Source organism: Mesorhizobium sp. M1273 (genome assembly GCF_040318195.1).
In the GTDB taxonomy this organism is placed as follows: Bacteria; Pseudomonadota; Alphaproteobacteria; order Rhizobiales; family Rhizobiaceae; genus Mesorhizobium.
Window position 1 is genome coordinate 1 of sequence record NZ_JAMYLV010000012.1, and the last position, 56235, is coordinate 56235.

General features: G+C 62.6%; 54 protein-coding genes and 1 other RNA gene (1 of these 55 only partly in view). 39 read left to right on the plus strand and 16 right to left on the minus strand.

The genetic code is table 11. From position 1 onward, the window contains the following. Positions 1-416: 416 nt before the first annotated feature. The 4 genes from NKH30_RS14825 to NKH30_RS14840 all read left to right on the plus strand — a co-directional run bounded on the left by NKH30_RS14825 (position 417) and on the right by NKH30_RS14840 (position 4031). On the plus strand, positions 417-1295 hold the full coding sequence (locus NKH30_RS14825) for an ABC transporter permease (protein WP_352919603.1): 879 nt from the start codon (positions 417-419) through the stop codon (positions 1293-1295). Next, positions 1292-2428 (plus strand): ABC transporter permease, encoded by a 1137-nt coding sequence (locus NKH30_RS14830; protein WP_352501093.1) that lies wholly within the window; start codon positions 1292-1294, stop codon positions 2426-2428. Before NKH30_RS14825 ends, NKH30_RS14830 begins: the two co-directional genes overlap by 4 nt. Positions 2429-2468: 40 nt before the next feature. Next, positions 2469-3440 carry an ABC transporter substrate-binding protein gene (locus NKH30_RS14835; protein ID WP_352471510.1) on the plus strand — a complete coding sequence of 324 codons (972 nt, stop codon included), beginning with the start codon at positions 2469-2471 and terminating at the stop codon, positions 3438-3440. 147 nt (positions 3441-3587) lie between these two features. Then, a complete protein-coding gene (locus tag NKH30_RS14840) occupies positions 3588-4031 on the plus strand; it encodes a CHRD domain-containing protein (RefSeq protein ID WP_352995966.1) in 444 nt (147 codons plus the stop codon). A gap of 40 nt (positions 4032-4071) precedes the next feature. Here the strand turns inward: NKH30_RS14840 and NKH30_RS14845 are convergent, their stop codons facing one another. The 3 genes from NKH30_RS14845 to NKH30_RS14855 form a co-directional block, all read right to left on the minus strand. Next, on the minus strand, positions 4072-5721 hold the full coding sequence (locus tag NKH30_RS14845) for a thiamine pyrophosphate-binding protein (protein WP_352995968.1): 1650 nt from the start codon (positions 5719-5721) through the stop codon (positions 4072-4074). Then, positions 5718-6893, minus strand: a complete 1176-nt coding sequence (locus tag NKH30_RS14850; RefSeq protein ID WP_352471514.1) for a CaiB/BaiF CoA transferase family protein — start codon at positions 6891-6893, stop codon at positions 5718-5720. The genes NKH30_RS14845 and NKH30_RS14850 overlap by 4 nt, the downstream gene beginning before the upstream one ends. 78 nt (positions 6894-6971) lie before the next feature. Further along, positions 6972-7907, minus strand: coding sequence for an alpha/beta fold hydrolase (locus tag NKH30_RS14855; RefSeq protein ID WP_352501088.1), 936 nt, complete (start codon positions 7905-7907; stop codon positions 6972-6974). Between the two features lie 265 nt (positions 7908-8172). On the opposite strand from NKH30_RS14855, the gene NKH30_RS14860 reads away from it, so the two are divergent. The 4 genes from NKH30_RS14860 to NKH30_RS14875 all read left to right on the plus strand — a co-directional run bounded on the left by NKH30_RS14860 (position 8173) and on the right by NKH30_RS14875 (position 11226). After that, entirely contained in the window at positions 8173-8958 is a 786-nt protein-coding gene (locus tag NKH30_RS14860; protein WP_352995970.1) for an alpha/beta fold hydrolase, read from the plus strand. Further along, entirely contained in the window at positions 8955-9404 is a 450-nt protein-coding gene (locus tag NKH30_RS14865) for a MarR family winged helix-turn-helix transcriptional regulator (RefSeq protein ID WP_352681842.1), read from the plus strand. The genes NKH30_RS14860 and NKH30_RS14865 overlap by 4 nt, the downstream gene beginning before the upstream one ends. 120 nt (positions 9405-9524) lie before the next feature. Continuing rightward, positions 9525-10538 (plus strand): ribonuclease T2 family protein, encoded by a 1014-nt coding sequence (locus NKH30_RS14870; RefSeq protein WP_352995972.1) that lies wholly within the window; start codon positions 9525-9527, stop codon positions 10536-10538. A 73-nt stretch (positions 10539-10611) separates the two neighbouring features. Continuing rightward, positions 10612-11226, plus strand: coding sequence for a hypothetical protein (locus NKH30_RS14875; protein WP_352820350.1), 615 nt, complete (start codon positions 10612-10614; stop codon positions 11224-11226). A 27-nt stretch (positions 11227-11253) separates the two neighbouring features. Here NKH30_RS14875 and NKH30_RS14880 read toward each other — a convergent pair whose 3' ends face one another. Beyond that, positions 11254-12549 carry a GGDEF domain-containing protein gene (locus tag NKH30_RS14880; RefSeq protein ID WP_352747548.1) on the minus strand — a complete coding sequence of 432 codons (1296 nt, stop codon included), beginning with the start codon at positions 12547-12549 and terminating at the stop codon, positions 11254-11256. A gap of 345 nt (positions 12550-12894) precedes the next feature. Here NKH30_RS14880 and ettA point away from each other — a divergent pair, with 345 nt between their 5' ends. The 6 genes from ettA (at position 12895) to NKH30_RS14910 (ending at position 17577) form a co-directional block, all read left to right on the plus strand. Further along, on the plus strand, positions 12895-14544 hold the full coding sequence (gene ettA / locus NKH30_RS14885) for an energy-dependent translational throttle protein EttA (protein ID WP_352995974.1): 1650 nt from the start codon (positions 12895-12897) through the stop codon (positions 14542-14544). Positions 14545-14602: 58 nt separating this feature from the next. Further along, positions 14603-14836 carry a type II toxin-antitoxin system RelB family antitoxin gene (relB, locus tag NKH30_RS14890; protein WP_352471524.1) on the plus strand — a complete coding sequence of 78 codons (234 nt, stop codon included), beginning with the start codon at positions 14603-14605 and terminating at the stop codon, positions 14834-14836. 2 nt (positions 14837-14838) lie between these two features. Next, positions 14839-15102, plus strand: coding sequence for a type II toxin-antitoxin system RelE family toxin (locus NKH30_RS14895; RefSeq protein ID WP_352471644.1), 264 nt, complete (start codon positions 14839-14841; stop codon positions 15100-15102). Next, positions 15099-15890 (plus strand): trans-aconitate 2-methyltransferase, encoded by a 792-nt coding sequence (gene tam, locus NKH30_RS14900; protein ID WP_352978118.1) that lies wholly within the window; start codon positions 15099-15101, stop codon positions 15888-15890. Before NKH30_RS14895 ends, tam begins: the two co-directional genes overlap by 4 nt. A 108-nt stretch (positions 15891-15998) precedes the next feature. Then, positions 15999-16334 (plus strand): hypothetical protein, encoded by a 336-nt coding sequence (locus NKH30_RS14905; RefSeq protein ID WP_352995976.1) that lies wholly within the window; start codon positions 15999-16001, stop codon positions 16332-16334. Positions 16335-16455: 121 nt separating this feature from the next. Next, the gene (locus NKH30_RS14910) at positions 16456-17577 is read left to right on the plus strand and encodes a beta-ketoacyl-ACP synthase III (protein ID WP_352995978.1); all 1122 of its coding nucleotides are present in this window, start codon (positions 16456-16458) and stop codon (positions 17575-17577) included. Between the two features lie 83 nt (positions 17578-17660). On the opposite strand, the gene NKH30_RS14915 is transcribed toward NKH30_RS14910, so the two are convergent. Continuing rightward, positions 17661-18227: a methyltransferase family protein gene (locus tag NKH30_RS14915; protein ID WP_352995980.1), complete on the minus strand. Its 567-nt coding sequence runs from the start codon at positions 18225-18227 to the stop codon at positions 17661-17663. A gap of 207 nt (positions 18228-18434) precedes the next feature. On the opposite strand from NKH30_RS14915, the gene NKH30_RS14920 reads away from it, so the two are divergent. After that, entirely contained in the window at positions 18435-19052 is a 618-nt protein-coding gene (locus NKH30_RS14920) for an MOSC domain-containing protein (protein ID WP_352995982.1), read from the plus strand. A 461-nt stretch (positions 19053-19513) separates the two neighbouring features. On the opposite strand, the gene NKH30_RS14925 is transcribed toward NKH30_RS14920, so the two are convergent. Further along, positions 19514-19825, minus strand: coding sequence for a DUF2293 domain-containing protein (locus tag NKH30_RS14925; protein WP_352995984.1), 312 nt, complete (start codon positions 19823-19825; stop codon positions 19514-19516). Continuing rightward, positions 19825-20343 carry a tRNA (N6-threonylcarbamoyladenosine(37)-N6)-methyltransferase TrmO gene (gene tsaA / locus NKH30_RS14930; RefSeq protein ID WP_352995986.1) on the minus strand — a complete coding sequence of 173 codons (519 nt, stop codon included), beginning with the start codon at positions 20341-20343 and terminating at the stop codon, positions 19825-19827. Before tsaA ends, NKH30_RS14925 begins: the two co-directional genes overlap by 1 nt. A 142-nt stretch (positions 20344-20485) precedes the next feature. On the opposite strand from tsaA, the gene NKH30_RS14935 reads away from it, so the two are divergent. The 4 genes from NKH30_RS14935 (at position 20486) to NKH30_RS14950 (ending at position 24149) form a co-directional block, all read left to right on the plus strand. Beyond that, entirely contained in the window at positions 20486-21508 is a 1023-nt protein-coding gene (locus NKH30_RS14935) for an ArsR/SmtB family transcription factor (protein WP_352995988.1), read from the plus strand. Then, a complete protein-coding gene (metF, locus tag NKH30_RS14940; protein WP_023676795.1) occupies positions 21508-22425 on the plus strand; it encodes a methylenetetrahydrofolate reductase [NAD(P)H] in 918 nt (305 codons plus the stop codon). The genes NKH30_RS14935 and metF overlap by 1 nt, the downstream gene beginning before the upstream one ends. A 596-nt stretch (positions 22426-23021) precedes the next feature. Next, positions 23022-23459 (plus strand): antitoxin Xre/MbcA/ParS toxin-binding domain-containing protein, encoded by a 438-nt coding sequence (locus NKH30_RS14945; protein ID WP_352501077.1) that lies wholly within the window; start codon positions 23022-23024, stop codon positions 23457-23459. 84 nt (positions 23460-23543) lie between these two features. Continuing rightward, positions 23544-24149 carry an RES family NAD+ phosphorylase gene (locus NKH30_RS14950; protein WP_352995990.1) on the plus strand — a complete coding sequence of 202 codons (606 nt, stop codon included), beginning with the start codon at positions 23544-23546 and terminating at the stop codon, positions 24147-24149. A gap of 111 nt (positions 24150-24260) precedes the next feature. On the opposite strand, the gene NKH30_RS14955 is transcribed toward NKH30_RS14950, so the two are convergent. Next, positions 24261-25178 (minus strand): DMT family transporter, encoded by a 918-nt coding sequence (locus NKH30_RS14955; RefSeq protein WP_352995992.1) that lies wholly within the window; start codon positions 25176-25178, stop codon positions 24261-24263. A 227-nt stretch (positions 25179-25405) separates the two neighbouring features. Between NKH30_RS14955 and NKH30_RS14960 the strand changes: the two genes are divergently transcribed. Then, positions 25406-26626 carry an alanine racemase gene (locus tag NKH30_RS14960; protein ID WP_352539504.1) on the plus strand — a complete coding sequence of 407 codons (1221 nt, stop codon included), beginning with the start codon at positions 25406-25408 and terminating at the stop codon, positions 26624-26626. 142 nt (positions 26627-26768) lie between these two features. On the opposite strand, the gene NKH30_RS14965 is transcribed toward NKH30_RS14960, so the two are convergent. After that, complete coding sequence (locus NKH30_RS14965) at positions 26769-27941, minus strand: lytic murein transglycosylase (RefSeq protein WP_352501074.1); 1173 nt, start codon at positions 27939-27941, stop codon at positions 26769-26771. An 80-nt stretch (positions 27942-28021) separates the two neighbouring features. After that, positions 28022-28819, minus strand: a complete 798-nt coding sequence (locus NKH30_RS14970) for a glycoside hydrolase family 25 protein (RefSeq protein ID WP_502893719.1) — start codon at positions 28817-28819, stop codon at positions 28022-28024. A 405-nt stretch (positions 28820-29224) separates the two neighbouring features. Between NKH30_RS14970 and NKH30_RS14975 the strand changes: the two genes are divergently transcribed. Continuing rightward, on the plus strand, positions 29225-30604 hold the full coding sequence (locus NKH30_RS14975) for a serine hydrolase domain-containing protein (RefSeq protein ID WP_352820361.1): 1380 nt from the start codon (positions 29225-29227) through the stop codon (positions 30602-30604). A 24-nt stretch (positions 30605-30628) separates the two neighbouring features. Here the strand turns inward: NKH30_RS14975 and NKH30_RS14980 are convergent, their stop codons facing one another. The 5 genes from NKH30_RS14980 to NKH30_RS15000 all read right to left on the minus strand — a co-directional run bounded on the left by NKH30_RS14980 (position 30629) and on the right by NKH30_RS15000 (position 38189). After that, positions 30629-30937: a HigA family addiction module antitoxin gene (locus NKH30_RS14980; RefSeq protein ID WP_352820363.1), complete on the minus strand. Its 309-nt coding sequence runs from the start codon at positions 30935-30937 to the stop codon at positions 30629-30631. A 12-nt stretch (positions 30938-30949) separates the two neighbouring features. Next, positions 30950-31246, minus strand: a complete 297-nt coding sequence (locus NKH30_RS14985) for a type II toxin-antitoxin system RelE/ParE family toxin (RefSeq protein ID WP_352995995.1) — start codon at positions 31244-31246, stop codon at positions 30950-30952. Between the two features lie 135 nt (positions 31247-31381). Next, the gene (locus NKH30_RS14990; RefSeq protein ID WP_352995997.1) at positions 31382-32047 is read right to left on the minus strand and encodes a class I SAM-dependent methyltransferase; all 666 of its coding nucleotides are present in this window, start codon (positions 32045-32047) and stop codon (positions 31382-31384) included. Further along, positions 32047-33291: a BtaA family protein gene (locus NKH30_RS14995; protein WP_352995999.1), complete on the minus strand. Its 1245-nt coding sequence runs from the start codon at positions 33289-33291 to the stop codon at positions 32047-32049. The genes NKH30_RS14990 and NKH30_RS14995 overlap by 1 nt, the downstream gene beginning before the upstream one ends. A gap of 998 nt (positions 33292-34289) precedes the next feature. Then, positions 34290-38189 (minus strand): hydantoinase B/oxoprolinase family protein, encoded by a 3900-nt coding sequence (locus NKH30_RS15000; RefSeq protein WP_352996001.1) that lies wholly within the window; start codon positions 38187-38189, stop codon positions 34290-34292. A 182-nt stretch (positions 38190-38371) separates the two neighbouring features. Here NKH30_RS15000 and NKH30_RS15005 point away from each other — a divergent pair, with 182 nt between their 5' ends. The 7 genes from NKH30_RS15005 to NKH30_RS15035 all read left to right on the plus strand — a co-directional run bounded on the left by NKH30_RS15005 (position 38372) and on the right by NKH30_RS15035 (position 42380). Next, positions 38372-38578 (plus strand): hypothetical protein, encoded by a 207-nt coding sequence (locus NKH30_RS15005; protein WP_023676780.1) that lies wholly within the window; start codon positions 38372-38374, stop codon positions 38576-38578. 197 nt (positions 38579-38775) lie between these two features. After that, a complete protein-coding gene (locus tag NKH30_RS15010) occupies positions 38776-39495 on the plus strand; it encodes a TerB family tellurite resistance protein (RefSeq protein WP_352471547.1) in 720 nt (239 codons plus the stop codon). Next, positions 39492-40259, plus strand: coding sequence for an N-acetylmuramoyl-L-alanine amidase (locus tag NKH30_RS15015; protein WP_352996003.1), 768 nt, complete (start codon positions 39492-39494; stop codon positions 40257-40259). Before NKH30_RS15010 ends, NKH30_RS15015 begins: the two co-directional genes overlap by 4 nt. A 185-nt stretch (positions 40260-40444) precedes the next feature. Beyond that, positions 40445-41194, plus strand: a complete 750-nt coding sequence (locus NKH30_RS15020) for a lytic transglycosylase domain-containing protein (protein WP_352471549.1) — start codon at positions 40445-40447, stop codon at positions 41192-41194. Between the two features lie 59 nt (positions 41195-41253). Then, positions 41254-41652, plus strand: an RNA gene (rnpB, locus tag NKH30_RS15025) — RNase P RNA component class A. A gap of 153 nt (positions 41653-41805) precedes the next feature. After that, positions 41806-42090: a type II toxin-antitoxin system ParD family antitoxin gene (locus NKH30_RS15030; protein ID WP_352501068.1), complete on the plus strand. Its 285-nt coding sequence runs from the start codon at positions 41806-41808 to the stop codon at positions 42088-42090. Then, positions 42087-42380: a type II toxin-antitoxin system RelE/ParE family toxin gene (locus NKH30_RS15035; protein ID WP_352501067.1), complete on the plus strand. Its 294-nt coding sequence runs from the start codon at positions 42087-42089 to the stop codon at positions 42378-42380. The genes NKH30_RS15030 and NKH30_RS15035 overlap by 4 nt, the downstream gene beginning before the upstream one ends. Positions 42381-42388: 8 nt before the next feature. Here NKH30_RS15035 and NKH30_RS15040 read toward each other — a convergent pair whose 3' ends face one another. Beyond that, complete coding sequence (locus NKH30_RS15040) at positions 42389-43504, minus strand: cystathionine gamma-lyase (protein ID WP_352501066.1); 1116 nt, start codon at positions 43502-43504, stop codon at positions 42389-42391. A gap of 405 nt (positions 43505-43909) precedes the next feature. Between NKH30_RS15040 and mraZ the strand changes: the two genes are divergently transcribed. The 11 genes in view from mraZ to murC are tightly spaced (at most 54 nt apart) and all read left to right on the plus strand, a layout consistent with a single transcriptional unit that may run on beyond the window. Continuing rightward, positions 43910-44368, plus strand: a complete 459-nt coding sequence (gene mraZ, locus NKH30_RS15045; protein WP_254818997.1) for a division/cell wall cluster transcriptional repressor MraZ — start codon at positions 43910-43912, stop codon at positions 44366-44368. Then, positions 44365-45396, plus strand: a complete 1032-nt coding sequence (gene rsmH / locus NKH30_RS15050) for a 16S rRNA (cytosine(1402)-N(4))-methyltransferase RsmH (RefSeq protein ID WP_352539515.1) — start codon at positions 44365-44367, stop codon at positions 45394-45396. Before mraZ ends, rsmH begins: the two co-directional genes overlap by 4 nt. A 4-nt stretch (positions 45397-45400) precedes the next feature. Continuing rightward, entirely contained in the window at positions 45401-45778 is a 378-nt protein-coding gene (ftsL, locus tag NKH30_RS15055) for a cell division protein FtsL (RefSeq protein ID WP_352996005.1), read from the plus strand. Positions 45779-45792: 14 nt separating this feature from the next. Beyond that, a complete protein-coding gene (locus NKH30_RS15060) occupies positions 45793-47520 on the plus strand; it encodes a peptidoglycan D,D-transpeptidase FtsI family protein (protein WP_352471555.1) in 1728 nt (575 codons plus the stop codon). Between the two features lie 54 nt (positions 47521-47574). Further along, positions 47575-49029, plus strand: a complete 1455-nt coding sequence (locus NKH30_RS15065; protein ID WP_352996007.1) for a UDP-N-acetylmuramoyl-L-alanyl-D-glutamate--2,6-diaminopimelate ligase — start codon at positions 47575-47577, stop codon at positions 49027-49029. After that, a complete protein-coding gene (locus tag NKH30_RS15070; RefSeq protein ID WP_352471557.1) occupies positions 49026-50459 on the plus strand; it encodes a UDP-N-acetylmuramoylalanyl-D-glutamyl-2,6-diaminopimelate--D-alanyl-D-alanine ligase in 1434 nt (477 codons plus the stop codon). The genes NKH30_RS15065 and NKH30_RS15070 overlap by 4 nt, the downstream gene beginning before the upstream one ends. Before the next feature lie 24 nt (positions 50460-50483). Then, a complete protein-coding gene (gene mraY, locus NKH30_RS15075) occupies positions 50484-51566 on the plus strand; it encodes a phospho-N-acetylmuramoyl-pentapeptide-transferase (RefSeq protein WP_023676767.1) in 1083 nt (360 codons plus the stop codon). An 8-nt stretch (positions 51567-51574) separates the two neighbouring features. After that, a complete protein-coding gene (murD, locus tag NKH30_RS15080) occupies positions 51575-52975 on the plus strand; it encodes a UDP-N-acetylmuramoyl-L-alanine--D-glutamate ligase (protein ID WP_352471558.1) in 1401 nt (466 codons plus the stop codon). Then, complete coding sequence (ftsW, locus tag NKH30_RS15085; RefSeq protein WP_352996009.1) at positions 52975-54126, plus strand: putative lipid II flippase FtsW; 1152 nt, start codon at positions 52975-52977, stop codon at positions 54124-54126. Before murD ends, ftsW begins: the two co-directional genes overlap by 1 nt. 1 nt (position 54127) lies before the next feature. Beyond that, positions 54128-55255: an undecaprenyldiphospho-muramoylpentapeptide beta-N-acetylglucosaminyltransferase gene (murG, locus tag NKH30_RS15090; protein ID WP_023676764.1), complete on the plus strand. Its 1128-nt coding sequence runs from the start codon at positions 54128-54130 to the stop codon at positions 55253-55255. After that, positions 55252-56235: the 5' portion of a UDP-N-acetylmuramate--L-alanine ligase gene (gene murC, locus NKH30_RS15095; protein WP_352769040.1), read on the plus strand. It continues 423 nt past the right edge of the window; 984 of the gene's 1407 nt are visible here — the first part of the coding sequence; its start codon is at positions 55252-55254; the stop codon falls past the right edge of the window. The genes murG and murC overlap by 4 nt, the downstream gene beginning before the upstream one ends.

The window sequence follows — 56235 nt, forward strand, 5'->3', positions numbered from 1 at the left end:
ATACGGATAAGGTGTTCCACGGACGGCTCCCTTGTTTGAGATCTCAACGAACTCATTCTGGCACATCCGATGCCGTCGGGCGCCGTCCACCCCATCATGCCGTGATGTCGGGCGAAACGCGCAAGCGGTCGAGAATAAGCGTTACGCAGAGCGGTGCGGAGGGAGCCATTTTCAGCACCGTTGCGGAGCGGGGAGATAATGGCATGGATCCTAGGGTCTGCGCCGCGTCGCTTCGCTCCTTGCTTCGCCCTAGGATGACGAAAGCGTGGTGGGGCGCTCCCGATACGCACGCCGCTTCGCGGCGGTTCCGCCCTAGGATGACAAAAGCGCGGTCACCCTCACCCGGCCTCCGCTTCGCTCCAGTCACCCTCTCCCCGTTGGGGAGAGGAGGGCGCTTACCCGGCGAGGCCTGCTAGATGGACTCGTTTCGCGACAAGATCGTTCCGGTGACCTCGATCCTCCTGGGCGTTGTCGTCGTCTGGTACGTCATGGCCGTCATCCTCAACACGCCGTTCCAGCGCGATCTCGACCGCCGCGCCAATCAGACGCCGGGTATTGTGGAATTCATCGGCAAGACGCTGGTACAGCCGAAGCCGACGCTGCCGGCGCCGCATCAGGTGGCGGTGAATTTTTTCGAAAACACCTTTCTGCGCAGCATCACCTCGAACCGCAGCCTTGTCTACAATGCCTGGGTGACGCTGTCGTCGACGCTGCTCGGCTTTGCTTTCGGCACGGCGCTCGGAATCGTCATCGCCGTCGGCATCGTGCATGTGGCGACGCTCGACCGCAGTCTGATGCCGTGGATCATCGCCTCGCAGACCATTCCGATCCTGGCGGTGGCGCCGATGATCATCGTCGTGCTGGCGGCGATCGGCATCACCGGGCTTATCCCGAAGGCGCTGATCTCGACCTATCTGTCGTTCTTTCCGGTGGCGGTCGGCATGGTGAAGGGACTGCGCTCGCCCGAGCTTACCCATCTCGACCTGATGCACACCTATAATGCCAGTGCCTCGCAGACCTTCTGGAAATTGCGTGTGCCGGCTTCGGTGCCGTTCCTGTTCACCTCGATGAAGGTGGCGGTGGCCGCCAGCCTGGTCGGCGCCATCGTCGGCGAGTTGCCGACCGGCGCCGTCGCCGGCATCGGCGCCAAATTGCTCGCCGGCGCCTACTACAGCCAGACCATCGACATCTGGTCGGCTCTGGTTGCCGGGTCGGTGGTCGCGGCGTTGCTGGTGATGGTCGTCGGCATCGCCGGGCGCCTTGTCGACCGCGCCATGGGCGGGAGGCCGGCATGAGCTCCATCCTGAGCCTTTCCTCAATCACGCCTCGATCCTGGCAGGGGTACGCCGCGCTTGTCCTGCTTGCCGGCGCGCTGCTTCTTTGGCCGCTCGTCAGTGCTACGCCCGGTTACGGCATGGCGACTGCGGTTTTGATTTTCATTTTGCTGCTCGTGGCAATCGAGGCCGACAACTTTCCACCGATGATCGGGGTGGTGTTGCTGTTCCTTGGCGCGCATGGCGCAGCGTGGATGCTGCTCGCCGGCATAACCGGCAATGAGGGCAGCGCTCGCGCATCCTTCTATCTGCTGCTCGTCGCGGCGTGGTTTTTGGCCTGGCGCTGCGTAACGGTCTTGTCGTCGTTTCGCCCGACGTCGCGCTGGGCGTCAACCGCCCTGCGCCTGATCATTCCGGCCATCTTCGGCGCCTGGATCCTGATCATCTGGGAGGCGGTGACGCGTGGTGCCGGCATTCCCTTCATCCTGTTGCCGCCGCCAAGCGCCATCGGTGCACGCATCGTCGGCTCGCTGCCGGTGCTGGGGGCCGATGTCAGGCAGACCATCTTCAAGGCTGTTATCTTCGGCTATGTGGTGGGGAGCAGCGCCGGCTTCCTCGTTGCCATCGCCGCCGACCGCGTGCCGTTTCTGCGGCGCGGGCTTTTGCCGATCGGCAATATGGTGTCGGCGCTGCCGATCATCGGCGTCGCGCCGATCATGGTCATGTGGTTCGGCTTCGACTGGCAGTCGAAGGCAGCGGTGGTCATCATCATGACCTTCTTCCCGATGCTGGTGAACACCGTCGCCGGGCTTGCCGCCTCCGGCCATATGGAGCGCGACCTGATGCGCACCTATGCCTCGAGCTACTGGCAGACGCTGTTCAAGCTGCGGCTGCCGGCGGCGGCACCCTTCATCTTCAATGCGTTGAAGATCAATTCGACGCTGGCGCTGATCGGCGCCATCGTCGCCGAGTTCTTCGGCACGCCGGTGGTCGGCATGGGATTCCGCATTTCGACGGAAGTCGGGCGGATGAACATCGACATGGTGTGGGCGGAAATCGCAGTTGCAGCACTTGCGGGTTCGGTCTTTTATGGCGTGGTCGCTCTTTTCGAGAGAGCAGTCACGTTTTGGCATCCCTCTGTCCGTGGTGGATAGGGGCGGTGGGTTTAGGGCGCTAACTTCAGAGGGTAAAAACATGAAAAGACTTGTTGTTTCGATGCTGGCCGGCGCGATGTCGCTTGCCGCGTTCCAGGCGATGGCCGCGGACAAGGTGACGCTGCAGCTGAAATGGGTCACCCAGGCACAGTTCGCCGGCTATTATGTCGCCAAGGCCAAGGGCTTCTATGAAGCCGAGGGCCTCGACGTCGACATCAAGCCCGGCGGCCCGGACATTGCGCCCGAGCAGGTCATCGCCGGCGGCGGCGCCGACGTCATCGTCGACTGGATGGGCGGCGCGCTGGCTGCGCGCGAGAAGGGCGTGCCGCTGGTCAACATCGCCCAGCCGTTCAAGAAGGCCGGCATGGAGCTGGTCTGCCCGAAGGACGGTCCGGTCAAGACGGAAGCCGACTTCAAGGGCCACACGCTCGGCGTCTGGTTCTTCGGCAACGAGTATCCGTTCTATGCCTGGATGAACAAGCTTGGCCTCAAGACCGATGGCGGGCCGGACGGCGTCACCGTGCTCAAGCAGAGCTTTGACGTGCAGCCGCTGATCCAGAAGCAGGCGGATTGCATTTCGGTCATGACCTATAACGAGTACTGGCAGCTCATCGACGCCGGCTACAAGCCGGAAGAGCTGACCGTCTTCAACTATTCCGCCATGGGCAACGATCTGCTCGAAGACGGGCTCTATGCCCTGGAGGACAAGCTCAAGGATCCGGCCTTCGAGGACAAGATGGTGCGTTTCGTGCGCGCTTCGATGAAGGGTTGGAAATACGCCGTCGACCATTCCGACGAAGCGGCCGGCATCGTCATGGACAATGGCGGCCAGGACGAGAACCACCAGAAGCGCATGATGGGCGAAGTCGCCAAGCTGATCGACAATGCCGATGGCAAGCTCGATCCGGCGACCTACGAGCGCACCGCCAAGGCGCTGCTCGACCAGAAGATCATCAGCAAGGAGCCTACCGGCGCCTACACGACGGCGATCACCGACAAGGCCATCAAATAGGACTGTCAAACTGGCTTGTAGCGGAAAAGGGGCGGGCGACCGCCCCTTTTTAGTGGGAGGTAAAATAAACGTTACCGGCGGAAACATCCGCTCGCAAAATCGTTGTGCCGGTGCATCCGCCTCAAGGGTGTCACAACGGAGGTTTCCATGCGCATCCAGTCCTTCACGCCGATGCTTTCGGCGCTGGCCATTTCTGCAGCCATCTTCTCTGCTTCACCGGCCTTGGCCGAAACCATAAGGATGACGGCGGCGCTCGATGGTGCTCAGCAGAACCCGCCCGTCACCACGAAGGGCAAGGGCACCGCCACGCTCAGGTTCAACACCGCCACCAAGAAACTCAGCTGGACCGTGAGATATTCCGGCCTCAGCGGGCCGGCGAAGGCCGCACACATTCACGGCCCGGCGGCAAAGGGTCAAAACGCCGATCCGGTGGTGCCGTTCGAAGGCAAGCTGAAGAGCCCGATCAAGGGTTCGGCGACATTGACCGATGCCCAGGCCACCGATCTTGAGGCTGGCAAATATTACGTCAACATCCACACCGCGGCCCGCGCGGACGGCGAGATCCGCGGCCAGATCGAGAAGGCCAAATAGGCAGATCACGACGACAAAACAGGGCAATCATCCTGTTTTGTCAGGCCTTGTCGCGAATCTGGGTCATAGTGCGGGTCGGCGTGATGGCTTCAGGGTCGAGCCGGATCTCTACGATTGACGGCTTGCCGCTGGCCCGCGCTCGCTCGAAGGCCGCCGCGAAGTCGGCGGTCTTTTCCACCGTCTCGCCATGGCCGCCATAGGCACGGGCCAAAGCAGCAAAGTCGGGATTCTTCAAGTCCGTGGCGACGACACGGCCGGGATATTCGCGCTCCTGATGCATGCGGATGGTGCCGTAGATGCCATTGTTGACGACGATGACGATGATCGGCAGCCCGTATTGCACGGCGGTGGCGAATTCCTGGCCGTTCATCAGGAAACACCCGTCGCCGGCGAAAGCAATCACGTCGCGGTCGGGGAAAAGCTGCTTGGCGGCGACCGCCGCCGGCGTGCCGTAGCCCATCGAGCCGGATGTGGGTGCTGCCTGCGTGCCAAAACGCCGGAAGCGATGGTAACGATGCACCCAGGTGGCGTAGTTGCCGGCGCCGTTGGTGAGGATGGCGTCGTCCGGCAGCACCGTTTCGAGATAATTCATGATCGGCCCCATCTGGACGGCGCCGGGGCCGCTCTCCGGAGGCGTCGACCAGTCGAGATAGGCGGCGTGCAGCTTCGCTGCCTCAGCCGCCCACACCGGCGTTGCGGCCGGCTTGCGTCTGGCAAAGGCTTCGACGAAAGCGGCAGGCGAGGCATTGATCGCCAGCGCCGACCGGTAGACGCGGCCGAGTTCGCCGGCGTCGGCATGGATATGGACCAGCGTCTGGTCGGGGTAGGGACTCTTCAGCAGCGTGTAGTCGGATGACGGCATCTCGCCCATACGGCCGCCGATCAGCAGCACAAGGTCGGCCTGCTTGATGGCGGTTGCTACCTTGGGATTGATGCCGATGCCGACATCGCCGGCATAGTTCGGGTGGAGATGGTCGAACAGCATCTGGCGGCGGAAGGAGCAGCCGACCGGCAGCGACCAGGCTTCGGCTATCGTCCGCATCCGTGCAACGGCCTGCGCGTCCCAGCGCGTACCGCCGAGGACGACGAAGGGCCGCTTTGCCTTGTTGAGCAACACTTCCAGTGCGTCGAGCTCGACTTCGCTAGGCCGCGTCTCGACAGGGGTATAATGCCGGGCGTCCGGTGCCTCCGCGAGGCTGGTCAGCATGTCTTCGGGCAGCGAGATGACGACCGGGCCCGGGCGACCGGACGTCGCCACCGCAAAGGCGCGTGTGACGAATTCGGGTATGCGTGCGGCGTCGTCGATCTCGACCACCCATTTGGCGATATCGCCGAAGAACCTGACGTAGTCGATCTCCTGGAAGGCCTCGCGCGCCTTGGCGTGGCTGGCGACCTGGCCGATGAACAGGATGAGGGGGACCGAATCCTGCATCGCGATGTGGATGCCGGCCGAGGCATTGGTGGCGCCTGGGCCGCGGGTGACAAAGCAGATGCCGGGCCTGCCGGTCAGGCGGCCGTGGCAGTCGGCCATCATTGCGGCACCGCCCTCCTGGCGGCAGACGATTGTGCGGATCGGTGAATCATGCAGCGCGTCGAGCACCGCCAGATAGGATTCGCCGGGTACGCAATAGATACGGTCCGTTCCGTTGGCTTCGAGCGCATCGACGATGAGTTGTCCGCCGGTCTTCATTTTCCTGACCTCTCCAGTTCGGCAAGGATTTCTTCGGTGTGTTCGCCGAGACGCGGTGACGGACGTTCATAGACCAGCGGCGTGCCGGACATGACCATCGGCGCCCGCACCGAGGGCAAGAGATTGCCATGGCCGTCATCGAGGTCGAGCCGCATGCCGCGCGCGATGGTCTGCGGGTCGGCAAACATCTGGCCGATGTTGTTGATCGGGCTGGCCGGCACTCCGGCAGTCTCAAGTCTGGCCAGCAACGGGTCGCGATCGAAGGCTTTCAGCGCCTCGATCATATGCTCGCGCAGCTTTGCCCGGTTGGCGACGCGGGCGGGATTGGTGGCGAAGTCAGGGTTCGACGCCAGCTCATCGAGGCCGACGGCAGCGCAGAACTTTGCGAACTGGCCATCATTGCCGACCGCCAGGATGATGTGGCCATTTTTCACCGGCACCACTTCGTAGGGCGCGATGTTCATATGCGCATTGCCCATCTGCACCGGCGACTGTCCGGAGACGAGATAGTTGAGGTTCTGGTTGCCGAGCGTCGAGATCTGGGTGTCGTAGAGCGCCATGTCGATATGCTGGCCTTCGCCAGTCTTCTCGGCATGGCGAAGCGCCGCCTGGATGGCGATGACCGAATAAAGCCCGGTGAAAACATCCGAAATAGCGACGCCCGCCTTTTGCGGTTCGCGGCCGGCTTCGCCGGTGATCGACATCATGCCGGCCATGCCCTGGATGATGAAATCATAGCCGGCACGCGGCGCATACGGTCCCGACTGGCCAAAACCGGTGATCGAGCAATAGATCAGCCGCGGGTTGATTTTCCTCAGGCTGTCATAGTCGAGGCCGTATTTCTTCAGTCCGCCGACTTTGAAGTTTTCGATCAGCACATCCGATGTCGCGACCAGCCGGCGCACCGTCTCGGCACCCTCGGGCGTCGAGAAGTCGATGGCAATGGAGCGCTTGCCGCGGTTGCAGGAATGGTAATAAGCGGCCGAAAGGTTCTCGCCGTCATGGCCGATGACGAAGGGCGGTCCCCATTTGCGGGTGTCGTCGCCGCCGTCCGGGCTCTCGACCTTGATCACGTCGGCGCCGAGGTCGGCAAGCAGCTGTCCGGCCCATGGCCCGGCGAGGATGCGTGCGAGTTCGATGACGCGGATGCCTTTGAGCGGAGGCTCAGTCATGGATCACCGTGGTTGATCGAAAGCGCAGCCTCTATCAATCCCGCGCGCCGCTGTCACGGCCCTTGCAATGGGCCAGTATCACTGTGCCCTCAGCACGCGGTCGGCCCAGGCGGCAAAATCCTCCATGATGACGTCTCGGTTGATCTCGTTCAGGCTTTCGTGGCGGGTTTTGGCGTAAACCTTTGAAACGAGATTCGAAAAGCCCATCATGTGCATCCGGCCGGCAAGATGGCTGACCGCCTTGCCGCCGTCCGAGGCCGGATCTTGCTCGCCTCCGACCAGATTGACGAACAGGTCGCGCCGCACGCCGGAAAAATTGCGGTCGCTGCCGCAATGCAGCGTCATCATGACGATGTCCTGCCACATCGACACCGATGCGTCCCAGCCGCAAAGCGGGTCGGCGATGTATTTCTCGACTTCAGCGGCATCGCGCGACAGCCAGTCGAACGGCGTCCGGTGATTGGGCACCGCCTTGCCCCAGGCCCGGAACGTCAGCCGGGGCAGCAGGCGCGACGGCACGTCTGAGCCAAGCCGGAACTTTTCCCAACCAAGCATGGCCAGCGCGATTTGGCCGAGCAGTCCGGCCGAGAAATTGCCGTTCCAGATCGCGGCGGCATGGATGCGCGCCGAGTGGCGGAGGACAAAGTTCAGCGCGACCGACGCGCCCAAGGAGTGACCGAAGACGATGATCGGCAGACCCGGCTGTTCCCTGGCGATGAGATCATGGACGGCGGCGACATCGGCGATGACCTTGGCACCGCCATCCGCATCGGCGAACCTGCCAGGTGGCGCGTCGGGCGCCTTGGTGGCGCCATGGCCACGGTGGTCGTGCGCGTAGACCTGGTAGCCGCGCTCGCCAAGGAAATCGGCGAAACGGGCATAGCGCGCCGCGTGCTCGGCCAACCCGTGATTGACCTGGACAATGGCGCGCGGTTGGCCGATGGCGTGTTTCACATAAAGGTTGAGCTCGGCGCCGGTCGGCGATGCCAGCATCCTCTGCTTGTCAAATGGCATGTCTCGCTCCCGTCGGCGACTGTTGGGCGACGCAGCGATCGACGTCAAGGGACGCAGGGTACCCACTCGACGGCGTTGACAGCATGCTGTCAATGTGATTACATGACAGCATACTGTCAAATGGTCAGCGGCAGATTGGGGGTATGACTATGAAAACCACCGGGCCATTTCGCGGCATGCAATCTTGCTGGCGGGCTTCGCCTTCACGACGGCCACCCTGTTGTCAGGGATTGCTGCGTTCAGTCAGGAAACCAGGGAGATGACCATGATGACGTCCACTGTTCCAGGCCCGCAAGGCCAGCTTGCCACTTATAGGATCAACGCCGGCAATGGCCTGCCGATCATGTTCCTGCATGGGGATTGCAGCCGCGCTTCCCACTGGGACCGGGTGATGCAGCTCTCCGTCGAAGGCCGCGAGGCGGTAGCCTTCGATTTTCGCGGTCATGGTGCCTCCGCGCCGGCGCAGGACGGTGACTATGGTTATGACGGTCGTGCAATAGATGTCGGTGCCGTGGCCGACGCGTTTGGCATGAAGCGGTTTCTCATTGTCGCGCACAGCGGCGGCGGTGGCGTGGCGCTCGCTTATGCCGCCAGCCATGCCGACCGGGTCGCCGGTGTCTTGCTCGTCGACCCGGCGACCGATCCTCGTGCGCTGCCGCAGGCGATTCGTGACGGCTTTGTCCGCGATCTGGCCGGTCCGCAAGGCCGTGATGTCCTGAACGCCTATTACACGTCGATTGCCGGCCCTAACGCGGTTGTTCGCCAGCGTGTTCTGGCCGATGCGGCAGTGGTCGATCCGGCGGCGAGGGCAGGTGTCGGCAAGGCACTGGCCGAATGGAACCCGGAGCCGGCACTCGATGCGTATCGCGGGCCTATGTTCGTATTGGCTACCGAGGCCAGTGACACTCCAGCCGCGCTCTACCGGCTGCGCACGGACATTCCGCGCCAGATCGTGGCGGGCAGCGGCCATTGGGTGATGCTTGACAAGCCCGAGGTCGTAGCCGAAGCCGTTAATAATTTCGTCGCGACCATCGAGGCCGGCCAGAAATGACGACCAGGACCGAAGCGGCAAATGTGCTCACCGAACTGGTGCTTGCCGTGTTCAGGATGAACGGCAGTTTTCTGGATGCGGCCGACCGGCTGGCCGCTCCAACCGGGCTGACGGCAGCGCGCTGGCAGGTTTTGGGTGCAGTTTTGAAGGAGCCGAAATCTGTGGCCGACATCGCCCGCGACATGGGTCTCGCCCGTCAGAGTGTACAGCGGCTGGCCGACATACTGGCTGCGGAGGGGCTTGCCGCCTACGCCGACAACCCGGCGCATCGCCGCGCCAAGCTGTTGTCGATAACCGATGCCGGCCGGGCAGCGGTCAAGAATATCGGCACACGCCAGCATGTTTGGGCGAACCGCGTTTCGGAGGGTATGGACGCCGACGTGCTGAAAGCCTCGCTTGATCTGCTGCGCACCCTGACGGAACGGGTGGAGGCGGGCGGATCCTGATCGACCACGCGCGAGCCGTCTCAATGCGCTGGCGATTGTTTTTACGGCCGGCGAAAGAAATCGTAATTCTGACATGTCGCAAGTTTCTAGCTTGCGGCGTGAATCACGAGGAGTGCCGGAATGCGGATTTGGGCGATATGGGGGGCAGTGTTTGTTGCGTTTGCTGGCGCAAGCGCGGCGCGGGCCGATGTGAAGATGACCGGCTCTTTCGTCGCCGATGCCGCCTGTCCGGCAACGCAGGCGATCAAGAGCGGCAAGAATCCCGGCAATGTCTCGACCGCGGCTGGTCAGAATTATGATCTGCTGGCCGGCAACAAGGACGCGCCCACGCACTACCTCATTCGCGTGCCGGGCGCCGATCCGGAGCGCCGCTGGGTCAAGATCAGCTGCGGTCATGTTTCGGGCGGCAGCGCGTCGACGATGCCGGCTGCACCGGCGCCTGCCGAGCCGAACAAGCCATCGGCGTCCGGAAAGCCGGAATATGTCTTCGCGCTGAGCTGGCAGCCGGCTTTTTGTGAGACCAAATCCAGCAAGGCCGAATGCCGTGCGCAGACCGCCGCCGGTTTCGATGCGACCCACTTCACCTTGCATGGATTGTGGCCGCAGCCGAACGGAAATTTCTATTGCCAGGTCGCGGCAAGCGACAAGGCGAACGACGATCCGGCACACTGGCGGGATTTGCCGTCGGTCACCCTTGACCCGAAAACGCGAGCGGAACTCGACCAGGTGATGCCGGGCACCGCGTCCGCCCTCGAAAGGCATGAGTGGATCAAGCACGGCACCTGCTACGGCAAGAGCCAGCAGGAGTATTTCGCCGACGCCTTGAACCTGATGCGCGCGATGAATGCGTCGCCGGTGCGCGATCTCTTCATCAAGAACATCGGCAAGCAACTGACATCCGATCAGATCCGCAGCACCTTCGACAGTGCCTTCGGCAAAGGCGCGGGCGACCGGGTCCGCGTGTCCTGCGTGGTCGATCCTTCGAACGGCAGGCGGCTGATCGGCGAACTGACGCTCGGCCTGACCGGCCCGATCGCTTCGAACGCTTCGCTCGGTGCCCTGCTGCTTGCCTCGGCGCCGACAGCCAAGGCCGGCTGCCCGAAGGGCGCGGTCGATGCCGTCGGGTTCCAGTAAACAGGCCGTACGCAACTGTCGCTTTGCACCGGGGATGGTATGATCCCGGGGTTATCATTCGCAGGGGGTGGCGATGAGTGGTATGACGAGCGGCGCGCTGGCGCGGCTGGCGTTCTGGGCCAAGGGCATGACGGCGATCCGCGACGGCCATATGGAGTGGCCGGGCTTTTCCTACACCGAAGTGGAGTGGGCTCGCATGACCACGCTCGCCAAACCCGTCGGCGGCGGCACTTACCAATTGTTTACGCTGGTCAACGCGGCGATCTTCATCGCCATCGCCGCGCTCGGGATGTTCTGTGTCTTCCTGCCGCTGGCGGCGCTGCTGTTCCCGGTACCGGCCGAAACCAGTGCGCTCAAGTTTTCGCTGCTCCTGGCGGCATGCGCCTTCCTGATCATCGGTATCGGCCTGCCGATTTCGCTGCGTCTTTCGACCACGCTGGTGGCGCCGAAGGCAATGCGGGCCGCGCTTGTCGCCGTGCCCGGCGACCAGGCGCTTGCGGCAAAAGTGTCATGGCAGATCAACCGGATCACGCTCGTGCTCTGCGGCCTGCTGGTGCCGGGCATTCTTCTGTTCATTGCCTACGACATCGAAGCCGGCCCGATTATTACCGCGTTGAAATGGCTGGCGATCGCGCTGATGGCGGTTTCGGTTGCGATCGGCGGATGGCAGCGGCGCAAACAATCCTGATTGAGCCAATCGCAGGCCTGGGCAGCGTTACGCGCCGGCGCTGCGCTCCGGCCTGGTCCATGTGTTGCGGGCGTCTGCTTCGTTGCCGCCCGGTTCGCCGACAACGCGATCGCGTCCCGTGGATTTGGCCTTGTAGAGACGCTGGTCGGCCAGCGCAAAGAGATCGGCAAGGCAACGGGTCGTCTCGCTGACCGTCGAGATGCCGGCGCTGACGGTAATGTCGAACCGGCTGGTGCTCGCGGACGTCTTGACCGCTTGCCTGACGGTTTCACCCAGCAGCCTGGCGAGCGGCTGCGGACGCCAGCCGAGGATGGCGAATTCCTCACCGCCGATCCTGAACAATTGATCTTCGGTCCCGACAAGTTCGCCAAGCAAAATCGCCAGGGCTTTCAGCACCTTGTCTCCCTCGGCGTGGCCGAAGCGGTCGTTGATCGATTTGAAGTGGTCGACATCGATGATCAGCAGGCTGAGCGGCCTGGCGGTCCGCAGGCTGGCGGCGACGGCGGCCTCGCCATCGCTGTCGAAGCGCCCCCTGTGCAGGAGGCCGGTGAGGCCGTCGCGACCGACATGCTCGACCAGCGCCTCATAGCGCTCGCGATAGGTCAGCGTGTCGAAAATGTCGGAAAGCCCGCGCGGCGCCGGCACCTGCCGCGCCTCGAACCACCTGATATAGGCGACCAGCATGGTGCTGTAGACCAGGGCCGCTGCCATCTTGGCGAACCAGCCGCCGAAGAACACCGCGACCGGCGCACCGGTGACGAAATGCAGCGCCGTGAAAAAGCCTGCCTGGTCGAAGGTGAGCACGCAGGCGACGGAGACCAGGATGCGGGTGAAAAGCGCCTTGCGCAGGTATTTGCCGAGCTTTTCATAGAGCAGAATGATCAGGATGGCGTCGACGAACAGCAGCGTCGTGCCCCACACCATCAGCCAGCCCATCTCATCGATGAAGCCGATGTCGGGAAGCTTGCCGTCGGGCAGCGGTGCGATGTCGTGCAGGCGCAGGATCAGCACGAGCCCGACCATCAGGGCATTGCCGAGCAGCAGGCCGTAAATCGGCTGCCGGACAGTTGCCGCGTCCTCCTTGATGTAGAGCAGGAGAAGCATCACCAGCTTGCCGGAAAACAGCACGGCCGAACCCGGCGATACCATGCCGAACGGCAGCGCGACGTAGAAGACGCTGGCGAGATAGGTTTCCAAGAAATGCATGACGCCAAGGGCGCAAACAAAGACGCCGAGGCCGATGCGGCCCCTGAACCGGAAAAGCGTGACCATGATGCCGAAATAGAGAACCGCTTCGGCAAAAAGCAGGAAACTGTTCAACACGGCCCGATCTCTCTCCCCGAAATCGCGGCTGCCAGCGATTTCCCATCCAACATTGTTTGACGCGGAATGATTAACCGGAGCTTTCGCCTGGGCGCCGGCACGAAATGAAGCGGCTAAGCGTTTGCGGCTGCGACCAAATCCGCCTGGAGCGGGTCATCGTTTCACGGAACCGCTGAACCGCTCCATCTTTTTTGTTTTGACGCAATTCCGGACGGAAAACCGTTTCACGGTTTTTCCTGGAATTGCTTTAGGGCCAAAACTGTTTGCCGTTCGCGGCTGCATCGCTTACATAGCCCCCAACTTCCATCCAATCCGACATCAGTCGACTTTTCAGGGAAAGCGCGCGTGGCACGCCAGTTCATCTATCACATGGCCGGCCTCAACAAGGCCTACGGCACCAAGAAGGTGCTCGAGAACATTCATCTGTCCTTCTACCCGGACGCCAAGATCGGCATCCTCGGCCCCAACGGCGCCGGCAAGTCGACGATCCTCAAGATCATGGCCGGCATCGACAAGGAGTGGAGCGGCGAGGCCTGGCTGGCCGAGGGTGCTACCGTCGGTTACCTGGCGCAGGAGCCGGCGCTCGATCCGAACAAGAACGTGTTCGAAAACGTCATGGAAGGCGTCGCCGTCAAGACCGCCATCATCGAGCGCTACAACGAATTGATGATGAACTATTCCGACGAGACGGCGGACGAGTCGGCCAAGCTGCAGGACGAGATGGACCGGCTCAACCTGTGGGATCTCGAACAGCAGGTCGAGATGGCGATGGAGGCACTCGGCTGCCCGCCCAAGGAGGCCGATGTCACCAAGCTGTCGGGCGGCGAACGCCGTCGCGTCGCGCTCTGTCAGTTGCTGCTGCGCCAGCCCGACCTTCTGCTGCTCGACGAGCCGACCAACCATCTCGACGCCGAGACGACGGCGTGGCTGGAAAAGCATCTGCGGGCCTATCCGGGCGCGGTGATGATCATCACCCACGATCGCTACTTCCTCGACAATGTCACCGGCTGGATCCTCGAGCTCGATCGCGGCCGCGGTATCCCCTACGAAGGCAACTACACCAAATATCTCGAAGCCAAGGCCAAGCGGCTCAAGCAGGAAGGCCGCGAGGACGATGCGCGCCAGCGGGCGATCGGCCGCGAGCGCGAGTGGATCCAGTCCAGCCCGAAAGCCCGGCAGACCAAGTCGAAAGCCCGTATCCAGGCCTTCCAGGATCTGCTGGATGCAGCCGACAAGCGGCGTCCGAGCGATACCCAGATTGTCATTCCGCATGGCGAGCGGCTCGGCAATGTGGTGATCGAGGTCGAGGGCCTGTCGAAGGGCTTTGGCGACACGCTTTTGATCGACGATCTCGAATTCAAGCTGCCGCCCGGCGGCATCGTCGGCGTCATCGGCCCGAACGGCGCCGGCAAGACGACGCTGTTCCGCATGATCACCGGCCAGGAAAAGCCCGATGCCGGCACCATCCGCGTCGGCGAGACGGTCAAGCTCGGTTATGTCGACCAGAGCCGCGACGCGCTCGACCCGACCAAGACGGTCTGGGAAGAGATCTCGGGCGGCGCCGAAGTGGTCAAGCTTGGCAAGTTCGAAGCCAACACCCGCGCCTACTGCGCGTCGTTCAACTTTCGTGGCGGCGACCAGCAGCAGAAGGTCGGCAACCTGTCCGGCGGCCAGCGCAACCGCGTGCATCTGGCCAAGATGCTGAAGACCGGCGGCAATGTGCTGCTGCTCGACGAACCGACCAACGATCTCGATACCGAAACGCTGGCGGCACTCGAAGACGCGCTCGAGAGCTTCGCCGGCTGCGCCGTCATCATCTCGCACGATCGCATGTTCCTCGATCGCCTGGCGACGCACATCCTCGCCTTCGAAGGCGACAGCCATGTCGAATGGTTCGAAGGCAATTTCGAGGATTACGAGCAGGACAAGATCCGCCGCCTTGGGCCTGAGGCGGTCAATCCGCACAGGATGACGTATAAGCGGCTGACGCGGTAACAACGGATTGGTTGCAAGCGCCCCAGGCTGCTCGTAGAATTGCCGGAAGGAGATAAACATGCTTAATGTCGAGCTTCCTACCGCGCTGGAAAAACGCCTCGAGATCGTCGCAAGGAAAACTGGCCGGACAAAACATGACGTAGTCGTTGAGGCCATTGTCGAGCAAATTCAGGATCTGGAAGACGGACTAATCGCCCTCGAGCGCCTTAACGATGGTGAAGGTGAATGGCTTTCTCTGGCCGAAGCTAAGGAACGACTGGGATTGGACGCAAGCGACCGCAGTGACGGTTGATCGTGTGGACAATTCGTGTCGAGAAGCGTGCACTGAAGGATATCTCCAGATTGCAAAGGTCCGATCAGCGTCGGATTGTGGACTTCCTGGAAAACAGGCGCGCCTCGCGCGATAATCCACGCGAACTTGGCGAAGCGCTAACAGGACCACTGGCAGGTCTCTGGAAATATCGTGTGGGCTCATTCCGAATTCTGACAAGGATCGATGATAGCGCTGTCGCGATTTGGGTGGTTCAAGTAGGCGACCGTCGCGAGGTCTATCGATGAATACAGTCGCGAAGGTGAGACCCGACTGGTCCGCCGCCCTCTACCTGAAATTCGAGGACGAGCGCACCCGGCCGGCGCGCGATCTCGTTGCGCAGGTGCCGGTGCCGGAACCGCGCCGGGTGGTCGACATTGGCTGCGGGCCGGGCAATTCGACCGAATTGCTGGTCGAGCGCTGGCCGCGGGCGCAGATCAGCGGCTTCGATACCTCGCCCGACATGATCGAGAAGGCCAGGGCGCGCCTGCCCGGTGTCAGCTTTGCCTTGGCGGATGCGGCGGCGTGGCAGCCGACCGAACCGGTCGACGTGATCTTTGCCAATGCGGTGTTTCAATGGCTGCCGGAGCATCCGGCGGTCTTCCAGCGGTTGATGGGATTTTTGGCGCCCGGCGGCGCGCTTGCCGTGCAGATGCCGGACAATATGGCCGAACCTTCGCACCGGCTGATGCGGGAGACCGCGGCCGAGATGCCGTTTGCCGAAAAGCTCGAGCGCGCGGCCCGCGCGCCGCTGCCGCCGGTCGCGTTCTATTACGACCTTTTGTCGCCATTCTCGGATCGGCTCGATATCTGGCACACGATCTACAACCATCCGCTGGCCGATGCCGAGGCGATCGTCGAGTGGGTGAAATCGACGGGGCTGAAGCCGTTCCTCGATCCTCTCGACGAAAACGAGCGGCAGCTTTTCCTGAAGCGCTACGCGGCCGGGATCAGCGAAGCCTATCCGAAAACGACAAGCGGCAAGGTGTTGCTGCGCTTTCCCCGTCTCTTCATCGTGGCGCGGCGTTCCGCTTAGAAACGCTTAGCTACACCCAAAAACAGCTAGCAGCGGATGCTTGACCGGCTTTCGCCGTCATGCGCATCTCGCTGGGGCACGGCCCTTTATGGGCCATGGGGGTGGATGATGACACTGAAAAAGATGGGTTTCGGCGGCAGCATTTGTGCGGCCGCTGTGCTTGCCTTGTCTCTATCGGCGGAGGCCAAGCGAGCGCGCTGCTTCACCAGCGACGACGGCTATTTCTCGTGCAGCTATCGGGCGCTGGACGATGCCGGGAGCTTTCGCATCTCGGCGCCGGGTTATCCGACCTACGTCCTGGAAATCGACGGACCGGGTTTTGCCTATGGCTATGTCAGTCTCGGCCGCCGCAACGTGCCGCTGCCCGGGCAATTCGTGCGCAGCCGCGATGACGGTGCCTGCTGGAACAACCCGCAGACCAATACCAAGCTCTGCGCCTGGTAAAGACCCGTCCCAGGGACTTGATTTAAGCCGGCATAAACTGGCTAGGTGCAAAAGAGGTTGCGCCGAGCTTTTTGCGGCGTCGACATGAAGCCGCAACGCCTGCGCACGGGACGAACTGGAAATGCATCGCGTCATCATCAGCGGCATCGGCGTTGAAATCCCCGAAGCCTTGATCACCAATGAGGAACTCGTCGCCAGCTTCAACAGCTGGGTGGATATGGAAAACGTCCGCCGCGAGGTGTCGGGCGAGCCGCTGGTACAGAAATCGGACAGTGCCTTCATCGTCCATGCCTCGGGCGTCCAGACCCGCCATGTCATCGAACGGGAAGGCATCCTCGACCCGACCCGCATGGCGCCGCGCTTCCCGGCGCGGCCCGACGATGCGCTGTCGCTGGAGGCCGAGTTCGGCATCGCTTCGGCCAGCAAGGCGCTCGATCATGCCGGGCTGAAGCCGGGGGATATCGACCTGGTGATCTGCTCGGCCTCGCACCATCAGCGGCCCTATCCGGCGATCGCCATCGAAATGCAGCAGGCGCTGGGCACGAAAGGCGCCGGCTTCGATATGGGGCTTGGCTGCTCTTCGGCAGCGGCGGCGTTGCACATCGCCGTCAATCTGGTGCGGGCAGGGGCGCATAAACGCGTGCTGGTGACGACGCCGGAGATCATCACCGGCCATCTCAATTTTCGCGACCGGCAGACGCATTTCATCTTCGGCGACGCTTCCGTGTCGATGATCGTCGAAGGGCTTGCCCAGGGCGAGAAGCGGCCGGGGCGCTTCGAGGTGCTCGACACGCGCGCCTGGACGCAGATGTCGAACAGCATCCGCACCAATCTCGGTTACTATAGCCGCGCCACCCAGGACGATCCGTACATGATCGATCTGGAAGGCAATCTGATCAAGCAGATCGGCAACAAGGTGTTCAAGGAAGTCACGGTTGCCGGCCACAAATTCATCGTCGAGTTCCTGGCCGAGCACGGGCTGACGCCGCAAGCGATCCGGCGCTTCTGGCTGCATCAGGCCAATGCGCGGATGAACGCCATGATCCTGAAACTGTCGTTCGGCCATGACGTCGACCACGACCGCGCGCCGATGGTGCTGGAGCGCCTCGGCAACACCGCCGCCGCGGGCGCCATCATCGCCCTGTCGGAGAACCATGCCGACATGAAGGCCGGCGACTACGGCCTGCTCTGCGCCTTTGGCGCCGGCTATTCGATCGGCGGCGCGCTATTGCGCATGCTTTAGATTTTTGTTTTACGCATGTCGTTGTCCCAAAACCGCTGCACACCTCGGTTCAAGCCCGAGGGCATGCTTTTGGGCGACATGCATTAGCTCGGCGCGAACGGCACCAGCATCGGAACGCGCCTGGCATAGTCGTCGTAAGCGCGACCCAGTTCGCCGCGCAGAAAATGCTCCTCCAGCCTTGCCTTCATGACAATGCCGACGGTGATGAGGATGGCGCCGGCAACGCCCCAGACAGTGCCTTTCGCCGCCATGGTGGCGAGGATCGCCAGAAGCAGGCCGGTATAGATCGGGTGGCGGACCAGCCGGTAAGGGCCGGTGTCGACGACGCGATGCGCGGCCTTGGCGGTGACCGTGGCCGACCACAGGCGGCCAAGATGCAGCCGCGCCCACCAGGCAAATGCCAGACCGGCGGCAATCAGCGCCACGCAGATCCACGCTTCGGCAAGGTTCGGCGTCCAAAGCCTCAGCGGGCCGGCATAACCGTGCGCCGGGATGAAGAGCAGGATCGTGCCGAGCACCATGACGGCGCGGGATGGAAGCTCCACCCCGAAGCCGGCGCGTTTTTCGGCCCGGTCGGCCCAGAAGGCTGCCGCGGCCCATGAAACCACCCAGAGCAGCCAGAGCTGTGCGATTGCCGATGCGGGATGCATGATGAACCTCCGCGGGCTTGACCTGACCGATATTATCAACCGATGCAGCGCGGCAGCAATGCGGCACGCTTTTGCATGAGGCTGGTTCAACCATGACGCTGGTGGTGCCGACCCGTATCAGCCGTCTTGATTGGAGCATCAACGCTTTCGACTGGACCCTATGAATCGACTTCGGCTAACTGCATCCGGCAGCTAGGAATGAAACCAATGCCGGATATGTTTCCCGAAGCCGAAACTCCGGTCGAGATCGTGCCGTCGCGAAAACTCGCCGCCAGGGTGGCGGCGCTCTATCTCGCATCATTCGATCGTTTTGAGACACGAGCGGTGGATACGCTGCAACTCGGTTTCGACGGCATCGACGGCGATTTCCATGCCGGCACGACGCGGCGCTCCGGCGGGCGGGAACCCTGGTATCCGCGCGGCACCGAGATGCGCAACGAGCGGCAATTGTCGATCGTGGCAGCGGACGAACTGGCAATCGTCGCCGAACGGATGGGCATCGCCGAGATCAAGCCGGAATGGATCGGCGCCAATCTCCTGATCGAAGGCCTGCCGCACCTCTCGATGCTGCCGTCCGGCACGCAGCTGTTCTTCAAAGGCGGCGCGACCGTCAAGATCGACGCGCAGAACGGGCCTTGCCGCATCGCGGGCAGGTCGGTCGCCGAGAATGCCGGGATGGCCGATCATGAGGCCGGCGCGCTGCTGTTCCCGAAAGCGGCGAAGCGCTTGCGTGGGCTCGTCGCCTGGGTCGAGAAGCCCGGCGCGATCACGGCCGGCGAGGAGATTTCGGTGCGCGTGCCGGAACAGTGGATTTACCGGGTCTAGTTGCTTTCCAGGCAAGGCGTAGACTTGGGTTCCTCGCCCCCACTTTCGTGGGGCGAGGAACCCAAGCTGGAATGAAGCCGCGATGCCAACCTGAAGCGATTTCCCTAAAACACGGCAAGTTTGTTCTTGCTTTGTGCCGGCAGCTATGCTACTAATTTGGGTGTGGTGCCAATTGGCTCCAACGACCCGCCCGCGAGGCGGGTTTTTTATTTCAAGCTTTGAAAGTTCCGATGTTGCCGACCTGAGGTCGGCGGGATAGCGCCCTGGACAGCACCCCCCTCTGGCCTGCCGGCCATCTCCCCCTCAAGGGGGGAGATTGGGTATCTTGTCTGCTTCCGCCAATCACCAACGTTGCAGGATTGGCGGCTAGGGCGAAGCTGCTGATCTCCCCCCTTGAGGGGGAGATGGCCGGCAGGCCAGAGGGGGGCGCCGTAGAACTCGACGCGCGTGCCTGCTATTCTCTACGCCTCATCCTCATCGTCGAGCAGCCGGGTGGCGCGCCAGCGGGTCAGCACGATGTTGGTCTGCTCGATGACGAAGAAGCGCGCGGAATCGCGGTCATAGCCTTCGGAGAGCAGCTTTTCGTAGTCGGTGTGGGCGTGGCGAATATGCGCAATCGTCGCCAGCCATACGGCAATGCTCGGCGGCAAGGTCTTCATGTGCACGGCGCCGGCATCGGCACGGATCTTTTCCATGTCGGCATAAGGCGCCAGCGGCAGGAGCGCTGTCAGCGCCTTGGCGATGGCGCGGCGGCGGCCGGTCGGCGCGCTCATCACTCCACCGGCCCTGACTCGTCCCGCCCGGCGATGGTCGCCTCGGCGAAGGCATCGGTCGAGGCGAAATAAGGCTTGATGTCGATGACCGGCGTGCCGTCGAGCACGTCGATGGCATCGAGATCGACGCGGCCGGTGTCGATGTCGACGGCAACCAGCTTGGCGACGTGCAGCCCAATTGGGTTCGGCCGGGCAGGGGAGCGCAGCGAAAAGACGCCTTTCGGCTCCGTGGCATGGCGGGGTTTCTGGACAATCAGTTGCCGCGGCGCATGGTGCAGCCAGGACAGGATGATCACGTGGCTGGCGCGTTCCAGCCCAAGCAGGCCATCCCGATAAAGCGGGTCGATGACCAAGTGCGCCGGCTGTCCCATCTCCCGCGCTGCCTTCATGTTCTTGGGGCAGGTCTCCCGCGTGACCCAAGGCGAAGCGATGCGGCCGATGAAGACGACATGGCCATCCGGCGGCATCGTTGCCGGGTCGGTTTCCAGGAGCTTTTCGCCGCTGCGCGTCTCGAACATGGTTCTCGCCCCGATCATGCGTCCGTTTTTGCGCGATCCGCCACGCATGCGTCATTTTCTTGTCCGGAAGCGACATAGCGCTTGCAAGCCTACCCAAACCGACATAAACATATGTTTATATCTTTTCAAAGAGAATGCTCGCATGCATGTCGCTCTCGACACGATGGTAGATACATTGAAGGCGGCGGCGGAATCCAGCCGGCTGCGCATATTGGCGCTGCTGTCGCGCGGCGATCTGACCGTTTCAGATCTCACCGAAATCCTCGGCCAGTCGCAGCCGCGCGTCTCGCGCCATTTGAAATTGCTGCTGGAGGCAGGGCTGATCGGCCGCTACCAGGAGGGCTCGTGGGCGTTCTTCCGGCTTTCGGATTCCGACACGTCGCGCGATTTTGTGCTCAGGCTGGTCTCCGGCATCCGCGGCGCCGATCCGCAGGTCGAGCGTGATCTCGAACGGCTGGCCGCAGTCAAGCGCAAGCGGCAGGACCGGGCTGCCGAATATTTCTCGGTAAACGCCGCAAGCTGGGACCATATCCGCTCGCTGCATGTGCCGGATCGCGCGGTCGAAGCAGCCCTCATCAAGCTCGTCGGCAAGCGGCCGTTCCAGTCGATGCTCGATCTCGGCACCGGCACCGGACGGCTGCTCGAGATCTTTTCGCCGCTCTATCGGCGCGGTATCGGCATCGACATGTCGCGCGAAATGCTGACGGTGGCGCGCGCCAATCTCGACAAGGCCGGCGTTTCGAATGCGCAGGTGCGCCAGGGCGACATTTTCGCGCCGCCGGTCGAACGCGACGCCTTCGATCTCGTTACCATCCATCAGGTGCTGCACTATCTCGACGATCCCGCCCGCGCCATCCGCGAGGCAGCGCGTCTGCTGCGCCCGGCCGGCCGGCTGGTGATCGTCGATTTCGCGCCGCACGCGCTGGAGTTCTTGCGCGAGGAGCACGCGCATATGCGTCTCGGCTTTTCCGACCGGCAGATTGGCGACTGGTTTTCCGAGGCCGGCCTCGACCTTGAGGACAGCCAGGAATTCGAGCCGCGCGGCGGCAACGAGGCCAAGCTCACCGTCAAACTCTGGCTCGGCCGCGATCGGCGCATGCTGATTGCCGAGCCTTCCAACGACAGACAACCGGCCAATGCGTATCCGATAGGGGAAACCGCCTGATGAACCAGTTCCGCTTCTCCCGCCGCCCCGACATCGGCGACAAGGTCAGGGTTTCGTTCGAGTTCTTTCCGCCGAAAAACGATGAGATGGAAGCAAGGCTGTGGGACACGGTCACCCGGCTTGAGCCGCTTAAGCCGAAATTCGTCTCGGTCACCTATGGCGCCGGTGGTTCGACCCGCGAGCGGACGGCCCGCACCGTCAAGCGCATCCTCAATGAAACGACGCTGACGCCGGCGGCGCACATGACTTGCGTCGATGCGGCGCGTCACGAGGTCGATGCGGTGATCCGGGAGTTCGCCGATATGGGCGTCAAGCGTTTCGTCGCCCTGCGCGGCGATCCGGCCGAGGGCGTCGGCGCGGCCTACCGGCCGCATCCGGAGGGCTATGCCAATGGCGCCGAACTGGTTGATGCGCTGAAGGGCGCCGGCGATTTCGACATATCGGTCTCGGCCTATCCGGAAAAACATCCGGAGAGTCCGGATTTCGCCACCGATTTCGACATGCTGAAGCGCAAGGCCGACAACGGAGCGACGCGGGCGATCACCCAGTTCTTCTTCGACAACGATCTCTATGAGCGCTATGTCGAGCGGGCACGGCGGGCCGGCATCTACATACCGATCGTGCCGGGCATATTGCCGGTGCACAATTTCACCCAGGTCGCCAACTTCTCGGCGCGGTGCGGCGCCTTGGTGCCGGCATGGCTGGCCGAGCGTTTCGATGGGCTGCAGAACGATCCGCAAACGCATGCGCTGGTGGCATCTGCCGTGGCCGCCGAGCAGGTGCTGGACCTTGTCGAGCGCGGCGTCGGCGATTTCCACTTCTACACGATGAACCGAGCCGATCTGGTCTTCGCCATCTGCCACATGATCGGCATCAGGTCGCACGAAGTCGAGGCGGCGGGATCAGCCGCGGCGTAAGGCGGCAAGCTCCTTTTTGAAATGTCAAAGATCGGGGGAATGCAAAAGGCCGGGCAAAATGCCCGGCCTTTTCAAATGGTTTGGAGTATTCGGTGCTGGTCTTCCCCCGCTCAGCGGCCTTATGGAAGGACGCCCATAATGAGGGCGCCGATGAATGCAAACGCAGCACAAATCATCAATGCGTTGATCGGCCTCGTCAGTCCCATGTCATAGCCTCCTCTTAAAGAGCTATGGCGAGAGTCTAGGGTCATTTGTGCCACAGGCAAGCAGAAACTTTGCTGCAATGCGACGAGATTGTGGAATTTGCGACCTGCCGTTTGCCGTTAGGCATTGAAACTCTTTGTCAAAAGCCGGCTCGGGACCTGTGAATAATTTGTGGCAAAGCCGTGGCAGCAGCGAGAATGGCAGCGCTACCGCGGTGGAAAATCGGAATCGATTTTTCGGACCGACTGAAGATTCGACGCATCCTTTGCGCATCCAACCGGATGCTGCACGCTATACCAATGCGGTGGGCAACCAGCAGCGTTGTGAGATAGCCATGACTTGAATTTTCTGCCAATTGGCAGTATATTGTCTGCCAAGTGATGGAGGCCGGAATGAGTGTCGGTTATGCGGTTCGCGATCCTGCAAATCAGGCTTTGCCGGCAAATCTGGCGGATGCCTCGGCACGGGCGCGGCTCACGCCAGCGGCTGTTGCCGGCATCGTCAGGCTCGCAGACATCTGGCATCTGACCAGCACCGAGATCTGTACTTTGATCGGCGACGTGTCGGAGAGAACCTGGTTCCGCATGAAGAAAGGCGAGTGGGAGGGCGTTCTCTCCCAGGATTCGCTGACACGCATCAGCGCCCTGATCGGCATCTTCAAGGGACTGCGGCTTCTGTTCTCCGAAGCGCTTGCCGATGAATGGGTGCGGTTGCCGAACAAAGGGCCGCTTTATGGTGGCCGGCGCCCCCTGGACGTGATGATCGAGGGCGGCATTCCGAAGCTGCTGCAGGTTCGCCAACATATCGACGCTTTGCGCGGTGGACTTTGAATGCAGATCCCACCACGCGCTGACATTTCCCAGCGCGACACGATCCGGCTGATTTCGACAGGCAGGTTCAAGGAACCGGTCCTGATGCCGTTGGCCAGGAATCATGGAGATTTGGAGGACCTTGCGGAGCTCGAAGGAGCCACCAGCGGCCGCCTTCAGGCGCAGCAGGGGGGATTGCCCGACCTCGATCCGCGCGAACTGGTTTTCGGGAGACCGGGCTACACCTTCATCAATGCGGCGTTCGCTTACACCCGTCCGGGCGGCAATCGTTTCAACGATGATGCCAGGGGCGTCTGGTACTGTGCGTTCGATGCGGAAACCGCACTCGGCGAGGTCTCTTTTCATCTGACGCGCGAGCTTGCCGCAATCGAACGTTTCGAAAACGTCACCGACTACGCGGAGCTCGTTGCCGACTTCATAGGCTCGTTTCACGATCTGCGCGGTGCTGAGTTCAGCAAGGACCCGGTGCTCGATCCGGATACTGTCTTAGCCTATCCTGCCGGTCAGGCGCTGGCGAAGCAACTCCGCAAGCAAGACGCCGCGAGCGGCTTTGTCTATCCTTCCGTGAGACATGTCGGCGGGACCTGCCTTGCCGCCTTCCTTCCCGATCTCGTTCAGAATCTCCGGCAAGGCGGTATCTGGCGTCTGGAATGGCAGGGTTCATCTGTTCCCGCGATCACGCCCATATAGCGCCATCTCTAAAGCGCGTCGCGTTCGACCGGCCTCGTGCGACGCGCTTTAGGTTCTTTTTCTATGCATGTCGTTACCGCAAAACCGCTGCACATCTTTGCGCGACATGCATTAGCGCCGCCCGAACAGGCGACCATCGATGGTGACGAGGCCGAGCGCGATCAGCGCCATGCCGCCGAGTTCGAACAGTTCGAGCCGCTCGCCCAGGAACAGGAAACCGAGCAGGATGGCGCTTGCCGGCACGATGAGCGTGACCAGCGAGGCATTGGTGGCGCCGGCCGAGGCGACGAGATTGAAATAGAGGATGTAGGCGAAGGCCGTCGACAGCAGCGCCAGCGCCAGCACCGCCGCCCAGACCGGCGGCGAGGCCGAAAACAGATTGGCAGCGTCATAGGTGAACAGAACGACCGGGATCATGATGATGGTCGAGCAGGTCAATTGTCCGGCGGCAATGACCGGTGACGGCACACCCTTGAGGCGGCGGGCAATCATCAGCGCAACCGCATAGGATGCCGACGCTCCGATCAGCGCGAATTTCGCCCAGACCGGACCGCCGAGCCCGGCGACGAGGCCGGGGCCGATCATCACCGCCGTTCCCGCGATACCGAGGGCGATGCCGGCAAGCTTGTTCCACGACAGCTTTTCGTCGCTGGTCAGGGCGTTGGCGAGGATCAGCGTCCAGAACGGCGTCGTCGAATTGAGCACCGAGGCGACACCGGCGCCAAGCTCGGTCTGGCCGGCAAAGATCAGCGAGAAAGGGATGACATTGTTGGCGAGCGCCAGCGGGAAGAACAGGCCGGCATGCGGCAAGGCGAGGCGAAACGACGGGCCACGGACCGCAAGATAGAGCTGCAACGCGATCGCAGCTATGGTGACGCGGAACAGCACCAGCACCAGCGGCGGAAGTTCCGACACTGCGATACGGGCAAAGAAGAACGAGCCGCCCCAGATCGCGCCGAGCAGCAGAAGCTGCGCCCAGTCCTTGAGCACCATCGGACCGCGCATCGTGGTGGTGGCAGCTATCGCCATTGGTCGTCCTCCCAGACGAGATGCCTTGCTCTCTTCAGGCATCTGTTCACGCTCTACCCGATCCGGCCGCAAGGGCCACCCGAAACCTGAGCGATGGCCTAGCTCGCTCATAACCGGCGTGCAGCACCGGCGTAGCGCCGCGAAGCCAGGGCGGCGAGACATAGAATTGTTTTCATTAGCCGCTAGCTTGGATTAATTGTGCGCAGCCTCAGTCAAGGGATTCGTCCATGCAGCGATTCGAAAATGCCCGCGAGGCAGCGCTGGCGCTTCGCCCGGACGATCCGATCTATTGCTTCCGCCCGCAGGTGCTGAAGGCGGACGCCAAACAGTTCATGGGCATGTTTCCCGGCAAGACCGCCTATGCGGTCAAGACCAATGGCGAGCAGATCGTGCTCAACGCCCTGGTCGAGGCCGGCGTCGGTGCCTTCGATGTGGCCTCGCCCGGCGAATTCGCCGCCGTGCGCGCCGTCTCGCCGGACGCCGAGATGCTCTACATGCACCCCGTGAAGGCCCAGTCGGACATCAGGCTGGCGCTGGAAAAATACGCCATCCGCGTCATTTCGCTCGACCATGAGGACGAGGTCACCAAGCTGACCAGGGTGGTGCGGGCGCTCGACATCGATCCGGGCGCCATCACCGTGTTCGTGCGCATCCAGACGAAAGGCTCGGCGGCCTACGAACTGTCGAAGAAGTTTGGCGCCGGACCGGCCAATGCGGTCGAACTGGCCGAACGGCTGAACCGGACGGGCTACAAGGTCGGGCTGTGCTTTCACGTCGGCAGCCAGATCGAGGATCCCGACACCTATGAGCGGGCGCTGGCCTCCGCCGACTGGGTGCGCAACCGCGTCGGCTTCGACGTTGCCGGGCTCGATGTCGGCGGCGGGTTTCCCGCCGAATACGGTCATGATCCGAACAGCCGCAAGCCGGAAATGCCGTCGCTCGGCCAGATCATGTCGCGGCTGTCGGGCGACCTCCAGGAGTACCAGTTCGACCAGATGCCGCTGGTGGCCGAGCCCGGCCGGGTGATCGTGGCGCGCTGCCTGTCGCTGATCGTGCGCGTGCTGCTGCGCAAGGGCAAAAGGCTCTACATCAATGACGGCATCTGGGCATCGCTGTCGGATTCATGGACCGGCAAGATCACGCTGCCGGCGCGCTTCATCCCCGATCCGGCGATCCGCTCGCGCAATGGCGAGGACAAGACCATCGTGCCGTTCAAGGTCTGTGGCGCGACCTGCGATTCCGTCGACATATTGTCGCGGCCGTTCTGGCTGCCCGAAACAGTCGATACCGGCGACTGGATCGAGATCGGCCATATCGGGGCCTATTCGCTGTCGCTCAGAACACGGTTCAACGGCTTCTATCCCGACACCTTCGTCGAGGTGGCGACGCCGTTCGACGAAGGCGATGCACCGCAGGGGTTCGCCAGCCTGGAGACGATGGCGGATTAGTTAATGGTGGAATGGTGAATAGTGAATAGTGAATAGTGAATAGTGAATAGTGAATGGTGGTAGCTCTGGTGCTCAATGCGGCTCCGGTGCTATTCTTTTCACCATTCACCATTCACCATTCACCATTCACCATTCACCTCCTTCACAGCCTGGCCAGCAGCTCCGGAGTCGGCCAGCCGTCGACCGGCAGGCCCAGACGCATCTGCTCCTTACGGATGGCTTCGCGGGTGTTGGTGCCCAGGATGCCGTCGACGGTGCCCACGTCATAGCCTTTCGCTTCGAGCTTGGTCTGTAGCGCCTTCATCTGGTCGGCGTCGAGGCCGGGTTCGGGGTTGCGCGGATCGAATCGCGGCGCGCCCCCCAGTCGGGCGGCAAGATTTGCCGCGGTCAGGGCATAGGTGAAGGACTGGTTCCACTCGAGATAGACGTCGAAATTGTCGTAGGTCAGGAAGGCTGGCCCCTTGCGACCCATGGGCAGCGCCAGGCCGGCCTTCAGGCCGTTGTCGAGAAGCGGCGTACCGTCGGGCCTGGTAACGCCCCACTGGCTCCATTGCGTCAACGGCAGCTTGTTGGTGCGTCCCGTCTGCTCCCACGGCAAATCGTCAGGCACACGGACTTCCTCGATCCAGGGCTGGTCGCGCTTCCAGCCGCGCGACTGGATCTTGCTGGCCGTGCTCATGATCACGTCCGGCGCGCTGCCGCGCAGGTCGACCAGGCCGTCGCCGTCGCCGTCGACGCCGTGGCCGAGATAGTCGGAAGGCAACATCTGCGTCTGGCCGATCTCGCCGGCCCAGGCACCGGTCACGTCGGCCGGCACCACGCCGCGATCGATCAACATCAGCAGCGGCACGATCTGCGGCCGGAACAGCTGCGGACGGCGGCAGTCATGCGAGAGGCTCACCAGCGCGTTCAGCGTATGAAAATCGCCCTGCACGGCGCCAAAATCGGTCTCCAGGGCCCAGAAGGCGGCGATGACCGGCGCCTGCACGCCGTATTCGCGATCGGCGCGGACAAAGACCTCGGCATATTTTTGCAGATTGGCCGCACCTTGCTTCAGCCGATGCGACGAGATCATGCGGTTCGAGAATTCGATGAAGGTCTGGGTGAAGACGCCCTGGGCGCGGTCGCGTGCCAACGCCTTCTCATCGAGGGTGGCGTTTTCCAGCGCATCAAGGCCGGCAGCGCCGACGCCGGCCGCCCTGGCCTCCGCCGCCACGCCGTGCTTCCATGACTCGAAATCCCCGCCGCATTGCTGTGCCGCTGCCGGCACGGCGGTCAGGAGCAGCGCCGCGAGAAGTCCAAAGCGCAATCGCATCGCTATCCTTCCAAGAAGATTACCGGCGGTTGCAGGCATTCGTCGTTGGCTGTGTCGAAAAGCAGGCGGCAGGCCTGGTGTCAACGGGTGTTCTGCCGCAACCACTTCTTCCACGCGGCTTCGGAGCCGTTGAAGACGCTGATGTCGGCGTTTCCGGCCATGCCCGGCACGACACCCGTTCCGGTATACTGCCAGAAGGTGAAGGGATGGCTGCCGTATTTCTGGCGCGGGTGCCCGGCGACGGAGCGCAGCCAGTAGGGGTAATTGCGGAAGCCCGATAAACCGTTATCTTCGAAGAAATCGACAGACGTGTAGATGATTGGCTTCTTGCCGTAGTATTTTTCGACGATTTCGAGGAACGTGCTCATCTCGCTGCGTACCGTGGCGGGATCGGGCCGCAGCTTGCAGGTCGGCGATTTCGGGTTCCATTCCATGTCGAGAACCGGCGGCATCGCCGAGCTGTCTTTGGGCACGTTCTGGATGAACCAGCGCGCCTGGGTAGCGGCCGGCGTGCAAAAGTAGAAAAAATGATAGGCGGCACGGGGGATGCCCGACGCCCTGGTGCGGCTCCAATGCTCGTTGAAAGCTTCATCGAAACGGTCTCCGCCTTCGGTTGCCTTGATAAAGGCGAAGGAGATGCCGCTGGCCCTGGCCGCCGGCCAGTCGATCGATGTCTGGTATTTGGAGACGTCGGTGCCGTGGACGGCATAGCTCCACGGTGCGCCGCTGTCCCATTCATGCGGGTCGGAATCGGCAAAACGCGGCGCGCGTACCGCAACCATCGAGGCGCTGGACGACGATAGCGATGGCGTCAGATCCTCGACCGTCGAGCAGGCACCAAGCAGCATCAGCGTGATGAGAACCGCGAAACGGCGCATCGCTACTTCCCGAGCCGGTTTCAGCCGGCCGCTGATGGGTCTTTCCGCGGGTGGCCCCTCGACCGGGCGCAGCGTGTCTGAAACCGACTTACGCGGCGCACCTGGATCTTCGTTTCATGCATTCCCAAACCGTTACGCAGTTTTGGGACGCATGCATTCAAGCCCCGCCGGACGGTCACCCCACAGGATCGCCCGGTCTGTCCCAAGCGCGTCGCTTCGACGCGCTTGGCTCTTTTGTCTATGCATGTCGTTGTCCCACAACCGCTGCGCACTTCTGGGCGACATGCACCTGTGATCGCCGATCATGGTTGATATTCGGTTGACGGCGCTCGACAAGAGCCGCGATTTTGCCGAACAATGGCGGCAAATCGATGACATAGATCGCGCTCAGGGGAATTCGAAAAAATGCAGATCCTCCTGAAGTTCGTCAAATGGCTGCTCGGCCTGGCTGCGCTGGCCGCCGCGATACTCGCCGGCTGGCTGTATTTCGCGCCGCCGGAACTGATCCGCGTCGGTTCCGGCTATGCCGCCAAGATCGTCTGCTCGAACGTCTTCATCGCCGGGCGAGACGCCGACGACGTGCTCGCCGTCGATGTGCAGGCGCCGGGTCATCCGCTGCTGAAGCTGATGAGAGTGTCGGTGGACAAGGAGAAGGGAACGGTTTCGGCGGGCCTGTTCGGCGCGCTCGGCAAAAGTGTCGCGGTTGCGCGCGACGGGCTCGGCTGCGCCTCGGTTCCCGACGGCGATATTGCCGCCGCCAAGGCTGCCGCCGGAGCTGCACCGACGCCGGCGCCGCTGCCCGATCTGGTCTGGCCGGAGGGCGACAAGGCCGATGCCTCGCAGGATCCCGAGGTCGCGAAAGTCCTCGACGATCCAGCCATGAATGGCGCCGGCATGCGGGCGGTCGTGGTGGTCAAGAACGGCCGCATCGTCGCTGAGCGTTATGGCGACGGCTTTTCCGAAAAGACGCCGCTATTGGGCTGGTCAATGACCAAGACGGTGAATGCGGCGATCGTCGGCACGCTGGTGAAGGAGGGCAAGCTGGCGATGACCAACCAGGGCCTGTTCGGTCCCTGGAAGGGAGATGGCCGCGCCGTGATCAGCCTCGCCGACATGATGGCGATGTCGAGCGGGCTGGAATTCAACGAGGATTATGGCGACGTCGCCGACGTAACGCGCATGCTCTATCTCGAACCGGACATGGCCGGCTTTGCCGGATCCAAGCCGCTGACCGGCGAGATCGGCAAGGTGTTTTCCTATTCGAGCGGCACGGCGGTGATGCTGTCCCGATTGTGGCAGGACGCAATCGGCGACAAGGACAAGGCACTGGCGTGGCCGAGGACCGCGCTGTTCGATCCGCTCGGTATGCACAGCGCTGTGCTTGAGGCCGACGAGCACGGCACCTTCGTCGGCTCGTCCTATCTCTATGCCACGGCACGCGACTGGGCGCGCTTCGGCCAGTTCCTGCTGCAGGGCGGCGTCTGGAACGGCAAGGAGATCCTGCCCGCCGGCTTCGTCGACTGGATGCGGGAACCGGCAACTGCCTCGAAAGTCTACGGCAAGGGGCAATTATGGATAGAAGGACCGGGCGACGAAGAAAACCCCGGCGCCGGCGTTGCCGCAGGTCTGCCGAAGGACACCTATTGGATGGAGGGACATGACGGGCAGACGGTCGCCATCATCCCCTCCGAGCAGCTGGTTGTGGTGCGGCTCGGGCTGACGCCGGCCAGGCTCGGCTATCGGCCGCAGGTGATGGTGGCGGCGCTGGTCAAGGCGCTGCACTGAGGAATGCGGCGGTCGCAGTCTTGTCTATGCGGCTGTCGTCAAAGGCTTGGCGCGATCAACACGCGCCCGCTCGTCGGGTGAGTTCATAACCGTCCAAAGATCATTACGGCGCTGGACGTTCAACCAGAAATCCGGGCTGTTGCCAAACACCCGCGCCAGAATGAGCGCGGTAGCCGCCGTCACGTTGCGGCGGCCGTTGCACAATTCGTTCACATGCTTGCGCTGGACGCTCATAGCTTCGGCCAAAGCCGCCTGTGTCAGGCCGAGTGGTTGCATGAATTCTTCCGTAAGAATTTCGCCAACCGTTGCTGGCTTGCGTGCGGTCATCAACATGTCTCACCTCACTTATATATAACTGTGGTCGTCGAGATAGATGTCCGACGCCTCGCCCCGGCCCCCGTCCCAGCGGAAGACCAGCCGCCATTGTTTGTCGACACGGATCAAATGGAAGCCTTCGAGATTGCCGCGCAACTTCTCGAAATGGTTGCTCGGCGGCACACTCAAATCCTGATCGATCGCCGCGTCGTCAATCATCTGGAGCTTGCGGAACAAGCGGCTTTCGAGATCGGGCGGAATATTGCGGGAATGGGTGTCGTCCACGAAGAAAGCCCGCAGCCATCCATCTCTAAATCCGATGATCATCCCATGCTTCCGGCGAGGAGATAATGTACCACTCCTTGGGTCACATGGCAATGTGTGATTTAGCCAATTAACTGATTTCAGCCACGGCCCCCATTTAGGATTGGAGCCCCAAAACCTTCCACGCCAAAATTGATATTAGATGGCGATCTTGATCACGGCGAGCCAGCTGTAGCCGCGATAAAGTGTTCTGAATCGAAGGCTTGCACCAACTCTCGCAGATTCCGATTCCAGGACGTCGCGCAGGACTTCACGCGGCTCGACATGGAATTTTTTCAGCCAGCCGCGCAACAGCTTGCGGAACCAGCTGGGCAAGGCTTCCTGCTGGCCAAAATCGACGACATGCAGCGAGCCGCCCGGTGACAGAGCAGCAAGAGCCGCGGATACCGTCTTTTCCCAGCCGGGGATCATCGACAGCGAATATGAGACAAAGACGCGGTCGAAACTTTCGACGCCGAACAGCGCTTTCGCGTCGAAATTCGTGGCATCGCCGCGCGCCAGCGTGACGCGGCCGGAGAGGCCTTCGCGCGCGAGGGCGGCAGTCGCCGTCTCCAGCATCTCGGCCGAAATATCGAGGCCGAAGAGGCGCGCGCCGGGATAGCGGCGGGCGGCGAGGATGATGTTGCGGCCGGTGCCGCAGCCGAGCTCGAGCACGGTGCCGCCGGCCGGCACATCCAGTCCGGCGATAAGCTGGTCGCGGCCGAGCAGATAGTATTTGCGGGTCAGGTCGTAGATATGACGCTGCCAGCGGTAGACGCCGTCCATCAGCTCGGCATGGCTGGCCGGCAAGTCGGTCGTGCTCATCAGGACCGCTTCACATAGAGATGGAAGCCGCCATAGATGGCCGAGCGGTCGCGCGCCGAAAACTCGCGCGAGGCGTCGTTCTCGTAGCGCCACTGATCGAGCAGCGAATTCGAGACGCGGCCGGGCAGCAGGCTGGGTTCCGCTGCGGTGCGGAAGATGACGCGGGCGCCGGTTGAGGCGGTTCGGGTGATCTCGGCCCACAACCCGTTGAGCTGGTGGTCGGTCATCCAGTCCTGTGCATCGAGCAGCACGAAGCGATCCACCGAGCCGGCATCCTTGCCGGCAAGGAACTCGATCAGATTGGCGTGGTGGATGGCAACGCGATCGACATTGTTGCGGATCGTCTTGTAGTTGCGCTTTTCGAGATAGGCGGGCAGGGCGGCCTCGCTCGGATCAGGGTAGCGGCGGGCGAAAGCCTGCCAGGCGAAATAATTGGTCTTCAGCGGAAAATCGCAGGCGAGCTTTTCCAGTCGTGCCTTCAGCACGCTGGCCATGGTGCCGTCACCCGAGGTGATCAGCGAATCGTACTGGGCCGGCGGAATGCCGAGGCCGAACAGCGAGGCTTTTCGCGAGGTCGCCCATTTCAGCAGCGGTTTTTCGAAGACCGGCGCCAGCTCTTCGTCAAAGAAGCGGCGCTGATCGGCGATGCTCTTGGCGTCCATGATGCCGGCCGGGTCGACGCCGAAGAATTTTGCCGTGCGGTGGCCTATGGCGATGAACAGGCCAAGCAGGCCGGTCTGGTAGAAATTGCGGTCGAACACAGCGATGCGGCGACGGCCGCGCCAGTTGCGGCGCTCCCAATAATGGCGGCTGACCGGGTCGAGATGCGGTGCGATGAAGCGATCGTAGGCCTGTGAATTGTGCCCGGTCTCAGCCGCGCCGAAGAAACGGAACAGGTCGCCCTGCGACGGCAGGTGACGGACGGCTTCGAGCTTCATGCGGTTCAGCGCGATATGGGCAGCGTTGAGGTCGACGGCATCGATCCTTTCCGGCGAGCGGGTGAGATAGGCAAGGATGTTACAGCCGCCGGAGGCAATGGTGACGATGCGGTGGCCCGTCCCGAGCTGCATCGCGTCCATGTCGATTTCGGGGTCTTCCCAGATCTGCGGATAGACGAGGCCGGAGAACAGGAAGGCGAACAGGCGCTCGGAGATGCCGGCTTTCGACAGCGGGCGGTTCTGGTAGACGGCCTTGCCGACTTCCTTGCCGCGGCGAAAAACCAGGTCCCCAGAAATGTCCGTCATGGCAAGGCGATTCCCCGTTTGCTTTGGCGCAAGCCGGTAGCGCAGGGTGATGACAGGCCAGTGACAGCCTGTTGACGCCGGCTCAAGCATTGCTGTGGCGCGCAAAATTAGGTGGTGCCTTGGCACAACCTTACTTGGCAGCGAATTTGGCTGGAAAATCGAGGGCCAGTCGAATCGTAGTTCATGAATCTACGATCAATCCGTAGAGGCAGGCGAGCATCCCCAAATGTCGGTTCCGGTGTCGCAGTTTTCATGAGTTTGTCAGCGGTTGAAACCAAGATAGCCAAATGTATTTGTACAGAAAGTGAGCATCAACCAAAGAGGGCTTGTGCAGAATATGCACCACAGCACGATCACCGTTCGAAACACTTGATCATGAGGGAATGTGAACGGATCGATCTTGGGATGACCTAAGAGTTTTGATAAGGGCGGCACATAATTACCTGTAGCGGCAGCATGCATCGTCTTAGAAAAATGTTTCCATCTTAGAAAAATGAAGCAAGCCCAAAATGCAGGAAAAAGCGTCAGTGCGAATATCATCTTTAGCGGTATGGGTTGCCCGCCGTGAATGATCCACCCAGGGCAACTACTTCGCGCTGGGTCGACCAGCGAAAAGATGAAGGCCTCCACAACAACTCCCAAAAAACAGACTATAGCTCCCCACTTAGCAACCCTTCGACAGAAATCTGGATCATAGTTCGGGAGGCGCGTATACTCATCCATATGGGTGCTAAGTCCTCATCGGTCCTGGAAGTCTTTGGTATAGAATGGCGAAGCTGCTCTTCGCCCTTGAGGGTTTGATCCGCCCGCCGACATCGAAATTGCGCCCGCAACCCTTTTTGGCCCACGGTCGGTTTGGTCCCGCCGGATCGCTCTCAGCCCCCTGCTTTCCATAGGCCCCCTGCTTTCCATAGCTTGCGCAATCGTGCCCGCCGTTTTCCCACCTTGCCCTGCCTAGGCGGCCGATATCATCTTATCTTGCGCGTTACACTTGCGCGTTACGACTTGCCAAATCCACCTGGGGTCGGCGTCGTCACGATGACCGCCTCGCCAGCGTCGAGGATGGTCTGATCGCAGGCTTTCAGCGTCTCGATCGCGCCGGTCTTGCGGCGGACCTTGGTCGAACCGGCCTCGCCATCGCCGCCTCCGTCCAGTCCCCGCGGCGGGCGGTTGCGATGCGAGGACAGGATCGCGCATTCCATTTTTTCGAGGAAGCGGATAGTGCGCCTGGTGCCGTCGCCGGCATTCCATTTGCCTTCGCCGCCGGAGCCTTCGCGGATATGAAAATCCTCCAGCAATACCGGGAAACGCAGTTCCAGCACTTCTGGATCGGTCAGGCGCGAATTGGTCATATGGGTGTGGACGCCGGAGGTGCCGGCAAAACCGCGGCCGTCGTTCATCCGGCCAGCCGGCGAGCCCGAGCAGATCGTCTCGTAATACTGGTACTGCTTGTTGCCGAAGGTGAGATTGTTCATCGTGCCTTGCGCATTGGCCATCGCGCCCATGGCGCCGAACAGCGCGTTGGTGACGTGCTGCGAGGTCTCGACATTACCGGCGACGACCGCCGCGGGATAGGCGGGCTTCAGCATCGAGCCGTCGGGAATGATGATGTTGATCGGCCGCAGACATCCGGCATTCATCGGAATGTTGTCTTCGACCATGACGCGGAAGGCATAAAGCACAGCGGCTCGGGCGACTGGCTCTGGCGCATTGAAATTGTTCTTCATCACCGGCGACGTTCCGGTGAAGTCGACGGTCGCTTCGCGCTTCCGCCGGTCGACCGATATCTTCACCTTGATCATTTGGCCGGTGTCGGTCGGGTATTCGTATTCGGAACTGTCGGGCAGCCGCTCCAGAACGCGGCGCACGCTTTCGGCGGCATTGTCCTGGACATGGCCCATATAGGCTTCGACCACATTGAGGCCGAAATGGGCGACCATCTTGCGCAGCTCGGCGACGCCCTTTTCGTTCGCGGCGATCTGCGCCTTGAGGTCGGCGATGTTCTGGTGCGGATTGCGCGCCGGGTAGGGGTGGTCGGTGAGCAGCGTCTCCAGGTCCTTCTCGCGGAACCGGCCGCGATCGACGATGCGGAAATTGTCAAACAGCACGCCTTCCTCGTCGACGGTTGTGGCAAGCGGCGTCATCGAGCCGGGCGCGGTGCCGCCGATGTCGGCATGATGGCCACGCGAGGCGACGTAGAAGAGGATCTCCTCCCCCGTCGAGGGGGAGGTGGCGGCGAAGCCGCCGGAGGGGGTCGTTGCGGCAGTGCTCGACGCACTTGTGGTGCCTTCTGCGAGGACCCCACCCGGCCGCTTCGCGGCCACCCTCCCCTCAAGGGGGAGGGAAAACACCGGCGTCACCACTGTGATATCAGGCAGATGGGTGCCGCCATTGTAAGGTGCGTTCAGCGCAAAGACGTCGCCGGGATGGATGTCGCCGGAGTTCAACCGGATGATGGTTTCCACCGAGCGGTCCATCGAGCCGAGATGCACCGGCATATGCGGCGCGTTGGCGACCAGCGCGCCATTCCGGTCGAAGACGGCACAGGAGAAGTCGAGGCGCTCCTTGATATTGACCGAATAGGCGGTGTTCTGCAGCGTCACGCCCATCTGCTCGGCGATCGACATGAACAGGTTGTTGAAGACCTCCAGCATCACCGGATCGGCTTCGGTGCCGAGTGCGGCGTGTCGGCGCTTCTTCTCGACGCGCCGCATCAACACGTGATCCTTGGCGGTGATCTCGGCCTGCCAGCCCGGCTCGACGACAATGGTCTGGTTTGGCTCGATGATCAAAGCGGGGCCGGCGATCTTGTTACCAGGCTTCAGCGTTTCGCGAGGGAAAATGCCGGCGTCGCGCCAGACGCCGTCGACAAAGATTTTCCGGTTCCCGGAAGGACTTGCGGCCATGTCTTCAACAACTGAATCGCTTTCGTCGCGGCCGGTGCCGCCGGTATCGGTACCTTCGACGCCGATCGACTCAACGATCATCGGCTTGTCGTCGTAGACGAAACCGAACTGTGCCTTGTGCGCCGATTCGAAGTCCGCCTTGGCCTGCGCAATCGAGCCGTGCCCGAAGTTCACAGGCAGCGCGGTATCGGTGCCGTCGTAGCGGATCTGCAGCACCGGTCTCGAGACGACCGCGTCTTCGCTGATGCCTTGCGCGGCGAGTTCGTCGATGACGGCTTTGCGCAGCGTTGCGATGAGTTCATCGATCGCTGGCCCGGAATTGTCCGCCAGCGGCTTCAGCAGCGCCTGCTGGCGTGACGCAAATACAGAGGATAGGCCGATGCCGTATGCCGAGAGCAGGCCTGAGAAGGGATGGATCAGCACCGCCTCCATGCCGAGCGCATCGGCGACCAGGCAAGCGTGCTGGCCGCCGGCGCCGCCGAAGCAGTTCAGGAGGTATTCGGTGACATCGTAGCCGCGCTGCACCGAAATCTTCTTGATGGCGTTGGCCATGTTTTCGACGGCGATGGTGATGAACCCTTCGGCGACGGTTTCCGGGGAGCGGCCGTCGCCGATCTCGGCGGCAAGGGCCGCGAATTTTTCGCGAACCGTCTGGACGTCGAGCGGTTCGTCCTGGCCCGGTCCAAAAATAGCCGGGAAGAACTCGGGCTGCAGCTTGCCCAGCATGACATTGGCGTCGGTGACGGCCAACGGGCCGCCGCGCCTATAGGCGGCCGGGCCGGGATTGGCGCCGGCCGAATCCGGCCCGGCGCGAAAGCGGCCGGCCTCGTAATGCAGGATCGAGCCGCCGCCTGCAGCGACGGTGTGGATGCGCATCATCGGCGCGCGGATGCGCACGCCGGCGACCTCGGTGTCGAAGGTGCGCTCGTAGTCGCCATCGTAATGGGCGACATCGGTGGAGGTGCCGCCCATGTCGAAGCCTATGACCTTGCCGAAACCGGCGAGTTTTGCCGTCTCGACCATGCCGACGACGCCGCCGGCCGGGCCGGACAACAGCGCATCCTTGCCCTGGAACATGTCGGCGGCGGTGAGGCCGCCCGACGACATCATGAACATGAGGCGAGGAGATTGGCCGATCTCCCCCCCTGTGGGGGAGATGCCCGGCAGGGCAGAGGGGGGCGCCGTAGGGTGCTTTGTGTCATGATTGGCGTCACTAAGATGCTGAGATGCTGGCGGGACAGCGCCCCCGTCTGTCGGCTTCGCCGACATCTCCCCCACGAGGGGGGAGATTGGAGCCACGCCCAGCTCACCGGCAACCCTTTGCACATACCTAGCCAGGATCGGCGACAGGTAGGCGTCGACCACGGTGGTGTCGCCGCGGCCGACCAGCTTGATCAGCGGCGAGACCTCGTGACTGACCGAGACCTGCGAAAATCCGAGTTTTCTGCAGACCTTCGCAACTGCCTTTTCGTGATCGGGATGTTTCCAGGCATGCATGAAGACGATCGCGACCGCATCGATGCCGTCCGCCTTGGCTTGCTCAATAGCCGGGCGTACAGAAGCAATGTCGAGCAGGCGCTCGACACTGCCGTCGGCGCGAACCCTTTCGTCGATCTCGACGACGCGCTCATAGAGCTGTTCGGGAAGGATGATCTGCTTGGCAAAGATATCTGGCCTGGCCTGATAGGCAATCCTCAGCGCATCGCGGAAGCCTTTGGTGATGAGCAGCAGCACACGGTCGCCCTTGCGCTCGAGAAGCGCATTGGTGGCAACCGTGGTGCCCATCTTGACATCGCCGATCAGAGCGGAGGGGATTGGAGCGCCGGGTTGGACGCCGAGCAAATCGCGAATGCCCTGGATGGCAGCGTCGGCATAGGCTTCGGGATTCTCGGACAGCAGCTTGCGCGGGTGCAGCGCGCCTTGCGGGTCACGGCCGATGACATCTGTGAAGGTGCCGCCACGGTCGATCCAGAAATCCCATTTTGCAGTCACTGCGGCGGCTCCCGGGATTTTTCCCTGTTCGATCTGTTAGCTTGCGAGGCCCTAACCGGCAATCGTCAAATGATTGGAATATGTTACAGGCAGAAATGCAACGTTACGAAACTCATGCGCAGCTTACGCATTGTGTCCTCGACCGCCGCCGGTAACGGAGGCGTGATTAGAGGAGAGATATCATGAAGAAACTCATTCTTGCGTCGGTGTCGGCGCTTGCGTTGCTTGGCCTTGCCGCCTGCAGCAACAGCGGCACCGACAACACCACGACGCAGAGCACCAACCCGCCGGCATCCGACCAGACGATGAAACCGGCTGCTCCTGACGCAAACAAGCCTGCCGAGCCGGCTCCGGCTCCGGCGCCTGCGCCGGCTGCTCCGGCTCAGTAGTCAATGTGACAACCAAGGAAAGGCTGGCCTCACAGGCCGGCCTTTCTGCTGCTTACGATACCAGCGCCTGGCGGCCGAGTGCGACGACGTGAGCGCTGGCGCCAGCCGCCTCAGGCATTGCGCCAAATCGATTGGGCCAGCCCCTGCGGCACTGTCTTGGCTTGATAGCGATGGGTGGTTGGTCCTATGAAGCCCCCATGTCGATTTGGGACCGCCTTGGCGACTTCGTCACACGCGTTTCATCTTCAGCGTCGTCAGGCGTCGCCGAAGTGGTCGAGGCCGTGCGCACGGTTTTCTCCGGCGATGCCGATCTGCGCCGGCGCGTCGCCTTCTCGGTGGCGATGATCGCCCTGTCGGCCAAGATGGCCAAGGCAGACGGCATCGTCACGCAAGACGAGGTGCGCGCCTTCCAGGAAATATTCGAGGTGCCGAAGGAACAGAGGCGCAATGTGGCGCGGCTCTACGATTTGGCCAAACGCGACATTGCCGGTTTCGAGACCTATGCCGAGCGGATGGCGCAGCTTTGCGGTTCGGGCCATTCGAACTGCCTGATGCTCGAGGATATACTCGACGGGCTGTTCCACATCGCCAAGGCCGACGGGCTGGTGCATGAGCGCGAGGGCGAATTCCTGCATCGCATCGCCGAGATATTCCGCATCGATGAGGCGCATTACCAGAGCATCCTGGCCCGGCATGTCGATCTGGGTGCCGCCGATCCCTATGTTGTGCTCGGCATCGAGCGCGGGAAGCCGTTCGAGGAGGTCCGCAGGCGCTACCGCAAGCTGGTCTCCGACAATCATCCGGACCGGCTGATCGCACGCGGCCTGCCGCAGGAATTCATCAAGATCGCGACGACCAGGCTGGCGGCGATCAACGCGGCCTATGAAATGATCGAGCGAGGCCTGCGGCACGCATGAGCGGCTTTCCGCCCGATGAGCCGAGCGCCGAGGTCAGGGTATCGCCGAATTTCGGACCACGGCGCGGGACGCTCGGACCCGATATGATCGTGCTGCACTACACCGGCATGGCTACCGGCGCCGGTGCCGAGGCATGGTTGTGCGATCCGGCAAGCGAGGTCTCGTCGCACTACCTGGTCCATGAGGACGGCCGCATTGTTCAGATGGTAAGGGAAAGCGACCGCGCCTGGCATGCCGGCAAGAGCTCGTGGGTCGGACAGAGCGACATCAACTCCTGTTCGATCGGCATCGAGATCGTCAATCCGGGGCATACGCTCGGCTATCGCAACTTTGCAAAACCGCAGATCGGTGCGGTGATCGGCCTGTGCGCCGGCATCATCGAGCGCCATTCCATTCCGGCGCAGCGGGTGCTTGCCCATTCCGACGTGGCACCGGGGCGCAAGGTCGATCCAGGCGAGAAATTTCCATGGAAGGCCTTGTTTGCCGTCGGTATCGGCCATGTTGTGCCGGCAGCACCGATCCGGCGCGGCGCCGTGCTGAAGCCAGGCGATACCGGCGCCGAGGTAGAGGCGCTGCAGTCGATGCTGGCGCTCTATGGTTATGGCGTCGAGATCACCGGCGCCTTCGATCGGCAGACCGAAATCGTGGTAGAGGCATTTCAGCGGCATTTCCGGCAGCGCCTGGTCGATGGCATGGCTGATGGATCGACGATCCGCACGCTGGAAAGGCTGCTCGCTTCCGTAAGGATAGCCTCTCTCAAATAATCTTTTGCCAGCTTAAAAATTACAATCTGTTACTCAAAGTGACTTGCGTCGCCTTCTTTGGCGCCAATTCCGTCGTCAAAGGCGATCCGTACAGATTGTCGGACGTCTATCCCCCCAAATGTTCCGATGTTGATTGAGGGTATCTGCGCGAAGTTCTTTGTGCAGATCAAACAGAACAGGATCACATGCAGAAATTGACCGTTTTAACGGCAGCCATTGCTGCCGGCGTAATGACTTTTGCCTTCAGTGCGGCAAACAGCGCACCGCTGAGCCAGCGGGCCGATCAGGGCTTCAGTGCCGCAGCCGGCAAAACCGCCGTGCCGAAAGCCACCCGTGGTGCAAAAGTAGAGAAGACCGCCACCGCAAAAGTGGAACAAGCAACCGCGGTAAGGACGAAAAAGCCGGCCCCTGCGAAAAAGCCAACCGCTGCAAGAAAGACAATCTCAAAACACTATGTGAAGCGTAACCGCAAAAGCATCGACCACATGGCAACGGCGTCAGTCGCTCCGAAGAGCAGGCCAGCGCCTCAGGCGGTGGTAGTCGGCGCCAGCGGACAGTATTCGGCGATCATTGCGCGTTATGCCGCCAGCTATGGCGTCCCGGTGTCGCTCGCCAACGCCGTCATCAAGATCGAAAGCAACTACCAACCGAACCAGGTCGGCAGCGCCGGCGAGATCGGCCTGATGCAGATCAAGCCGGCGACGGCGCGGATGATGGGCTATAGCGGTTCGGTTCAGGGCCTCTATGATCCAGATACCAACATCAAATACGGCATGAAGTACCTCGCCATGGCGCGGGATCTCGGCGGCGGCACGACCTGCGGCACGATCCTGAAATACAATGCCGGCCATGCCGCCACACGGATGAACCCGGTGTCCGCAGCCTATTGCGGCAAGGTCAAGGTCCAGCTGGCTGCACTTGGAGCGCCCGCCTGACAAGCGACAACTTGCTTTTTCGTTTGCGTTTTCGGGCCTGAACCCCTTTATACGCCTTGCCAGCTGGCCGGGCGGCCGCACCCGCGAAGCCGAAAGGCTGCGGGTGAGGAAAGTCCGGGCTCCATGGAGACACGGTGCCGGTTAATGGCCGGCGGGGGCGACCCCAGGGAAAGTGCCACAGAAAGCAAACCGCCACGATCCAATCGTGGCAAGGGTGAAAGGGTGGGGTAAGAGCCCACCGCGCGACTGGCAACAGGAGCGGCACGGTAAACCCCACCGGGAGCAAGACCGAATAGGGGCGGTGCGAGGGGAAACCCTCGAGGGCTGTTTCCGGCTCACCGTCCGGGTAGGTTGCGTGAGGCGTATGGCAACATGCGCCCAAGATGAATGGCCGCCACGTTCTCGCCGTGTAAGCGGCGAGGGCCATACAGAACCCGGCTTACAGGCCAGCTGGCAGTTTTCCCCGATAAAAGGAAATCTCCTGATATCAGCAGGTTGCGTCTTCGGGCGCAGCCGTTGGTTCAGTTTTCGACCCGCAATTAAGCGCGGCATTCCTTGAAAATGGTGCGATTAAATCGTACCATTTGGATGACGGTATTCAGGAGCGCGTCATGGGACAGGTCGATAAACGCAGCATCACGCTGTCGCCGGAATTGGCGGCGGTGGTCGACGACGTGGTCGCCGCCGGCGAATATGCCTCGGCGAGCGAGGTGATCCGCGACGCGCTGCGGCAATGGAAGGACCGGCGCGACCTGCTCGGCTACACGGTCGAGGAATTGCGCAAGCTGGTGCAGGAAGGGATCGACAGCGGGCCGGGGCTGGACGGGCCGCCAATCATGGAACGGCTGCGCGCCAAATATCTGAAAATGGCCGGAACCAAAGGCCTTGAGGAGTGAAATACCGCCTGCTTCCTCAGGCATTGATCGACCTCGAAGCCATCGGCGACTACATTGCCGAACAGAATCCAAATGCGGCGGTTCGGCTCGTGGATCTCTTGCAAAGGCGGTGGGATTTGCTGACCCTGCACCCCTTCTCAGGTGCGCCGCGCGAAGACATCGCAACCGGAATCCGTCACCTGATCGTCGGCGAATACCTCACCCTGTACCGCGTCAGTGAAGAGGCGATCGAAATCGTTCGCGTGCTGCACGGCCGGCGCAAGATTGATGCCGACGATCTGAATTCGTGATTGCCGATTCAGCCACCGATTGCGTCTAGCGACGCCTCGATCGCCTGCCAAAGCTCTTCCACCGGCTCGCAGCCGACCGACAGGCGAACGAAGCCGGGCGGAACGGCATCTCCCCTTTTTGATCGCCGTTCCGCCGAAGTGTGCACGCCGCCGAACGATGTCGCAGCCTGCATCAAGGCGCAATTGTTGATGAAATCCTCGGCCTTGTCCTCCGAGGCGAGCACGAAGGAGATGAGAAAGCCGAAGCGCTCCATCTGGGCGCGGGCAAGATTGTGCGATGGATCGCTCTCCAGTCCCGGAAAGCGCAAGCCGCTGATCGCGCGATGGTTTTTCAGTCGTCGCGCTATCATTTCGGCGGAAGCGCACATGCGGTCGAAGCGCACGTCCAGCGTTTCGAGGCCGCGATGCACCAGCCATGCCTCGAACGGCCCGGGGATGGCGCCCGACGTCTCGCGCCAGTCGGTCACCCTCGAGATAATGTCCGCGTCGCGGCTGGCGACATGGCCGAACAGCACATCGGAATGGCCGTTTGGTGCCTTGGTGTCGGCGGCAATGACGATATCTGCGCCGAGATCGAGCGGGCGCTGGCCGAAAGGCGTCATCGTCGTGTTGTCGACCACAAGCCCCGCACCCGCTTTGTGCACGGCTTCGGCGACGGCTGCGATGTCGCATATATCCAGTCCCGGGTTGGCGGGCGTTTCGACGAAGGCAAGCCGGTATCCGTCGAAGCCGCCGTCGAGGAAGCTCGACGTCGGCCGGACATCATAAGCGACGCCGAAGGACTTCAGGAAGCGCTCTGCCAGCGCTCTCGTCGTGTGATAGCCGTCGGACGGCAGCAGGATACGGTCGCCGGCTTTGAGCAGGCCGAAAAATACTGCCGAGATGGCAGCCATCCCCGAGGGAAAGGCGACGCATGGGGCGTCTTCCAGATGCGCCAGCATGTGCTCGACCGCATCCCAGGTTGGATTGCTGAAGCGGCCATATTGATCATAGCCGGTGGCGTCGCCGGGCGCATGAAAGATGGCGGCCATGGTCAGGGGCAAGGGGATCGGGTCGCCCTTGGCCAGCCCGCCGCGGCGCAGATGGGGAAGTGCCGCGGCGCGTGACTTGGCTGTTTCGGACATGGTTTCAACCTCGTTACTGACCGGAAAAGGACATGCCGAGGCTATGCGCGGCAGCGATCCGCAGCAAGCCGGCTCCGGTTGGGCCACACGGCTCTAAACGCTTCGTTAGGCTTAATAGACGATAAAGACGGGAGTGCCGTCAAAGCTGCTCTCCCCAGTCGTGGCAGGCGCGTTTTGAAGACTGTTCCCGTTGACGCCCATAACACCCCATGATATCCCATTCCGATACTCAAGCCTTCGTTTCGTGTCAGGGTGAAGCGTACGCCAATCGGGCAGCCGCGGCGGCTGCGCGTTTGCCTGCGTTCGCCCGTTATAACGAAGTGGGTTTTGGACGCCGACCGGGCTGGGGCGGCGCGGACAGGAAGATGCAGAGGGGTGCGGCGGCGCAAGCGGCCGTAACGCGTAATGGACCGGTTTCTGTCGAACGCGGTGAACAGGATCGATGCGAAGGGACGGGTGTCCGTGCCGGCGCATTTCCGTGCCGTTGTGCAGAAACGCGGCTATTCGGAACTTTATGCGCTACGCTGCCTGGATCGCCCGGCGATGGATGTCGGTGGGCTCGACCTGCTCGATCGCTACGAGCAGCGTATCGCCCAGGAAGACCCGTTCCTGCAGACGGCGGACGACATGTCGTTCTTCTGCCATGGCGATGGAACGTTTCTGAAGCTCGACCAGGACGGCCGTATCACGATGAGCGATTTCATTCGCGAGCATACCGGCATTTCAGCGGAAGTGGCCTTCGTTGGCCGCGGCAATTTCTTTCAGATCTGGGAGCCGGGACGGCTCAGCGCCTATGGGACGGAAGCACGCGCCCGGCTTTTGCAACTTCGGCAGGGGACGAAGCCCGGGGAGCGGCCGGAATGATGGCGGGCGACGGCGATGAAGTTCATGCCGCTGGCGGACCAGCCCGTCACATTCCGGTCCTCCTTGCCGAAGTTCTGGAGGCGCTGGCGCCGACAAAAGGCGAGGTGATCGTCGACGGCACGTTCGGTGCCGGCGGCTACACGAAGGCCATTCTGGCAAGCGGAGCCTCGGTCGTCGCCATCGACCGCGATCCGGATGCGATCGCGGCGGGGCGGGCCCTTGAACAGCAGTCCGGCGGCAAGCTCAGGCTTGTCCAGGCACCGTTCTCGACGCTCGACGAACAGGTTGAAAGTGCCGATGGCGTCGTGCTCGACATCGGCATCTCCTCCATGCAGATCGACCAGCCGGAGCGCGGCTTTTCGTTCCGGGCCGATGGGCCGCTCGACATGCGCATGGCGCAGGCGGGCCTGAGCGCCGCCGACGTCGTGAACACCTTCAAGGTGGGCGATCTTGCCCGCATCTTCGGTTTTCTCGGCGAGGAACGCCATGCCGGGCGCATCGCCCGCATGATCGAGAGCCGTCGCGAAAAACGCCCCTTCGAGCGCACGCTCGATCTTGCCGATGCCATCGAGACGCATATCGGTCGCGCGCCAAAGGACAAGATCCATCCGGCCACCCGCGTTTTCCAGGCGCTGCGCATCTTCGTCAATGACGAACTCGGCGAACTGGCCAAGGCACTGTTTGCCGCAGAGCGCGTGCTGAAACCGGGCGGGCGGCTTGTCGTGGTGACCTTCCATTCCCTGGAGGACCGCATCGTCAAGCGCTTCATCGCCGACAGAGCCGATTCAGCGACCGGATCGCGGCACCTGCCCGAGGCGCAGGCGCGCACCGCCACCTTCACCAAGAAGGGCGGCGGCGTGACGCCTGGCGATGCCGAGATAACGGCAAATCCGCGGGCGCGCTCGGCAAGGCTGCGCGCTGCGATCCGTACAGAGGCGCCGGCGCGCGCCGGCGATTTTTCGATTTTCGGCCTGCCAAAACTGCCTGGCCCAAAGCTTCCCGGCGCCGATCGACCGGGAGAGAGGTGAGCACGTGTTTCGTACCAGCGACATAGTCCTGATCGCCGTCATGGTTTCAGCGGCTGCCCTGACCTACAAGACCAAGCGCGAGGCCGAGGAGCAACTGGCGGCAGTGCACAAGATCCAGGCGCAGATCCGTTATGAGGAGGACACGATCGACCTGCTCAAGGCGGACTGGAGCCTGCTTACCCAGCCGTCGCGCCTGCAGAAGCTCACCGAAATCTACAAATCGCAACTCGGACTCGAGCCGGTCAATGCGCGGCAGATCGTCGGGCTGGACGATCTGCCGGCGAAACCCGTCAACATCGAGGACCTTTCATCGCAGCGGCTGGGCGGCATGGCCGATATCCGCGGCAAGGATCCCGTGGTGACCGGAGGCATCGTCCAATGATCACCGGATTTCCAATGGCTGCCAGATTTCCAAAGATTGGCAGGCTGCTGAAGCGCGGTTCGAAGCCGGGTGCAGGCGGATCGATCGTGGTCGAAGGTGCCCGCAAGGCGACCGGTGGCAAGGGCAGGACTCGCATCGTCATGACCATGGCAGTGTTCTTCGGCATCTATTCGACCATTGCCGGGCGGCTGGTCTATCTGGGTTTCCAGAATCCCGACCTGTCGGGCGGCCCGCAGAGCCGGGTGACGGCATCGCGACCCGACATCGTCGACCGTAACGGCGAAGTGCTGGCGACCGACATCAAGACCGCGTCGCTGTTTGCCGAACCGCGCCGCATCGTCGATGCCGACGAGGCGATCGAAAAGCTGTCGACGGTGCTTCCCGAGATCGACTACGAGCAGACATACAACAAGCTGAAGAGCGGCGCCGGGTTCGTCTGGCTGCAGCGTCAACTGACGCCGAAGCAGCAGGCCGACATCATGCAACTCGGCATCCCCGGATTCGGCTTTCGCACCGAAAAGCGCCGGTTCTATCCGGCCGGCGAAACCTCGTCCTACATTGTCGGCCTCACCAACATCGACAATCAGGGCATCTCCGGCATGGAGAAATACATCGACGAACAAGGCTTGAGCGACCTTCAGGCGTCGGGTCTGGCGGTGGCCAAGGATTTGAAGCCGGTGCAGCTCTCGATCGACCTGCGCGTCCAGCATATCGTGCGCGATGAGGTCGCCACCGGCATGGAAAAGTACCACGCGATCGCGGCGGGCGCCGTCGTGCTCAACGTCAAGACCGGCGAGGTGCTGGCGATGGCGTCGGTTCCGGATTTCGATCCGAACAACCCCTATAACGCGCAGGACAAGGACCGGCTCAACCGTATGTCGGCCGGCCTCTATGAAATGGGGTCGACCTTCAAGAGCTTCACCACCGCCATGGCGCTCGATTCCGGCAAGATAACGCTGCAAAGCCGTTTCGACGCGTCGCGCCCGATCAGGATCGGCCATCAAACCATCCATGATTTCCATGGCAAGGGCCGGGTACTGTCGGTGCCGGAAGTGTTCATCTACTCCTCCAATATCGGCTCTGCCAAGGAAGCCGAAGCGGTTGGCATCGACGGACACCGCGAATTCCTGCATCGCCTGGGAATCCTCGAGAAGATGCAGACCGAACTGCCGGAAGTGGCTCGGCCGACCGAGCCCAAGGTCTGGAAGCAGGTCAATTCGATCACCATCGCCTTCGGCCACGGTGTATCGACGACGCCGCTGCAGACAGCGGTCGGCTGCGCCGCGCTGATGAATGGCGGCTATCTGATGGACCCGACCTTCCTGCCGCGCACGCAGGAGCAGGCGATGGCGGTGGCCAAGAAAGTGGTCAGCGACAAGACGGTCGAGGGCATGCGCTATCTCTATGCACTCAATGCCGAAAAGGGATCCGGCCGCAATGCACGGGTGCCAGGATACCGGGTGGGCGGCAAGACGGGAACGGCGGAGAAGGTTGTCAACGGCCGTTACTCGAAGGAAAAGAATTTCAACGCCTTCGTTGCGGCTTTTCCGATGGACGATCCGCAATACATAGTGCTTACGATCGCCGACGAACCGAAGCCGGAAAAGCCCGGCATGGGTGGTACGGCCGCCTCGAACGCGGGCATCATGGCTGCAAACATCATCCGACGTGCGGCTTCCATGCTTGGCGTGAAGCCAGATTTCAGCCATGAAAATGGTGCAACGCTGGTTTCCTATCAGTGATTCTTGGGGCGCGCCGGCAACTGCGCGCTATTTTGTTGCGATGAACGGGGTTCGATGAAGCTGAAAAATCTAGCCGGTATCCTGCCTGTCGAGGGGACAGCTTCCTTCGACATGGAGGTTACAGGGATTTCGTCGGATTCCCGCCAGGTAACACGGGGCGTCGTCTTTTTCGCGCTCACCGGCTCCAAGGCGGATGGCGCAGCCTACGCAGCCGATGCCGCAAGCCGCGGCGCTGCCGCGATCGTGGTCGGCAAAGGCAGTGCGGTCGCCGGGCTGCCAGTCCCGGTTCTTGTCGTAGACGATCCGCGCATTGCACTGGCGCTGAGTGCTGCACGTTTTTTCGGCATGCAACCGCAAACCATGGTCGCGGTGACCGGAACCAGCGGCAAGACCTCGGTCGCCGCATTCACCCGGCAGATATGGGAGCAGGCGGGTTTTGCCGCCGCCTCGATCGGCACGACCGGCGTGGTGGCGCCGGGCCGCAACGAATACGGCTCGCTGACCACGCCGGATCCGGTGGCACTGCACAGGCTGCTCAAGGAGCTGGCGGAGGCCGGCGTCACCCACGCCTCGATGGAAGCGTCCAGCCATGGCCTCGACCAGCGCCGGCTCGACGGCGTCAAGCTCGCGGCCGGCGGCTTCACCAATCTCGGCCGCGACCATATGGACTATCATCCGACGGTCGAGGACTATCATCGCGCCAAATTGCGTCTGTTCGACGCGCTGCTGCCGAAGGGCGCGCCGGCGGTCATCTTTGCCGACGACCCGTGGTCGGAGCCGACGATCAAGGCGGCGCGGGCAGCGGGACTGAACGTGCTGACGGTCGGCCGCCACGGCGATTTCCTGCGGCTGAAGCGGGTCGAGCACGAGCGCCACCGCCAGCGCGCCGAGGTCGAAGCGGACGGCGTTCTCCACGAAGTCGACTTGCCGCTGGCCGGCGACTTCCAGATTGCAAATGCGCTGGTGTCGGCCGGCCTCGCCATTTCGACTGGAACATCTGTTGCCAAGGCGTTGATGGCGCTGGAGAAATTGAAGGGCGCGCCGGGACGGCTCGACCTTGTCGGGACGGCCGCCAACGGCGCGCCGGTCTATGTCGACTACGCGCACAAGCCGGATGCGCTGGAAAACGTGCTGGCTTCGGTGCGCCCCTTTACCACCGGCCGCGTCATCGTCGTATTCGGTTGCGGCGGCGACCGGGACCGAGGCAAGCGGCCGATCATGGGCGAGATCGCCACAAGGCTGGCCGAGGTGGTCATCGTCACCGACGACAATCCCCGCTCGGAAGTACCCGAGACGATCCGCGCCGCGATCCTGGAAGCCGCACCTGGCGCCATCGAGATCGGCGACCGGCGCAAGGCCATCCACGAGGCGGTCGGGATGCTTCACGCTGGCGACACGCTGATCGTGGCCGGCAAGGGCCATGAGGAAGGCCAGACCATCGGCACCGAGACGCTGCATTTTTCCGATCATGAGGAAGTTCGCTCGGCGCTGCGGGAGCAAGCGGCGTGAGCTATCTGTGGACCTCCGAGGCGCTGGTTGCCGCCATGGATGGCCGGCCGCTCGGTCCGATGCCTGAAGCCATCGCCGGCATTTCCATCGACAGCCGCAGCCTGCAGCCGGGAGACGCTTTCTTCGCCATCAAGGGCGAGGCCATGGACGGCCATGATTTCGTCACCGCCGCCATCAAGGCGGGCGCCGGCGTGCTGGTCGTCGCCGAGGGCAAGCTGCCGTCGCTGGGGCGGCTGACGGCACCGATGATCGTCGTGGAGGACGTGCTTGTCGCTCTGGAAAAGCTCGGCGTTGCGGCGCGCGCACGCTCAAAGGCCAGGGTCATTGCCGTGACCGGATCGGCGGGCAAGACCACCACCAAGGAAGCGCTACGCCACGCTCTCTCCGCGGTCGGTACGGTGCATGCATCGGCCCAGTCGTTCAACAATCACTGGGGCGTGCCGCTGACGCTGGCGCGCATGCCCCAGGATTGCGACTATGCCGTCTTCGAGATCGGCATGAACCATCCCGACGAGATCCGGCCGCTGGTCAAGATGGTCCGGCCGCATGTCGCCATCGTCACGTTGATCGCGGCCGCTCACCTCGGCTTCTTCCGCAACCTGGACGAGATCGCCAAGGCCAAGGCAGAGGTTTTCGAGGGACTGGAACCCGGTGGCGCCGCCCTTCTCAACCGCGACGATGCGCGCTGGAAGCTGCTGGAGAAGATGGCCAAAGAGGCCGGCGTCGAGCATGTCTACGGGTTCGGCGAGAACGCCCGGGCGACCTTCAAACTGATCAAATGCGAGCTCAATGCCGATCACTCGGTCATCACCGCCAAGATTGGCGGGCACGAGATTGTCGCCAGGATCGGCGCGCCGGGCCGCCATATGGTGCAGAACGTGCTCGCGGTGCTTGGTGCCGCGCATCTGGTCGGCGCCGACGTTAACAGGGTTGCGCAGGCGCTGGCCGATCTTTCGCCCGAACGCGGACGCGGCAAGCGCTATGTGTTGCGTCACCCCAACGGGCCGATCACGCTGATCGACGAGAGCTACAACGCCAATCCGGCGTCGATGAGCGCTGCAATGGCACTGCTCAACACGACGCCGGTGTCGGGCGAGGGCAGGCGCATTGCCGTGCTCGGCGATATGCTCGAGCTCGGCAGCCATTCGGCGAAATTGCATGCCGCGCTTGCCGGTCTGATCGTCGGCACCGACACGCGCACGGTCTTTCTCGGCGGTCCGGAAATGCGGGCGCTGGCCGACGTTTTGCCCGACGAGATCAAGACGGAATACCGCGCCGGTGCGGAAGATCTGAAACCGGTTCTTCTATCGGAATTGAAGCCCGGCGACGTGGTCATGATCAAATCGTCGAAGGGCATAGGCTTTTCAAAGCTGGTCGAGGCGTTGCTCGGCAAGTTTCCGGCGGAAGCCACAACCAGCAGACAGACCTAGGATCGGTCCGGGGGACGCAAGCGCATGCTAACACTGCTCGTCGAATTTGCGGACAAGATCTCGGTCTTCAACGTCTTCCGCTACATAACCTTCCGCACCGGCGGAGCGCTGATCACAGCGGCGCTGATCGTGTTCATCTTCGGACCGACCATCATCAATTCGCTGCGGCTGCGGCAAGGCAAGGGCCAGCCGATCCGGGCCGACGGGCCGCAGACGCATTTCAAGAAGGCGGGAACGCCGACAATGGGCGGACTGATGATCCTGTCCGGCATCGTCGGTTCGTCGCTGCTGTGGGCGAACCTGTCGAGCATCTACGTCTGGGTGGTCCTGCTGGTGACGCTGGGATTCGGCTCGATCGGCTTTTACGACGATTATCTCAAAGTAACCAAGCAATCGCATCTCGGCTTTTCCGGCAAGGCGCGGCTGGGGCTCGAATTCGTTATCGCCGGCATCGCCGCCTGGGTGATCATGCATAACGGCCAGGCGCCGTTCTCGTCATCGCTGACATTCCCTTTCGCCAAGGAGTTTCTCGTCAATCTCGGCTGGTTCTTCATCCCGTTCTCGTGCTTCGTCATCGTCGGCGCCGGCAATGCGGTGAACCTGACCGACGGTCTCGACGGGCTGGCGATCGTGCCGATCATGATCGCGGCCGCATCCTTCGGCGTCATCGCCTATCTCTCTGGCAACGCGGTGTTCGCCGAATATCTGCAGATCCATTTCGTGCCCGGCACCGGCGAACTTGCGGTGGTCCTTGGAGCGGTGATCGGCGCCGGTCTCGGCTTCCTCTGGTTCAATGCGCCGCCGGCGGCGATCTTCATGGGCGACACCGGCTCGCTGGCGCTGGGTGGGCTGATCGGCACGGTCGCGGTGGCGACCAAGCACGAGATCGTGCTGGTCATCGTCGGCGGTCTGTTCGTCGTCGAGATATTCTCGGTCATCATCCAGGTCGGCTACTTCAAGATGACCGGCAAGCGCGTCTTCCTGATGGCGCCGATCCACCATCATTTCGAAAAGCTCGGCTGGACCGAAAGCCAGGTGGTGATCCGCTTCTGGATCATCGCCGTCATCCTGGCGCTGGTCGGCCTGTCGACCCTGAAGCTCAGATAGGAGGCCGCTTGATCCCCGCCGCATCCTTTTCAGGCAAGCGCGTTTCGCTCTTCGGGCTCGGTGGCTCGGGGATTGCCACGGCGCGCGCGCTGATCGAGGGCGGCGCGGATGTGCTGGCCTGGGACGACAATCCCGACAGCGTCGCCAAGGCCGGCGCGGTCGGCATCACGACAGCGGACCTGCGCGGTGCGGACTGGGCGAGGTTTTCCGCCTTCGTGCTGTCGCCCGGCGTGCCGCTGACGCATCCCAAGCCACACTGGACCGTCGAGTTGGCGCGGGGCTCAGGCGTGGAGATCATCGGCGACATCGAGCTTTTCTGCCGCGAGCGGATGCTGCTGGCACCGGCAGCACCTTTCATTGCCATTACCGGCACCAACGGCAAGTCGACGACCACGGCACTGACGGCGCACATCCTAAAATCGGCTGGGCGCGACACGCAGATGGGCGGGAATATCGGCCGCGCAGTGATGACGCTCGATCCGCCGCAGCCTGAACGGCATTATGTGGTTGAGTGCTCTTCCTACCAGATCGATCTTGCCCCTTCGATCAACCCGACGGCCGGTGTGCTGCTCAACCTGACGCCGGACCATCTCGACCGCCATGGCACGATGCAACACTACGCCTCGATCAAGGAGCGGCTGGTGGCCGGCAGCGAGACGGCAATCATCGGTGTCGACGATTCCTGGTGCGCCCAGATCGCCGATCGGCTGGAGCGGGCCGGCCGGCAGGTCATCCGCATCTCCAAGCGGCTGCCGCTGACCGACGGCTATTTCGCTGACGGCACCAACTTAATGGAAGCCGTGCACGGCCGCTACAGCCGTGTCGCCTTCCTCGAAGGCATCGGCTCGTTGCGCGGCCAGCACAATGCGCAGAACGCGCTGGCCGCCGCCGCCGCCTGCCTCAAGGTCGGGCTCGAGCTCGGCGAGATCCAATCCGGACTGGAGAGTTTCCCTGGGCTGGCGCACCGCATGGAGCAGGTCGGCCGCAAAGGGCATGTGCTGTTCGTCAACGATTCCAAGGCGACCAATGCCGATGCCGCTGCACCGGCGCTGTCGAGCTTTGCGCGTATCTACTGGATTGCCGGCGGCCTGCCGAAAGAGGGCGGCATCGAGCCGTTACGCGGCTTCTTCCCGCGCATCGCCAAGGCCTATCTGATCGGCGAAGCCGCACCGGCCTTTTCGGCGACGCTGGGCGAAGCGGTGCCCTACGAGATATCAGGCACGTTAGCGGCGGCAGTCGAACACGCCGCCCGCGATGCGGCCGGGGATAGTAGCGGCGAGGCAGTGGTGCTGCTGTCGCCGGCCTGCGCCAGTTTCGACCAATTCAAGAATTTCGAAGTCCGCGGCGAGGCGTTCAGGCAAGCCGCAACCGCCATTGATGGCGTGAAGCCCATCGGAGGGACACGATAATGCAAAGCCGTCTCGACAAAAGCCCTGTGGCGACCTGGTGGTGGACGATCGATCGGTGGTTCCTGGCGGCGTTCCTGTCGCTGATGGGGCTCGGCATCGTTTTGTCTTTCGCCGCAAGCCCGGCGGTGGCCGAGCGCATCGGCCTAGACAGTTTCCACTTCGCGACGCGCCAGATTATCTTCACCGTTCCGGCACTTGGGGTGATGCTGGCCGTCTCGTTCCTTGAATCCAGGCAGATCCGGCGCATGGCGCTGGTCATGCTGTGCATCATGCTGTTTCTGATGGTGGCGGTGCTCTATATCGGCGTCGAGGTGAAGGGCGCGCGGCGTTGGGTATCGCTTGCCGGCCTCTCGATCCAGCCGTCGGAGTTCCTGAAACCGGCCTTCGTCATCATCTGCGCCTGGCTGTTCGCCGAGCACAAGCGGCAGCCCGACATTCCGGGCAATTTGTTCGCCATGTTGCTGCTTGCGCTGGTCATCTCGCTGCTGGTGGCGCAGCCTGACCTTGGGCAGACCATGCTGGTGCTCGGCACCTGGGGGGTGATGTTCTTCATGGCCGGGTTGCCGTGGCTGTGGATCGTCGCGCTGGGTGCTGCCGGCGTCGGCGGCGTGTTCGCTGCCTATGCGGTGTTCCCGCACGTTGCCGGCCGCATCGACCGCTTCATGACCGGCGAGGGCGACACGTTCCAGGTCGACATGGGCCGCGAGGCGCTGATCAATGGCGGCTGGTTCGGCGTCGGGCCGGGCGAGGGTACCGTCAAGCGGGTCATCCCCGACAGCCATGCCGACTTCGTCTTCTCGGTCGCCGGCGAGGAATTCGGGCTGATCATGTGCTTCTTCATCATGTCCATCTTCGGCTTCATCGTGCTGCGCGGCCTCAACACGGCACTCAAGGAGCAGGACGATTTCACACGCTATGCGGTTGGCGGCCTGGTCACGGTCTTCGGCCTGCAGTCGGTCATCAACATGGCCGTCAATCTGCAGCTGATGCCGGCCAAGGGCATGACGCTGCCGTTCATCTCCTACGGCGGTTCCTCGCAGATCGCGATCGCCATCTCGATGGGCATGGTGCTGGCGCTGACGCGCAAGCGCCCGGAAAAGCGCAAGCAGCTGGGCTTCATGCCGTCGCCGCGTGCGATGCCGGCGGAGTGAGATGGCGAAGGGGGTCATCCTGCTGGCGGCGGGCGGAACGGGCGGACATCTGTTCCCGGCCGAGGCACTGGCGCACGAACTGACCGGGCGCGGCTGGGCGGTGCACCTGGCGACGGACGAACGCGCCGAGCGCTTTGCCGGGCAGTTCCCGGCGGCCGCCATCCATCCGATCCAGTCGGCGACGATGGGGTCGAAGAATCCTTTTGCCGTGCTCGCCGCATTTTGGAAAATCTGGCGCGGGGTGCGGCAGGCATCGGCCGTCATCGCCAGCGTCAAGCCCGCTATCGTGGTCGGCTTCGGCGGCTATCCGACGCTGCCGCCGCTTTACGCGGCGACCCGGCGCAAGGTGCCGACGCTGATCCACGAGCAGAACGCGGTGATGGGCCGCGCCAACCGGGCGCTCGCCGGCCGCGTCGACGCTATTGCCGGTGGTTTCCTGCCGGAAGACACAAGTGCTACAGGCGTCAAGACGGTGACCACCGGCAATCCGGTCAGGCCGCAAGTGCTGGAAGCGGCGAAGACGCCTTATGCCGCATCGGCCGGTGAAGAGCCGTTCCGATTTCTGGTGTTTGGCGGCAGCCAGGGCGCGCAGTTCTTTTCCGATGCGGTGCCGGCGGCGATCGCCCGGCTTTCCGATGCACAGCGCAGGCGGCTGGCGATCACCCAGCAGGCGCGCGCCGACGATGTGCCGCGGGTGAAAGCGGCCTATGCCACGCTTGACATCGAGGCCGAGGTGTCGCCCTTCTTCACCGACATGGCGGCGCGGCTGGCGGCGGCGCATCTGGTGATGTCGCGCTCCGGCGCATCGACCGTATCGGAAATCGCGGTGATCGGCCGGCCGGCGCTGCTGGTGCCTTATCCGCACGCGCTCGACCACGACCAGGCGGCGAATGCGGCGGCCCTTGCGGCAGCGGGCGGCGCCGAGGTGCATCCGCAATCCACGCTTTCGGCGGAGCGGATCGCCGTGCTTGTCGGTGGGCTGATGGATGATCCAGGCAAGGCGGCGACAATGGCCGCGGCGGCGAAATCGTCCGGAAAACCGGATGCCGCGCGGTTGCTCGCCGATCTGACAGAGGCTATTGCGTCCAGGAAAACCGTTTCGGAATTCAGGAAGGAGACGCACGCATGAAGATGCCGCAGACGATCGGCCTCGTGCATTTCATCGGCATTGGCGGCATCGGCATGAGCGGCATCGCCGAGGTGCTGCACAATCTCGGCTACAAGGTACAAGGGTCCGACCAGGCCGAAAGCGCCAATGTGCAGCGGCTGCGCGACAAGGGCATCGAATGCTTCGTCGGCCATCAGGCCGAGAACCTAGGCGAGGCCGAAGTGGTCGTCGTCTCCACCGCAATCAAGAAATCCAATCCGGAACTGAAGGCCGCGCGGGAAAAATTGCTTCCCATTGTCCGCCGCGCGGAGATGCTGGCAGAGCTGATGCGTTTCCGCCAAGCGGTGGCGATCGGCGGCACGCATGGCAAGACGACGACGACTTCGATGGTGGCGACGCTACTCGAAGCCGGCGGGCTCGACCCGACGGTAATCAATGGCGGCATCATCAATGCCTATGGCACCAATGCCCGCATGGGAGACGGCGAATGGATGGTGGTCGAGGCCGACGAGAGCGACGGCACCTTCCTCAAGCTGCCGGCCGAGATTGCCGTCGTCACCAATATCGACCCCGAGCACCTCGACCATTACGGCTCCTTCGACAAAGTGCGCGAAGCGTTTCGTCAGTTCGTCGAGAATGTGCCGTTCTACGGCTTTGGTGTGATGTGCACCGACCATCCCGAGGTGCAGGCGCTGGTCGGCCGCATCGAGGACCGGCGCGTCATCACCTATGGCGAAAATGCGCAGGCCGACGTGCGCTTCACCAATCACCGCATGGACGGCCCGACCTCGGAATTCGACGTGGTGATCCGCGACCGCAAGACGCACGGCCAGATAACGATATCAGGCCTGCGGCTGCCTATGCCCGGGCGCCACAATGTCTCCAATGCGACGGCGGCGATTGCCGTCGCGCATGAGCTCGGCCTTTCGGCTGAGGCAATCAAGAAGGGCCTGTCGTCCTTCGCCGGCGTCAAGCGGCGTTTCACCCATACCGGTTCGTGG

Coding starts and splice junctions, on each gene's coding strand:
- NKH30_RS14825 (WP_352919603.1), top strand. CDS start 417: ATGGACTCGTTTCGCGACAAGATCGTTCCGGTGACCTCGATCCTCCTG.
- NKH30_RS14830 (WP_352501093.1), top strand. CDS start 1,292: ATGAGCTCCATCCTGAGCCTTTCCTCAATCACGCCTCGATCCTGGCAG.
- NKH30_RS14835 (WP_352471510.1), top strand. CDS start 2,469: ATGAAAAGACTTGTTGTTTCGATGCTGGCCGGCGCGATGTCGCTTGCC.
- NKH30_RS14840 (WP_352995966.1), top strand. CDS start 3,588: ATGCGCATCCAGTCCTTCACGCCGATGCTTTCGGCGCTGGCCATTTCT.
- NKH30_RS14845 (WP_352995968.1), bottom strand. CDS start 5,721: ATGAAGACCGGCGGACAACTCATCGTCGATGCGCTCGAAGCCAACGGA.
- NKH30_RS14850 (WP_352471514.1), bottom strand. CDS start 6,893: ATGACTGAGCCTCCGCTCAAAGGCATCCGCGTCATCGAACTCGCACGC.
- NKH30_RS14855 (WP_352501088.1), bottom strand. CDS start 7,907: ATGCCATTTGACAAGCAGAGGATGCTGGCATCGCCGACCGGCGCCGAG.
- NKH30_RS14860 (WP_352995970.1), top strand. CDS start 8,173: ATGATGACGTCCACTGTTCCAGGCCCGCAAGGCCAGCTTGCCACTTAT.
- NKH30_RS14865 (WP_352681842.1), top strand. CDS start 8,955: ATGACGACCAGGACCGAAGCGGCAAATGTGCTCACCGAACTGGTGCTT.
- NKH30_RS14870 (WP_352995972.1), top strand. CDS start 9,525: ATGCGGATTTGGGCGATATGGGGGGCAGTGTTTGTTGCGTTTGCTGGC.
- NKH30_RS14875 (WP_352820350.1), top strand. CDS start 10,612: ATGAGTGGTATGACGAGCGGCGCGCTGGCGCGGCTGGCGTTCTGGGCC.
- relB (WP_352471524.1), top strand. CDS start 14,603: ATGCTTAATGTCGAGCTTCCTACCGCGCTGGAAAAACGCCTCGAGATC.
- tam (WP_352978118.1), top strand. CDS start 15,099: ATGAATACAGTCGCGAAGGTGAGACCCGACTGGTCCGCCGCCCTCTAC.
- NKH30_RS14905 (WP_352995976.1), top strand. CDS start 15,999: ATGACACTGAAAAAGATGGGTTTCGGCGGCAGCATTTGTGCGGCCGCT.
- NKH30_RS14910 (WP_352995978.1), top strand. CDS start 16,456: ATGCATCGCGTCATCATCAGCGGCATCGGCGTTGAAATCCCCGAAGCC.
- NKH30_RS14915 (WP_352995980.1), bottom strand. CDS start 18,227: ATGCATCCCGCATCGGCAATCGCACAGCTCTGGCTGCTCTGGGTGGTT.
- NKH30_RS14920 (WP_352995982.1), top strand. CDS start 18,435: ATGCCGGATATGTTTCCCGAAGCCGAAACTCCGGTCGAGATCGTGCCG.
- NKH30_RS14925 (WP_352995984.1), bottom strand. CDS start 19,825: ATGAGCGCGCCGACCGGCCGCCGCCGCGCCATCGCCAAGGCGCTGACA.
- tsaA (WP_352995986.1), bottom strand. CDS start 20,343: ATGTTCGAGACGCGCAGCGGCGAAAAGCTCCTGGAAACCGACCCGGCA.
- NKH30_RS14935 (WP_352995988.1), top strand. CDS start 20,486: ATGCATGTCGCTCTCGACACGATGGTAGATACATTGAAGGCGGCGGCG.
- metF (WP_023676795.1), top strand. CDS start 21,508: ATGAACCAGTTCCGCTTCTCCCGCCGCCCCGACATCGGCGACAAGGTC.
- NKH30_RS14945 (WP_352501077.1), top strand. CDS start 23,022: ATGAGTGTCGGTTATGCGGTTCGCGATCCTGCAAATCAGGCTTTGCCG.
- NKH30_RS14950 (WP_352995990.1), top strand. CDS start 23,544: ATGCCGTTGGCCAGGAATCATGGAGATTTGGAGGACCTTGCGGAGCTC.
- NKH30_RS14955 (WP_352995992.1), bottom strand. CDS start 25,178: ATGGCGATAGCTGCCACCACCACGATGCGCGGTCCGATGGTGCTCAAG.
- NKH30_RS14960 (WP_352539504.1), top strand. CDS start 25,406: ATGCAGCGATTCGAAAATGCCCGCGAGGCAGCGCTGGCGCTTCGCCCG.
- NKH30_RS14965 (WP_352501074.1), bottom strand. CDS start 27,941: ATGCGATTGCGCTTTGGACTTCTCGCGGCGCTGCTCCTGACCGCCGTG.
- NKH30_RS14970 (WP_502893719.1), bottom strand. CDS start 28,819: ATGCGCCGTTTCGCGGTTCTCATCACGCTGATGCTGCTTGGTGCCTGC.
- NKH30_RS14975 (WP_352820361.1), top strand. CDS start 29,225: ATGCAGATCCTCCTGAAGTTCGTCAAATGGCTGCTCGGCCTGGCTGCG.
- NKH30_RS14980 (WP_352820363.1), bottom strand. CDS start 30,937: ATGTTGATGACCGCACGCAAGCCAGCAACGGTTGGCGAAATTCTTACG.
- NKH30_RS14985 (WP_352995995.1), bottom strand. CDS start 31,246: ATGATCATCGGATTTAGAGATGGATGGCTGCGGGCTTTCTTCGTGGAC.
- NKH30_RS14990 (WP_352995997.1), bottom strand. CDS start 32,047: ATGAGCACGACCGACTTGCCGGCCAGCCATGCCGAGCTGATGGACGGC.
- NKH30_RS14995 (WP_352995999.1), bottom strand. CDS start 33,291: ATGACGGACATTTCTGGGGACCTGGTTTTTCGCCGCGGCAAGGAAGTC.
- NKH30_RS15005 (WP_023676780.1), top strand. CDS start 38,372: ATGAAGAAACTCATTCTTGCGTCGGTGTCGGCGCTTGCGTTGCTTGGC.
- NKH30_RS15010 (WP_352471547.1), top strand. CDS start 38,776: ATGTCGATTTGGGACCGCCTTGGCGACTTCGTCACACGCGTTTCATCT.
- NKH30_RS15015 (WP_352996003.1), top strand. CDS start 39,492: ATGAGCGGCTTTCCGCCCGATGAGCCGAGCGCCGAGGTCAGGGTATCG.
- NKH30_RS15020 (WP_352471549.1), top strand. CDS start 40,445: ATGCAGAAATTGACCGTTTTAACGGCAGCCATTGCTGCCGGCGTAATG.
- NKH30_RS15030 (WP_352501068.1), top strand. CDS start 41,806: ATGGGACAGGTCGATAAACGCAGCATCACGCTGTCGCCGGAATTGGCG.
- NKH30_RS15040 (WP_352501066.1), bottom strand. CDS start 43,504: ATGTCCGAAACAGCCAAGTCACGCGCCGCGGCACTTCCCCATCTGCGC.
- mraZ (WP_254818997.1), top strand. CDS start 43,910: ATGGACCGGTTTCTGTCGAACGCGGTGAACAGGATCGATGCGAAGGGA.
- rsmH (WP_352539515.1), top strand. CDS start 44,365: ATGATGGCGGGCGACGGCGATGAAGTTCATGCCGCTGGCGGACCAGCC.
- NKH30_RS15060 (WP_352471555.1), top strand. CDS start 45,793: ATGGCTGCCAGATTTCCAAAGATTGGCAGGCTGCTGAAGCGCGGTTCG.
- NKH30_RS15065 (WP_352996007.1), top strand. CDS start 47,575: ATGAAGCTGAAAAATCTAGCCGGTATCCTGCCTGTCGAGGGGACAGCT.
- mraY (WP_023676767.1), top strand. CDS start 50,484: ATGCTAACACTGCTCGTCGAATTTGCGGACAAGATCTCGGTCTTCAAC.
- ftsW (WP_352996009.1), top strand. CDS start 52,975: ATGCAAAGCCGTCTCGACAAAAGCCCTGTGGCGACCTGGTGGTGGACG.
- murG (WP_023676764.1), top strand. CDS start 54,128: ATGGCGAAGGGGGTCATCCTGCTGGCGGCGGGCGGAACGGGCGGACAT.